At 43.1% G+C, this 52,823-nt stretch carries 35 protein-coding genes and 2 tRNA genes (1 of these 37 only partly in view); 14 read left to right on the top strand and 23 right to left on the bottom strand.

All coding sequences use genetic code 11. The features are described from left to right. Window positions 1–1,044 precede the first annotated feature (1,044 nt). A complete protein-coding gene (locus ACVBIU_RS13685; protein WP_447164627.1) occupies window positions 1,045–3,180 on the bottom strand; it encodes a MarR family transcriptional regulator in 2,136 nt (711 codons plus the stop codon). Between the two features lie 498 nt (window positions 3,181–3,678). Here ACVBIU_RS13685 and ACVBIU_RS13680 point away from each other — a divergent pair, with 498 nt between their 5' ends. Next, entirely contained in the window at window positions 3,679–3,834 is a 156-nt protein-coding gene (locus ACVBIU_RS13680; RefSeq protein WP_447159867.1) for a hypothetical protein, read from the top strand. Between the two features lie 336 nt (window positions 3,835–4,170). On the opposite strand, the gene ACVBIU_RS13675 is transcribed toward ACVBIU_RS13680, so the two are convergent. The 6 genes from ACVBIU_RS13675 to dnaQ all read right to left on the bottom strand — a co-directional run bounded on the left by ACVBIU_RS13675 (window position 4,171) and on the right by dnaQ (window position 11,111). After that, window positions 4,171–5,460, bottom strand: a complete 1,290-nt coding sequence (locus ACVBIU_RS13675; protein WP_447164628.1) for a coproporphyrinogen III oxidase family protein — start codon at window positions 5,458–5,460, stop codon at window positions 4,171–4,173. Between the two features lie 537 nt (window positions 5,461–5,997). Beyond that, a complete protein-coding gene (locus tag ACVBIU_RS13670; protein WP_447164629.1) occupies window positions 5,998–7,830 on the bottom strand; it encodes a cation:proton antiporter in 1,833 nt (610 codons plus the stop codon). Window positions 7,831–8,673: 843 nt separating this feature from the next. Next, window positions 8,674–8,750 (bottom strand) — tRNA-Asp (locus tag ACVBIU_RS13665). 83 nt (window positions 8,751–8,833) lie between these two features. Beyond that, a tRNA-Asp gene (locus ACVBIU_RS13660) sits at window positions 8,834–8,910 on the bottom strand. Between the two features lie 124 nt (window positions 8,911–9,034). Next, window positions 9,035–10,372, bottom strand: coding sequence for a TIGR03503 family protein (locus ACVBIU_RS13655; protein WP_447164085.1), 1,338 nt, complete (start codon window positions 10,370–10,372; stop codon window positions 9,035–9,037). Between the two features lie 10 nt (window positions 10,373–10,382). Next, entirely contained in the window at window positions 10,383–11,111 is a 729-nt protein-coding gene (gene dnaQ / locus ACVBIU_RS13650; protein WP_447159871.1) for a DNA polymerase III subunit epsilon, read from the bottom strand. A 73-nt stretch (window positions 11,112–11,184) separates the two neighbouring features. Between dnaQ and rnhA the strand changes: the two genes are divergently transcribed. After that, on the top strand, window positions 11,185–11,679 hold the full coding sequence (rnhA, locus tag ACVBIU_RS13645) for a ribonuclease HI (RefSeq protein ID WP_447159872.1): 495 nt from the start codon (window positions 11,185–11,187) through the stop codon (window positions 11,677–11,679). 30 nt (window positions 11,680–11,709) lie between these two features. Here the strand turns inward: rnhA and ACVBIU_RS13640 are convergent, their stop codons facing one another. Then, a complete protein-coding gene (locus ACVBIU_RS13640; RefSeq protein ID WP_447159873.1) occupies window positions 11,710–12,606 on the bottom strand; it encodes a LysR substrate-binding domain-containing protein in 897 nt (298 codons plus the stop codon). Between the two features lie 56 nt (window positions 12,607–12,662). Beyond that, window positions 12,663–13,403 (bottom strand): class I SAM-dependent methyltransferase, encoded by a 741-nt coding sequence (locus ACVBIU_RS13635; protein ID WP_447164084.1) that lies wholly within the window; start codon window positions 13,401–13,403, stop codon window positions 12,663–12,665. A gap of 136 nt (window positions 13,404–13,539) precedes the next feature. On the opposite strand from ACVBIU_RS13635, the gene gloB reads away from it, so the two are divergent. Together gloB and ACVBIU_RS13625 are read left to right on the top strand one after the other, a co-directional pair. Beyond that, a complete protein-coding gene (gene gloB / locus ACVBIU_RS13630; protein ID WP_447164083.1) occupies window positions 13,540–14,316 on the top strand; it encodes a hydroxyacylglutathione hydrolase in 777 nt (258 codons plus the stop codon). A 111-nt stretch (window positions 14,317–14,427) separates the two neighbouring features. Further along, a complete protein-coding gene (locus tag ACVBIU_RS13625; protein ID WP_447159876.1) occupies window positions 14,428–15,987 on the top strand; it encodes a LysM peptidoglycan-binding domain-containing protein in 1,560 nt (519 codons plus the stop codon). An 80-nt stretch (window positions 15,988–16,067) separates the two neighbouring features. Here the strand turns inward: ACVBIU_RS13625 and ACVBIU_RS13620 are convergent, their stop codons facing one another. From ACVBIU_RS13620 to ACVBIU_RS13610, 3 genes are all read right to left on the bottom strand, one after another. Beyond that, window positions 16,068–16,682 (bottom strand): BsuPI-related putative proteinase inhibitor, encoded by a 615-nt coding sequence (locus ACVBIU_RS13620; RefSeq protein ID WP_447159877.1) that lies wholly within the window; start codon window positions 16,680–16,682, stop codon window positions 16,068–16,070. Continuing rightward, the gene (locus ACVBIU_RS13615; RefSeq protein WP_447164082.1) at window positions 16,682–18,505 is read right to left on the bottom strand and encodes an AsmA family protein; all 1,824 of its coding nucleotides are present in this window, start codon (window positions 18,503–18,505) and stop codon (window positions 16,682–16,684) included. Before ACVBIU_RS13615 ends, ACVBIU_RS13620 begins: the two co-directional genes overlap by 1 nt. A 97-nt stretch (window positions 18,506–18,602) precedes the next feature. Then, window positions 18,603–19,103 carry a putative 4-hydroxy-4-methyl-2-oxoglutarate aldolase gene (locus tag ACVBIU_RS13610; RefSeq protein WP_447159879.1) on the bottom strand — a complete coding sequence of 167 codons (501 nt, stop codon included), beginning with the start codon at window positions 19,101–19,103 and terminating at the stop codon, window positions 18,603–18,605. Window positions 19,104–19,286: 183 nt separating this feature from the next. Between ACVBIU_RS13610 and ACVBIU_RS13605 the strand changes: the two genes are divergently transcribed. Further along, a complete protein-coding gene (locus ACVBIU_RS13605) occupies window positions 19,287–19,604 on the top strand; it encodes a hypothetical protein (RefSeq protein ID WP_447159880.1) in 318 nt (105 codons plus the stop codon). A gap of 581 nt (window positions 19,605–20,185) precedes the next feature. Here the strand turns inward: ACVBIU_RS13605 and msrQ are convergent. Further along, the gene (msrQ, locus tag ACVBIU_RS13600; protein ID WP_447164081.1) at window positions 20,186–20,839 is read right to left on the bottom strand and encodes a protein-methionine-sulfoxide reductase heme-binding subunit MsrQ; all 654 of its coding nucleotides are present in this window, start codon (window positions 20,837–20,839) and stop codon (window positions 20,186–20,188) included. A 55-nt stretch (window positions 20,840–20,894) separates the two neighbouring features. Next, window positions 20,895–21,917, bottom strand: coding sequence for a protein-methionine-sulfoxide reductase catalytic subunit MsrP (msrP, locus tag ACVBIU_RS13595; RefSeq protein WP_447159882.1), 1,023 nt, complete (start codon window positions 21,915–21,917; stop codon window positions 20,895–20,897). Between the two features lie 215 nt (window positions 21,918–22,132). Between msrP and rmuC the strand changes: the two genes are divergently transcribed. The 9 genes from rmuC (at window position 22,133) to ACVBIU_RS13550 (ending at window position 41,073) form a co-directional block, all read left to right on the top strand. After that, window positions 22,133–23,629 (top strand): DNA recombination protein RmuC, encoded by a 1,497-nt coding sequence (rmuC, locus tag ACVBIU_RS13590; protein ID WP_447159883.1) that lies wholly within the window; start codon window positions 22,133–22,135, stop codon window positions 23,627–23,629. Window positions 23,630–23,747: 118 nt separating this feature from the next. Further along, window positions 23,748–25,679: a transglycosylase SLT domain-containing protein gene (locus tag ACVBIU_RS13585; RefSeq protein ID WP_447159884.1), complete on the top strand. Its 1,932-nt coding sequence runs from the start codon at window positions 23,748–23,750 to the stop codon at window positions 25,677–25,679. A 554-nt stretch (window positions 25,680–26,233) separates the two neighbouring features. After that, entirely contained in the window at window positions 26,234–27,145 is a 912-nt protein-coding gene (locus ACVBIU_RS13580) for an AAA family ATPase (RefSeq protein WP_447159885.1), read from the top strand. 77 nt (window positions 27,146–27,222) lie between these two features. Next, window positions 27,223–28,305 (top strand): DUF58 domain-containing protein, encoded by a 1,083-nt coding sequence (locus ACVBIU_RS13575; RefSeq protein WP_447164080.1) that lies wholly within the window; start codon window positions 27,223–27,225, stop codon window positions 28,303–28,305. Beyond that, a complete protein-coding gene (locus ACVBIU_RS13570; protein ID WP_447164079.1) occupies window positions 28,302–30,407 on the top strand; it encodes a transglutaminase TgpA family protein in 2,106 nt (701 codons plus the stop codon). The genes ACVBIU_RS13575 and ACVBIU_RS13570 overlap by 4 nt, the downstream gene beginning before the upstream one ends. A gap of 58 nt (window positions 30,408–30,465) precedes the next feature. Then, complete coding sequence (recC, locus tag ACVBIU_RS13565; RefSeq protein WP_447164078.1) at window positions 30,466–34,200, top strand: exodeoxyribonuclease V subunit gamma; 3,735 nt, start codon at window positions 30,466–30,468, stop codon at window positions 34,198–34,200. A gap of 1 nt (window position 34,201) precedes the next feature. Then, window positions 34,202–37,900 carry an exodeoxyribonuclease V subunit beta gene (gene recB / locus ACVBIU_RS13560; protein WP_447164077.1) on the top strand — a complete coding sequence of 1,233 codons (3,699 nt, stop codon included), beginning with the start codon at window positions 34,202–34,204 and terminating at the stop codon, window positions 37,898–37,900. After that, window positions 37,897–39,903: an exodeoxyribonuclease V subunit alpha gene (gene recD / locus ACVBIU_RS13555; RefSeq protein WP_447164076.1), complete on the top strand. Its 2,007-nt coding sequence runs from the start codon at window positions 37,897–37,899 to the stop codon at window positions 39,901–39,903. The genes recB and recD overlap by 4 nt, the downstream gene beginning before the upstream one ends. 168 nt (window positions 39,904–40,071) lie before the next feature. Continuing rightward, window positions 40,072–41,073, top strand: coding sequence for a D-alanine--D-alanine ligase (locus tag ACVBIU_RS13550; RefSeq protein WP_447164075.1), 1,002 nt, complete (start codon window positions 40,072–40,074; stop codon window positions 41,071–41,073). A gap of 20 nt (window positions 41,074–41,093) precedes the next feature. Here the strand turns inward: ACVBIU_RS13550 and ACVBIU_RS13545 are convergent, their stop codons facing one another. The 9 genes from ACVBIU_RS13545 to ACVBIU_RS13505 form a co-directional block, all read right to left on the bottom strand. Next, window positions 41,094–41,909, bottom strand: a complete 816-nt coding sequence (locus ACVBIU_RS13545; protein ID WP_447164074.1) for a substrate-binding periplasmic protein — start codon at window positions 41,907–41,909, stop codon at window positions 41,094–41,096. Continuing rightward, a complete protein-coding gene (locus tag ACVBIU_RS13540) occupies window positions 41,896–43,599 on the bottom strand; it encodes an ABC transporter substrate-binding protein (protein WP_447164073.1) in 1,704 nt (567 codons plus the stop codon). The genes ACVBIU_RS13545 and ACVBIU_RS13540 overlap by 14 nt, the downstream gene beginning before the upstream one ends. 159 nt (window positions 43,600–43,758) lie before the next feature. Further along, on the bottom strand, window positions 43,759–44,358 hold the full coding sequence (locus ACVBIU_RS13535) for a cytochrome c3 family protein (RefSeq protein ID WP_447159893.1): 600 nt from the start codon (window positions 44,356–44,358) through the stop codon (window positions 43,759–43,761). Between the two features lie 8 nt (window positions 44,359–44,366). After that, entirely contained in the window at window positions 44,367–44,852 is a 486-nt protein-coding gene (locus tag ACVBIU_RS13530; protein ID WP_447164072.1) for a nitrate reductase cytochrome c-type subunit, read from the bottom strand. Between the two features lie 11 nt (window positions 44,853–44,863). Then, complete coding sequence (gene napA / locus ACVBIU_RS13525) at window positions 44,864–47,353, bottom strand: nitrate reductase catalytic subunit NapA (RefSeq protein WP_447160014.1); 2,490 nt, start codon at window positions 47,351–47,353, stop codon at window positions 44,864–44,866. A 2-nt stretch (window positions 47,354–47,355) separates the two neighbouring features. Further along, the gene (locus ACVBIU_RS13520) at window positions 47,356–47,613 is read right to left on the bottom strand and encodes a chaperone NapD (RefSeq protein WP_447159895.1); all 258 of its coding nucleotides are present in this window, start codon (window positions 47,611–47,613) and stop codon (window positions 47,356–47,358) included. 39 nt (window positions 47,614–47,652) lie between these two features. Then, the gene (locus ACVBIU_RS13515; RefSeq protein WP_012155661.1) at window positions 47,653–47,811 is read right to left on the bottom strand and encodes a periplasmic nitrate reductase, NapE protein; all 159 of its coding nucleotides are present in this window, start codon (window positions 47,809–47,811) and stop codon (window positions 47,653–47,655) included. A gap of 567 nt (window positions 47,812–48,378) precedes the next feature. Continuing rightward, window positions 48,379–52,260, bottom strand: coding sequence for an ATP-dependent RNA helicase HrpA (gene hrpA / locus ACVBIU_RS13510; RefSeq protein ID WP_447164071.1), 3,882 nt, complete (start codon window positions 52,258–52,260; stop codon window positions 48,379–48,381). A 209-nt stretch (window positions 52,261–52,469) separates the two neighbouring features. Then, a protein-coding gene (locus tag ACVBIU_RS13505; RefSeq protein WP_447159897.1) for a CBS domain-containing protein crosses the window boundary here: on the bottom strand, window positions 52,470–52,823 show its 3' portion. The gene runs 63 nt beyond the window's last position; only the last 354 of its 417 coding nucleotides appear in the window; its start codon lies beyond the right edge, outside the window; the stop codon is at window positions 52,470–52,472.

Genomic DNA, 52,823 nt, shown 5'->3' with positions numbered 1-52,823 from the left:
CGAAGGATACTGAGGCCACGAAGGATACTGAGGCCACGAAGGATACTGAGGCCACGAAGGATACTGAGGCCACGAAGGATACTGAGGCCACGAAGAAAGGTAACGGCTTATAGTAGCTCACATGTCACTACCTCTGTGCGACGCTACAAAGCCCTCCCTGGCCGCTCAGCAGTTTCCAATAACCTCCCTGTTAAACGGCCAGTTCGGCATATATTCCTCTCGTTCGAAGAGTATCTCTTTTAGATACCTCCCCCTGAAACCGAAGCCCACAGCCACACCGACATCTGACTATTCATCTCTGCGAATTAGCCCACTCAGATGTTGATGATCACAGTTAATTCTCACTATTACTGAAACGGTTTTGGACAAAAGCTATTCACCACGAAGGACACGGAGCGCTACGCTACACGAAGAAAAGCAACAGCTAGAACAAAAAGGCTCTTCATGAAACATTTTGATCTTTTGCTCTACGATCTTCTCCGTGACCTCCGTGAAAGCGAAGCGCTTCGTGGTAAAATTAGTGCTTTTGGAAAAATCATACTTACCTACATGTTCAACGCAAGTTAGCTCATTTTTGGACAAAAGTCAGTTGGAGCTTGCAGCTCGACTAGCCCTTACAGCGATATCAAACTTCGTTTGATTACAAAGCCCCAAAAGACTCGATATATTTTGGTTAAGAGTGGCATCCAACAAAAGTGGTTCCAATGGCCTGCGGCCAGCGCATGTGCAGACACTTCTGAGACTCGCTGCAAGCACGTCCATGTGAGCTCAACGAAAACATCCATGTTTTCGACGGTCTCAGCTGTATCTACACCGAGTTGGAACAGCATAATCTTTAATGTTTAGAGTTACGGCTAAAGCTCTAGCTCGTTTTTGGACAGAAATGATTTAGAGCTTAAGCTCTGAAAGCAACGACTGCCATTAGGTAAAGTATGGCAATCTGATATGCGGTAACGCCACGCTAAGCGTTGCTAAAATTCAGAATAAACCAAGCGTAACCAATTGTTTTTTTTGATTACGCTTAAGCATCTTACTATGTGTTTACTATTGATTATTGAAATATGCTTCTATTGCTTTAGGTGAAATAGAGTACTTGATCAATGCTCCATTTTTATCTCTATCAACAAGCCCTAACATCTCATCTAATTTTTTAGCTCTTGATGCTATTAGATAAGAAGAAATGTCGAGCTCTTCTGACAGGTCTTTAGCAAGCATTGTAGAGTTATTACTGTTAAGTTCATGCAATAAACCTAATTCAATAGCGGGGAGTAATTTGCTCTTGTCAATTCTCTCTAATTCATCTTTAATTTCTTCTGAAACAGATTTAACATTAACTTGACACTGACACTCAACACATCGCATTTTATTAAATTCTAGAAACTGTAGTTGTTCGTACGGATATGACTTTTTACACTTTGGGTTTACACATAAAATATGTTTTGACTTCCTAAGAAAATCTTCAAAAATACTATCAAAATTAAACGGTCTTGCAATATAGTACGTCCTATATTCTCTACCCGTTGGTTTTCCCCACCTCATATTTTCTAGAAGAGTCAAACCATAATTAAGGCAGTAAACGGACACTTTCTTTCCATCCCTGTCGCTCATTTCTGAATACTTAGATATAAAGAAGTTAAGCTCTAGTGTACGAACAAACTTCTCTAAATTAGGCGAAAAATTAAAATGACTCGTAAATGGATTCTTATTATCTGATTGATATACGGCACTTGTTAACTCATCAGTCGTTATTTGTTTTCGTATACTTTTTAGCTGTGATATAAAAACTTGTAATAACTCTTTTTGCTGTAATTCTGATACTTTTTCGTCAAAAGATAATAAACTATGAGTAGTGAGATCGAAAAAGGAAGCTATTACTTTTTCATAATATTTAACTGCCGCAGAATCGATAGCAGCTTTAGTTATTTTTTTACCTATAGATATATGTGTTTGGTGACAATAATAAAGAATATTACCAATGATACGTGGTACGTTCATCGATGCTTTAAATAGCAATTCCATATAATCATCGACGCTAGAATTACTTGTTACGTCGAAAAAATCTTCAAGTGAATTTGTACTGTAATATTTAATTCTTGTACTCACTAGTCTTTTAGTAAAGTCTAGGGATAGGGATTCCATCGTACTTTTGTCATAATTTGAATATAGATTGTAAAAATCAAGATCAATTATATCTACCTTACCTTTATCAATATCTCCAAAATAAATCCTGTTAGGATAAGCCGCAACTTTAAAACAAATAAACTCTCCCCAGTTGTTTAAAGGGGCAAGGACGACATCTACAAAGTTTTTAATTGTTTTCTCATCAACTTCAGAAAAATCATCTAGAAATATTACTAGCTTTTTAACTTTCAACACCTTTAATATTTCTTGTATTTCATCCATCACATCCTTGATTTGAAATACTTTCAGCAACGCACCTGAAAATTGCTTTTCCCAAGACTCTATTTGCTTCGTTTTATCAGAAGATGACTTCGCGCTCCCTTCTTTTATACCAATTCTAGGTCCTTTAATATCAAGGTTAAAGTTTGCTTCACCAGAGTTTTTATAACTATTAGCATTTTCAATTTCATCTGCACCTGAGATGGAGTTGACATACTCATTTATTACAGGAAGTTCGATAGACTTAAGGTGCTCATTATTTTCTATTTTTTTATAAAGCTCAGAAATCCCATCTTTAACAATATTTACTTTACTTAAACCTAATAATTTCGCAAATTTGGTCAGGTATGGTTTAGCCTTGATTTCCATTTCATCAACAATTGCTTTTAGTACATTTTGTATGAATGAGCGTTCAATTAAGTATTTTTCCAAAGCTTCATTTGGAATCCTACCTTTTAAATAGTCTAAATTTTGATAGTCACTTTTTGTGCTTTCAAAAACAGTTTTAGTATCAATGTAACAAGGTATGTAATCGTCCTTCTTTCGATATTCACTTTCCAAACGCAAGATTATGGTCGATTTACCAGTTCCTTTTCTACCTACCAAAAATGTGGTGTTATCAGATAAAACCATTTTATAAACTTGATTCTCTGGCAACAAGTCAGTGTAAAGCGTGTCAATGAGTGAGCGTTCTTGAGAATCTTTTATCTCAGCACGTTTAAATCGCTTTAATGAATCAGCTACTTTATAGAATTCATCCCTGTTCTTTTCTGTCAACATCGTTTTAAAGACTCCTGATGAAATTTGTTAGACGGCTAAAACAAATAACGTCTTAGTATTTATGCGTTGCGCGCCTATCTGGTTAGACCTGTCAAGGCGCATACTCGTAATCGTCTCATTTATAAACATTTACAACGATTAGTCCAAATACACCTTCTGGAAAAACGAGAATGCACACTTTGCTTGCCTAGTAGCTCTTGCAAACCGAGAATGCGCGTTTTTAGTTGTTTGAATTTACTCTTCTTTTTATTTTCACTCAATAGCAAACTGCGAACTGATTGCGCATATTTTGGAGATTATCCGCACAAAACCAATAATACTGTATAAAAACACAAACACTGGTTAACCAAGAGGTTGTCGCTAAACAAAAACTCTTACCTTTCCGACTGATGAGAAAAAGTATTGCAAAGAGGTTAGTGCTGTATTGGACGAATGGCTGGCGCTAACAAATAAAGGGGCATTTCCGTGTTAGACACCAAACCACTATGGCTTAAATGAGTGCTCCAATTATCCGGTGTAGATACGGCTGCGGGCTTCGGTTTCAGGGATGAAACCGCAGAGCGTATAGGGACATATTTACAGCGTCTCGCAGCAGTGTCTGCACATACCCCGCTGGAGGCGCTTGATAACTCTAAAGCGACAATTTCAAATTAGCAGCCCTGTAGCCACAGCTCAGACAAATAATGTAATCAGTTTTCATTCGAAGGCTAACGAGCTTTGGGGCATTCCCAACTTATAAGCTGAACAATTAAAGCCCAAATGTAAGTACCAATTATTCTGTGTAGATACGGCTGCGAACAGCAGAAAACATCAAAAAAACAATCAGCAAAAAAACATTCAGCAAAAACCTTTCCATATTAACCTTGCCACAGAAACAGGATCAGCCCTTAAATCCTTCTACTGATACTCTTCACTTCCACATAGCATAGCGACAAATAGGGGCTGTATCTTACAATTTAATCTCTCATTGTCTTAAGTAGCGATATACGTTTAATGTGCTGCTAATTCGATAGCTTGCTCACGTAAATAATCCATACCGGCTAGGAAACCACTGAACATCTTTAAAGCAATAAATTGGCCTGCTTCTGTGGTTTTATAACTATCTCCTTGCTTAATAAGGGCCCCAGCGGCTAACAAATAGGTTAACTCAATAGGAAAGGCTTGCCACAGGCTTTTGCCCGTATGCGCTTTAAATAAAGCATTATCTAAATGCCCTTTGCCCATCATTATCATCAAATGATGTTGGTTTATTGATTTATCGCTCAGCACTTTATGGTGACTGGTACCAACATACCCTTGATTAATGAGTTGGATATAGCGATCAATATTAAAGCTCGATACTTGAAACTGCGACCCAAAACGGCCGAATGCTCCCGAGCCGACCCCAAAACAATTCTCCCCATCTAGCACATATTTATTATCGACTTTTTGACCAAAATTACGACTGTATGTCCAAGGAAACTCCATCATATAGCGTTCTGACATTGCTTGTTTTGCGGCCAAAAATTGTGGCCATAAATCTTCAGGCTTACCCGCCAGACATTTAGATTTTTTTCGGCTCTTGCCTATTCCTAAAGTGAGCGGGTAAGTAGTGATTTGGTCAGGTTCAAGCTGGATCATGCGTTTAATATCGGCCACTACACTATCGGGTGTTTGCCCTTTAAAACCATACATTAGATCTACATTGACCGTAGGGAATAGTTCAATCCCTCTTTTAATATCGATGGCCTGCTCATCACCTGAGCCAAACTTTTCAAAACGGCCACTAGCTTTCAATATTTGATCATCAAAGCTTTGTAAGCCAATACTCATCCTATCAACTAAGCCATCGAGCAATTCTGGATTGCCGGTTTTAAAGTAACTAGGATCGGTCTCACAAGAGACTTCACGCACCGTAGTTAAGCTTTTAATCAATTCTATTGTTTTAACAAGTTCATCTTCTAAAATCGTTGTGGTACCGCCACCGATATAAACTCGATTAAAACGTAAACCCGCCCCAATCACTCGCTTTATCTCTTTACGCAGGGCTTCAAAATATAGCTTGGCCTTTTCTCGGTTGTATTTAACTTTATGAAACGAGCAAAAACGGCACAAAGTATGGCAAAACGGGATATGGATATAGAGCGTTTCAATTTTTTGCTCTTCGGTAAAGCTTACAGATGAATGACCTAATGGGAACACTTTGGCGTCAGCCAAACTAAGGGATTGCTTAATCGTATGTTGCATGACGAGATCAAGACTTTGGGTTGCTAATGACTGTCGTAAATAGGCAAATGACATAACTCACCTTTAATGATGAATTTACCTGTGTTTCAGGTAAGGAGATTTCCATACCTTACTCGTTGATAATATTGAAAAGTGTGTTGTAAATCTGATGTTTAAAAATATTTTCATTCTCAGCTAACAATCTTATAAATATGTTACATAGCACAAATAAAATCGCTGACTTTTTATACGTTAGCGGCGATATAGCTCATGTCGATTGAGTTCTTTAGCGATGAGTGACTGAAATAGTAGTAAGTACGCCCCTACCATCTTCACTCTATACATTAATGGCTCAACGATAAGACTAACGCCTTAAGATTGGTGATGCCTGTTTTGCAAGATAAAACCAACAAAGTGGATTGAGTCGAGTTAGTGACTCTGCCGCCAATAGCCAAGGTAACAACGGGCACTGTAATCATCTATAACATCACCTCTGCACCTCAATAATTAAACACACCACTTCTGATTGAAAAGAGTTGATAAAGTCTATCTGTTTCCACCTCGAACAAGCTGAAGTGGAAACAAATATAAGATGATTAAAAAACAGATTCTCTAGCTGGTACCGACTTTATCCGGTTGCTCACTGCTCATCTCAAGCTTAATCGCATCCGCAGGGATTAAGCTAATAAGCTCAACCCCTGTTAGCAGCTCAGTATCTAATGTAGCGCTAATTACCCTTACTTTTCCATCTTGCAAATAAATAAGCGGAATTGCAGCTTGTCCATATTGCGCCATAAACATGGCGTAGTTAAAGCTTTCAGTCAGGCTGGTGCTTTTAATACTAGCCCCTTTCGCCATTAAACTCGCAAGCTTAGAATATGAGACCCCTTCACCAAATAAACATAAGCGTTTTAAGTAGGATTCAGACAACTGATGGCGAGCACTCGATGTTTCACCATGATTTAGCCCGTAGACCTTTTCACTGCCAAATACATCTTGGAAGTAAAAACTCACTAAGGGGTTAAGTTGACGATAAGGTGACATCACCAAGACGCGACCAATACCGTCCATATTCATATGGTTTTCAGCATGTTCAGATGCAGGGTTACCAAAATATACCGGAATATTGTCCATGCGAGCGAGACGAATATTATCCCAGTTATTATCGGCTAGTAGCACTGTCACGCCTTTTGATTGTAACGTTTTAGCAAGCGCTCTCGGCAACTTAGACGCACCAAAAATGAGTAACCCTTGTGATGAGTCCGCGGTAACACCTAGCATCTTTGCCCATTTCCCGGCGGTTAAACTCTGAATAACAACAGTGCCAATAATGATTAAAAAAACAAGCGGTACAATAAGCTCTGCGCCTTGGATCCCAATGGATTCAAGCTTGATGGCAAACAGAGATGATACCGCCGCCGCCACAATGCCGCGCGGTGCTACCCAGCTTAAAAACCACTTGTCACCACTTGAAAGCGATGTACCAACACCACAGCACCAAATACTTAATGGACGAGCAACCAGCATTACCACGGCCAATAACGCAAGCCCTTCCCAACCGAGACTCAACAGCGCGTCGGCGTTAAGTCGCGCTGCAAGCAGAATAAACAGCGCAGAAATGAGTAATACAGTCAGCGTTTCCTTAAACTCTAAAATATCGGCAATGTCGACCCCTTTCATATTCGCTAACCAAATACCCATAACAGTTACAGACAATAGGCCCGATTCTTCTTCCAATATGTTAGAGCCTACAAATACGGCTAGCATTAAGGTTAGCACTGCGGTATTTCGCAGATAATGGGGCAACAAATTATTACGCAGCACAAGGCCCACTAGATAGCCACTCAATACACCAAAGCCTAATCCTACAATTAACATGGCACTTAGTGCATGCAAAACATGAGTTGTGGGATCTGCCGCAACGGCGATATATTCAAACACTAAAACAGCAAGTAAAGCACCAATAGGGTCGATAACAATCCCCTCCCAACGTAATATGCTGGCAAGCTCTGTTTTAGGTCTTACACTTCTGAGCATAGGCACGATAACCGTTGGGCCTGTTACCACCACCAGCGCACCAAACAGCAAAGCCATCGACCAATCAAAATCAAGTAAGTAAAAGGTACCAAGCGTAATACAGGCCCATGTAATGACGGTGCCTAAGGTCACCAATCGGGTGACCATGGCACCATGCTCTTTTATCTCTTTAAAGTTTAGCGTTAACGCCCCTTCAAATAAGATCACCGCGACGCCGAGTGAAATAATTGGAAATAACAGATCACCAAATATCGCGTCAGGATTTAAGAAACCAAGGCCAGGCCCTAGTAAAAGACCACATAAGAGTAGCGGGAGAATAGCGGGCAGTCTTAGCTTCCACCCTATCCACTGACAAAACAACGATAAAACACCTAGCAAAGCAAGCATCCCAGTGATCTGCTCTAGCATAGCCTATTTCCTTATCTGCTCATTTCTAGCGAAATATGTATTTGTTAAAAGAAGCCATTGAGTGTAAAAACTATAGCTAAACCTGAGTAAAATACGATAACACCAAGAAAAGTAAATCAAAATTTCCGTAAAATGATTTAGGTGGATAAGAATACAGCTATGGCTAGGTTAGCAACGACATCGCGTTTAAAAGGGGCTGTACATCTGTCAGTCTTGCGGGGATAAAGCACAATGGCTTTAATAGAATAAATATATTTAATTATAATAACTTACAGTAGATTCAGCCACGGAGTAAAGTAACATTTGCTACTTTGATTGATAAGCTCATTAGTGGTCGTTTGTTTTGCAAGCCATTACTTATCGTCCCTGTTAACGATACTAACAAAGATGAGAGCTTAAATAGCAGTCAATCTGCATATCACACTTTTTACCTATAAAGTCGCAACTGAATGATACATTATCGGAGTTTGCTCGGCACCTTGGGGGCAATACCAAATGGAGTTGCAATCAATGAGTCTTTTTATCACAGCATTTTTGGTGATTTTTTTAGTATGGATAATCCCGATCACCTTAATATTAAGATCACCTAGAACCCAAGGCGCCGAAAAAGCGGCTAGGATATTAGCAATGGTTCATATTTCTTAGTTTGTTTGGGTATTTTACTTACTCATCGCGCCCACAAATAAGCGAGAAGCTTAAGCTTATGTCGGCAATTGGTATAACTCAGGAACAGCTGAATCCAAAACCTGGGCTAAACAATGCTTTATAAAGTAGCAGCGTTGAAACGAAAAAAGCCCCTGCAATCTTCAATAAAAAGAAATGCAGAGGCTTTTATCTTTATGTTGGCGGAGCGGACGGGACTCGAACCCGCGACCCCCGGCGTGACAGGCCGGTATTCTAACCAACTGAACTACCGCTCCTAAACTTTACTAGAATTCAATCATGTTGACTTCTAATGTTACTCGTTATGTCACTAACAAATAACTAAAATTTAGCACTTGATTGGCGGAGCGGACGGGACTCGAACCCGCGACCCCCGGCGTGACAGGCCGGTATTCTAACCAACTGAACTACCGCTCCACATCAAGTGCGTTGAATAATACGTAGAGTGAGGTAGCCCGTCAATAAGTTTTTTATAAGAACTTAATCAACAAGTCGAAAAACGAACAATTAGACTTTATCTTCAACAATTTGTTGATAAAAACTACCTTCTATCGCTCTTAGGCTCAACACTATCTTCTGGCATGGTTAAATCGATTTGATCCAGCTCTAGCAACATCTTCTCTTTACGCACCTCTGTTTCTAAACGCGCCTGCGTTGCTGCTAATGCTTTTTTGAGGTTACTGCGCTTACGAATGAACAATAAAATCAGTATACCTAATACGATCAATGCAATATTGATGGATACGATTAATACGATAGCATCCTCTTTTGCCTGTTGCTCCTGCAACTTAGCGATCGCATCGGCTCTTGCAGCAAGTTCTTCTTTAGTAGGAGGAGGCTCAGGTGGCTGGATCAGATTAAAAAACAGCTCGGGTAAGCTTAGATAGATCTCTCTTCCGTTAACTGTGGTACTCACCGCATTGAGCTTTAAATGATAACTACCAAAATCCATGACCTTAGGCAGCACAAAGTGGCTATTAGCTTCCTTAAAGTCGGTAATCGTTAGCGGGATCATCTTGCCTGCTGGGCCCTTTATTTCCGCCTCAAGATGCGTTTGCTCAAGTTTAAGTACTTGATCGTTTAACTTAATAGCTAAAGTCCAGACTCCCGATTTGGGATCGTCAGGTGTCAATAACTCAACTTCGACTGGGCGCGGGGATAATCTAAACGGCTCGGTATATTGCCTTTCAAGCACAGCATTGTTAGCCCGCACTTGCAGTGTGTAGCCACCCCATGGCTGCTCTAGATCTAAATCACTGGTAAAGGTCCCGTCATCAGGTCGCTCATCCAGTGCTTCTCCGTTATCTCTATACGTGCCAACGATAAGCGTTCCTGCCGCATAATTTTCATCGGCAGAATGGTTGTCACTTACAAATCGAGCAGTCCAGCTCATCATAAAGTCAAGACCCGGCAAGCGCACTTTTTGTTCATCGCCGAGTAATCTTGCCGTTAATTTAACCCGTTCACCTTGAAACAGTGGCTGTGGAATGGGATCGACATCAATTGAAAGCTTTGACACCTTATCAATCACTGAACCTTCTACCACTTGGCCAATCAATTGCCACGGTCCAGGCATAGGCTGGTTAATGGTGATCATGTCACCCGTTAAGCCTTCCATCCAGGCGACTTTATCCTCAGGATGGCGGTTCACATACCATTTGCTGCCATCTGGACGCACAATGATAACGGGGGCACTGCCGTACTCTCTATGAATGAGCAAGGTTACCGACTCAACCATATGATCGATTCTAAAACGATTCTTTAACTCCGAAGCATGCGAAGAAAGCACGACATTAGCCAAAGCTGCAATGCTAACTGAAAAATAACAAATTAAGAAAACCGCTACATATTTAACGCTTCTAATCATAGAGAAGTTCATAAAATGACGTTTATCCGCGCCAGAGGCATTGTCCTGATTTCGCAACTAAGTCTAGTCGCTCTTCGTGTCTTATCAGTTCATCGGCCGATGCGGCGATCACTTTAAGTTTTGCTCTATCTGCACTTAAGCGTTGGATCCCCCCGCCCTCTTGCCCTGCTTTTTCACTTGAAAGGTTAAACTTGGTTTGGCCACCTGTCATTAACAGGTAAACGTCAGCCAAAATCTCAGCATCGAGTAATGCGCCGTGAAGATCACGGGCCGAGTTATCGATACCATAGCGCTTACACAAGGCATCCAAGTTATTCTTTTGCCCTGGATGTAAATGTTTAGCGATTGCGAGCGAATCGAGGATTTGACAAATATCAGCTGTTTTAGGGCCACGCGGCTGTAACATTGAAAACTCGTGATCCATAAAGCTAACGTCGAAGCTCGCGTTATGTGCAACAATTTCAGCGCCGTCGATAAACTCAATAAAGCTTTGTGCTACCTCATGAAACTTAGGTTTATCAGCCACAAACTCATTCGTTATACCGTGAACCGCAATCGCTTCTGGGTCAATCGGCTGTTGCGGATTGATGTACTCGTGATAATGACGCCCAGTTAAGCGGCGATTGATGACTTCAACACAACCGATTTCAATGATCCTATGACCCAAGTAAATTGGACCGCTCGATTGGTTCATACCAGTGGTTTCGGTATCGAGAATAATTTGTCGCTTTGCGCTTGAAACAATATTCATATGAATTTATACATTTCTCAGTTAAATTTTTTGGGTATACTCGCCCAGCAATTATAGCTATGGTAGCAACTTGATGACTGGACTGAAACAGATCTCTATCTATACCGACGGTTCTTGCCTCGGAAATCCTGGCCCTGGCGGTTATGGCATCGTTTTAAAGTATAAAAAGCAAACAAAAGAGCTTGCTGATGGCTTTGCCCTTACCACGAACAATCGCATGGAGCTATTGGCCCCGATTGTCGCGCTAGAAGTGTTAAAAGTGCCGTGTCAGGTTATCTTAACCAGCGATAGTCAGTATATGCGCCAAGGGATCACCCAATGGATCCACGGTTGGAAGCGTAAAGGCTGGATCACCTCCACCAATCAACCAGTAAAAAACGTCGATCTGTGGAAACGTCTTGACGCAGTATCCCAGCGCCACCAAATTGACTGGCGTTGGGTTAAAGGCCACGCAGGTCATGCTGAAAATGAGCGTTGTGACGATCTTGCCCGCCAAGCCGCTGAAGCTAAACCTAAGCAGGAAGACACCGGTTACATTATCCAACAAGAAAGCCTAGACCAAAGCTAGCGTTGCGCTCAATTAAGTCAACTTGAGTCGTTAGCTTTCTGTGTTTAAAAAACCTTGGCAAAAGTCAATAAAGGCTAAGCCTAACGGATTAAAATTACGACTCTTATGGTGGATACGATAGAACTTACGCTCTAGTGCTAAGCCTTCCACTTCGATAAGCGCCAATTCTTTGCGAATGAGCTCTTTTTCAAGAGTCAGTTCCGATAAAACGCCTAATCCCGCGCCTTGCTTAACAGCTTGCTTAATAGCATCGGGGGTAGAAAAGCGGAACTTTTCTTGTGGCTGTATATCAAGGGCATTCGCAGCACTGACAAAGCAGTCTCGGGTACCTGAGCCCTCTTCTCGCATCACCCAAGGCATATTACGCAGTTCACTTGGCGCAACTCGTTTTCCAGCTAGCGGGTGAGCGGGATGGCAAAAAACCAATAACTTGTCTTTATGCCATGCTTCAACAGCAATACGGCTATCAAGACACTGACTTTCGATAAAGCCCATTTCGCTTTTAAATTCAAGCACGGCATTGATCACTGCCTGGCTGTTATCGATATCGACATTAACCAATGTATTGGTATGTTGCTGACAAAAGGCGACGGCGCTTCTGGCCAGTAAATAATTGCCTATAGTTGAGCTGGCACTAATTGTCAGATTACCGCCAAGTTCAGCCCCTGCTGGCGAAAAGGTATGCTCAATTTGATCGATTTTTTGTAACGCTTCAGTGGCCAAAGGCAACAACAAACTGCCTTGCGAATTTAAGCGTAATCGATTGCCTACTCGCTCAAATAAGCGAGTATCTAATTGTTTCTCTAACTCAGATAGCGCCATCGATGCAGCAGGAGATGACAAGTTAACCATCTCAGCTGCTTTAGCAACTTGACCACTGCGAGCTACCGCCTCAAAAATGGCCAACTGTTTTAATGTTATACGCATCAAGACTCTTTATTTATAATTTGAAAATGATAACCATTGCCATAAAGGCGCTAAGTTTACTTACTATGATGAGTATTAGATGCATGACCTGTACGCCCAGCACTCGGCGCTGTCGACCAATTTCGTTGTTTAACTCTTCGCTTTGCCTGTATTGGCGTTAACGGTGTTTCTAACTTTTTCGCCACCAGCACATAAACACTGCCGGTACTCGGTAACCAAGACTTAAGCGCATGAGACCAAATATTATCAACCTTCGTCTCTGTAAGAAGATGATGGTGCAGTAAGCGTTCATCGGCAACCACTTGATACCCTAATAATCCTAGCCAATCTTTTACCCGTGAAGGCATAAAAAAGCGCCCATTCCAAGGGATCTCTTGCTGATGTTTAGGCAACATTTGTCCGATAAACATCGGGCTAAGTGGGTTAAAACCAACAATCACTAAATGCCCACCAGAAATAAGGACTCTATCGACCTCTCTCAGTATGCGGTAAGGGTCTGCCTCAAACTCTATAATAAAGTTCATCACCACGGCATCGATACTAAGATTTTGAATGGGTAGCTGACTATAGTCTCCCTCTATGCTCGCCTGTGGCTGATCATATAAAGAGTATTGCTTACTGATCCCTACCCCTGGTTTGTCTATTTTATGGCTCAAAGGGCCAAGATTTAACATATAGTAACCAAAAATTCTTGGCCACCATGGGGATAAAGCCTGCTCAACACTTTCGCGAATAACAGCCCCACTCGGAAGTTCCGACCAATGATAAGGTTTTAACGGTAATTGAGACTGTGACAAATCGACCTCCAAAATCACTCTTGTCTACTTTAATAACGAAAGCGGTATACAAGCAATAGCTTTGGTCAGTAAACTTGTTTAAGCGCTCAAATTAATTTTGTTGAGCTGTTAATTTCTTCAAATAGAGAGCCTCGATATGTTACAGATAACTCCATTGCCCGCGTTAAACGATAATTATATCTGGCTGCTTCAATCACAGCAAAGTACTGGTGTCTATGTCGTCGACCCCAGTGATGGGCAAGTGGTTATTGATTATTTAACTCTCAGAAAACAGCCCCTGCTAGGGATTTTAATAACCCATCACCACTATGATCATACAGATGGTATCGAACCATTGCTCAACCATTTTGGCCAAAACGTACCTGTATATGGCCCACAGAGTGAAAATATAAAAGGTGTCAATCGTCCTATCACTGCAGGCGTTACTCTTGCGCTAGAAAATTGCGAATTAAATGCAAGGGTTATTCAGGTACCCGGTCACACATTGGGCCATATTAGTTATTTAATCGAAGATGCCCTATTTTGCGGTGACACCCTATTTAGTGGCGGGTGTGGGCGATTATTTGAAGGTACCGCAGAGCAGATGTATCAGTCATTAATGCAATTAAGCCACCTGCCAGACAATACTCGTGTATTTTGTGCTCATGAATACACATTAGCAAACCTTAAATTTGCTGCAAGAGTTGAACCGACAAATCCAGCGCTTATCGAATACACAGCAAAAGCTCGCACCCTGAGAGCGCAAAATAAACCGACCTTGCCTTCATCAATTGGCTTAGAAAAAGCCATTAACCCATTTTTAAGAGCAGGTAGTACAGAAATCCAGCAAATTTTAGCCGTTCAATTCCAACAACCTATCAGCAATCCCTTGCAAAGCTTCGCACTTCTGCGTCAATGGAAAGACAATTTCTAAAAAATAATCTACAATAGCCCGCTATTTCAGTGCCACTAAGCCAGAACTGAGCAAGAACTAAGCAAGGGTTATCTGGCTTTTTTGAGCCTAATTTAAGGACACACATTTTACATGCGCGTACCACTTTTATTCGTCGCGGGGGGGATTGCCCTGTTGACAGGTTGTCAAAATTTCGGCGACCAGCAGACTGTAGAAAGGATTCCCACTACACCTGTCGTAGTAGAAAAAGTCACCGTAGCACCGATTGTACCTGAAGTCGTAGAGACCGTTGAGATCACTGATATCTGGCAACGTATTCGTCTAGACATGCAGATGGAAGTACCCGATGAAAAACTCGTTCGCCAATATCGCGATTGGTACATCAAACATCCACAGCATTTAGAACGTGTATCTGAGCGTGCTACGCCATTTATGTATCTCATTGTTGAGGAAATTGAAAAGCGTAACTTACCGATAGAGCTTGCTTTGCTCCCCATCGTTGAGAGCGCTTTCGATCCATTTGCCTATTCTCATGGCGCCGCATCTGGTCTGTGGCAGTTCACATCCCCTATGGCTCGTCACTTCGGGCTTGAAATGAACTGGTGGTATGACGGTCGACGCGATGTACCGGCTGCAACAACTGCAGCTCTTGACATGCTTGAGTATCTTCACGGTAAGACGGGTCAAAACTGGTTATATGCGATTGCCGCGTACAACACTGGCGAAGGTCGTGTGATCAACGCAGCTAAACGTAATAAGAAGAAAGGTCTACCAACTGATTTTTTCAGCCTGAACTTACCCAGAGAAACTGAGCGCTATGTACCTCAGCTACTCGCTTTAGCTGACGTAATTAAAAATGCCGATAAATATGGTATTAAACTTACGCCTATAAGTAATCAACCACAGATTGAAGTCGTGGATATTGGAAGCCAGATTGACTTAGCGCTTGCAGCAGACATTGCCAATATGACCACTTCTGAACTACATAAGCTCAATCCTGGTTATAACCGCTGGGCGACAGCGCCTGACGGACCACATTTGCTTGTATTACCCGTTGATAAAGCTGACGCATTTAAACTTGCGTTAAACAATACTGATACTAAAGAGCGCTTAAATTGGGAACGTTATAAAGTTAAGTCTGGCGATAGCTTAGGCTTAATAGCAAAACGCTATAACACAACCATCTCAGCGTTAAAGTCGGTGAATGATATTAATGGCAATACTATTGTTGCAGGTAAGTTTTTACTGATCCCTGTAGCGGCTAAGAATTTAGATGAATATCTGTTATCAGCAGATCAACGTCTAAATCGCCAGCAGAATAAAAATCATGGTGCAAGTAAAGTTACCTACAAAGTAAAATCGGGTGATTCACTGTGGAAAATAGCTAAACAACATAGCGTTAAAACGGCTCAGCTTGCTAGCTGGAATAGCATGGCGCCAAAAGATCCGTTACAAATAGGCCAAAAACTGGTTATTTGGTCAGGTAGCAAGTCAAACAAGGGGAGCTTAAGTGAAGTAACGCGTACCGTGAACTACAAGGTGCGTAATGGCGACTCTTTAGCTCGTATCGCGAGTAAGTTCAATGTCAGTGTGAACGAATTAGTTCGCTGGAACTCACTCGAGAAGACTAAATACATTCAGCCAGGGCAAATGCTTAAGCTGTATGTAGATATGACTAAAGTCAGAGCGTAAAACCATAATAGGTTTTACTGGCTGATAAACATAAAAAAGGCGACCAATAGTCGCCTTTTTTAATGCTTGTCGTTTAACAATTACATTGTGTATTGATAAGTCACAGGCAACATTGCAGGAGTCTGCGATTCTGTCGCTTTGCCTGCAAACAGCGCCTTTAGACTATAGCCTTTAGTGATTTTGGCCGCGACGCTCGCTGGGATAGTAAATTTAACATTTTGCGTCTTACCCGCTGGCATTACCGTTTCTCTCAAGGCTTGGGTAAACATCATCTCGTTAGACCAAGCCCAAACTCGGTGTCCAGAAGGATCGAGTAACCATAAATCGGCTGTCATTCCAGAGATAAACATTAATGGCACGCCATAGCGTTGGTTGTTAGTATATTGCAGAGTCACATTTGCTTTATCATTCACCAATAGCTTCGCATCTAACAATCCCTTGCTCATCGACTTTTCCTTTGTAGGCACTCTGTCTTTCGCACTCCCTGCATCAACGACACCGCCAGCAACAATATTGGTGCTAGCACTCGGTGATGCTGCAACAGGCTGTACTGATGTTTTAGCGCTAGGCTGAACTGCTGATTGAGACTCCTGAGTATTTTCTACGGCAGTGTCAACATTTGCGGTCTCAGTTTGCTGCTCTGAGCAGGCCACCAAACTAAAAGCCAGCAGCGGGAACATTAATATTTTTAGCATTACAGGCCTCCAAACTTCTTAAATAAGCTATCTTTCAATTTATTTGTTTCATCTTTCAGTTTTGAGTCCAGTAGCGCTTTAGTATCTAAGGCAAACTTAGGCTCTGACATGGTGCCAGTGATCAAAAATGGGATCTCAACACCATAGAGAGCATCTCGCTTATCACCGCCCTGACCTTCTAACGAGCCAACAACTGATGTTGTTAACTTATAATCTAACGCTTCATTGAGAATATTAGCAGTACCCTTACCCTTAAGTCGGATAAGTGGAGAAGCCATATCAAGATCGGGATTCGTTATCACACCATTAGCGATATTAAATGAGCCAGTCATGCTGGTGAAATCAGTCTTTTGCTCAGTAGAACCTGAACCAGCTGATAGGTCTCCACCTAACTTTGCCTTTGCTTCACGGATCATTTGCGGGATGTTAACCCCATGAATAGCTCCATCAGCAATTTCAAACTGCCCGTTTGCAATCAAGTTCTTTTTCAAGTTATCTGGAATTAAGCTCTTACCTTTACCAGTTACATTGAAGTTAGCTTTACCATCTAACATATCAATGTCGGCCATATCGATTAATAAGGCACGAATGTCGACCCCTGTCAGACGTTCATTAAATTGATATTGAGCGACTTTATTTCGACCATCGATTTTCGCTGATGCGTTAACTTTACCCCCATACAGATCCGCTGATAATTGCTTCATATCTGCTACGCCACCTTTCATCACTAATTGCATCACCCAGTTTTGAGTTTTTAAATTAGCGACCTTAACCGACTTGACTCTCACGTCGACATCAAGATTAACCTTTTTCATCGCGGTTAAATCGGGTTCAACAGCTTTAGCTGAGCTTGGTGATGGCTTACTGTCTTTGGTTTGCTGAGCTTCACCTTTAGGTCGCAGCGCATCAAGATCAACATCACCAACCTCAAGCTTAGCAACGACGCTTGGGACAGTATGACCATAAGCCACATCAAGTGAACCAGATGCATCAATATTGGCCGCGTTCAAGCTAGACAGTACTAAGCTAAGCGTTTGTTTTTCCAAAGCGACAACTAAAGAGGTATTAAGATCGACCTTCAACTTGCCATTAGGAAGTCCTTCGCCAGTCACTTGATTACCGATGACAAAATCGTTAATGGTTATAGTTTTAAGATCGTGTGCGACTTTAATTTGGCCTTCACCTTGGCTAACCAGGTTCATATCGGGCAAAGTTGCAGAAAACTCATACTTTAGCGGGGCAAACTCACCCAGTTGAAAACGGCCTAATGTTAGCTCTTTTAGGGCGAAGACTTGTTCAGTCTGAGCAGCATGGTTAATATTGACTATCTTAGTATTGGTTATCGTAATACCACCAATATCAAGGCGCGCTAGACTCGAGCCACTAGTTGCATTCGCAGTAGATTTATCTGCATTGGCCTTTTTACCGGCCTCACCACTTAAACCGTCAAAGCTAGTGCGACCATTTTTTTGAGTCTCTAACATCAAGGTCAAGCCGTCGAGGTTAAGCTGTGAAATCTCTACTTCTTTTTTAAATAGTGGCATTAATGCCACCTCTGCAACCACTTCATTTACGGCAAGCATTGATGGATTTTGAAACCCATCTGGATTTGATAAGGTAATTTGCCCAAGCTTAATGCCTAAGGTCGGGAAAAACGTCCACGACAAATCACTACCGATAATCAGTTCTCTACCGGTCTCTTCTTTCACCAAGTCGACGATTTGTGGTTTAAAATCGTTCGGGTCAAAAATCAAAGTGACATAGAGCACTAAAGCAAGAACTAATCCTAGGATTGAAATAAAAAACCATTTTAAAAATTTCATAGCAGGTTCCATCTGTTAAAACTAAGAAAACAATATCAGTAACTAACTAATATAAGAGACTAATATAGAAATTCAATTTTAGAGTGAATATCAAGAATTACTCTAAATTTAGCACGGATATATCAAGCGCTTCATTAGATATCGCCACTCCGTTGCCATCAGCATAGATAAATGATTGAGGCGAAATGATGACACCATAAATTTCAACTGCAATATTCACTTCACCTATCCCTTTCTTCACTGTTTTTATCGGGTTGGCACCAATCGCTTGTACACCTAAGTCAATCGTTTTGAGTGTACCAATGTCTCTCACGCAGCCAAAAACAACCACGCCTTGCCAACCATTATCTTCTGCGCTTTGTGCGATCATGTCACCTAACAAGGCGCAATCAGTCACCCCTTGCCCATCAACCACTAACACTTTACCTTTACCGTCTTTGGCGAGAACATCTTTAACTTTTGAGTTATCTCGAAAACATTTTACCGTCACTACTTCGCCCCAAAAACACTCTCGTTTACCGTAAGAGATAAACATGGGGGGTAATAGGGTAAGCTTGTCAGCATAGGTATCAAACAGATCGGGTAACAGATCCAACATTAGGCCTCCGTGCAAAAATGAGTATCAATTTACTCTAGATTGACATGTCAAGAGCCGAAACCCAAGTGCTAACGCACGAATTAACTGATAATTAATCAAATCCAGACTGTTCCCCAGCCAGAATACAAACTATAATCTTGTTCAATGTCTGTACACAGACCCTTTCGTTAGTCGTAGGTAAAAATGAACAACAATATCGAATTAGAAAGTGCCATCGCCGCTCTAGACCAATATGGTTATGATAAAAAACACTCTAGTGATTTAGAGCAGGCTCGTAATAAAACTCAAATGCTAAAGTACATTGACTCGCTAGATTTTAATCTTCGCCGTTTATTAATATTACAAGAAGCGGTCAATGAATTAGTTGATAATGAAAAAAGACTGCTCGCTCAACAAGAAAGTATTCAGACCTATAAAACTAAAATCATCAATCTTTCTCGTCAATTTAACATGTCATACGATGAAGTCATTCAAGTAATGAAACAGCAAGAAAACAATTAATAATAACGAGCTATTCAAAGTTATTTTCTAAAAAAATCAGGTTTATAATTAAGTTTAAACTCAATCAGCAACAAACTTAATCAACTTAACGCGTAAGGCTTTGACTAAAGCTGTCACTAAGACAGTGACTAAACACGTTATTTGCTTTATCAGCTTATTTTAGTCATTAAATTAGCGCTAACGTTAGACTGCGACTTGTAGAAAGCTAAATGGTTTCAGTTATCGACCTCAAGCCTATGGATGGGCTTGCAATACACAGCATGAAACTTATCTCTCCAATGTAACAATTCTCTTAAACAGGCCCCATAAACAATTTACATCAACAGTTCACATAAACAAGCCTGCCTAACAGACACGCTAAGCACACTAAAGACCATTGTTCAGATGGCCGCATCATCGATGACATACTAATAAATACCATGCTTACACATATCACCCTTGCATTAGCGCTTGTCACTTAGGACATGACACCTGACTAGTTACAGACATCGTTCTAACATTAATGCATTAAGTTAACTCCAGTTTATAAAACATCAAATATGGAGATAAAAATAACAGCACACCTTTTTATTTACATCGAATTAATTAAATGGTTGAGTTTCTTTATTACCCGTCAGTATACGAAAGCATTTTATAAACACTTGTTTACACCACTTATTTTGCTTTAACCTTAATCCTAACAAAACCAAAAACAATAAAATGTATAGGCTTGGTTCAATGATTTCAGATTTAACTGACCAGTAAAAATGTATCGGAACCAAAATAGCAATAACATAAATCCAATTATGTAATTTTTGCCAGCTCTTACCCATTTTGCGCATAACAACTTTGAACGAAGTTAATGCCAACGCTGCGAGTAAAATATACGCCATCGCCCCCACGAGTATATAGGGACGTTTAACAACCTCTTCAAAAAACAGTGACCAGGCAAACACTAAATCTAAACTAAAGAATGCCAACACATGCAAACTGGCATAAGCGAAGACATACAGGCCAACTAATCGCCGAGTTTGCAGTAGGATCCCGAGTTTAAACTTCTTGGCAACGGGTGAGATAAGTAAGGTTGCTGCCAGTGCATTGAGAGCCCCTATTCCAGTAAAGTGAATGATGTACTGTACCGGATCGCCACCTGCATTATCACTCATCACTTTTAGCACTAAATAGACGATAGGCAGCAGGCCTATCAAGTGAAATAGCCCTTTTAGCCGAAATACTGAGCGGCGATTAACACGCATAAACATCTCCTACTAATCCGCCAACACTAAACGTGTAAACAGTGATTCAAGCTAGCTAATAAAACTTATTTAAATCCATACCGTTATACAGATCTGACACAATGTCGCCATAACCGTTAAAAGGTAGAGTTGGGATCCGTTTTGCCGAAAAAAGCCCACCTTCTGCGATCCGACGTTCTGATGCTTGCGACCATCTAGGGTGGTCAACCTCTGGGTTAACATTGGCATAAAACCCATACTCACTGGCGGCGAGTTGATTCCAAGATGTGGGCGGCTGTTTGTCTGTTAAGCGAATACGAACAATCGATTTAATACTCTTAAAGCCATATTTCCACGGCACGACAAGGCGGATAGGCGCACCATTTTGTGGCGGCAATGTTTTTCCATAAAGGCCCACTGACAGAAAAGTTAAGTCGTTCATCGCTTCGGCTAACGTTAAGCCTTCTACATAAGGGTAGTTAATCCCTCCTCCTGCATAACGACTCCTTTGACCCGGCATCTGTTCAGGATCATATAAGGTCTCAAAGGCAACATACTTAGCGTTGCTGTTTACGCCCACTTTCTTAAGTAAGTTAGCTAATGAAAAGCCAACCCAAGGGATGACCATGGACCATGCTTCTACGCAGCGGAAATTGTAAGCTCGTTCCTCTAATGGGAAAAGAGTAAGTAGGTCATCGTAATCAAGTGTCACAGGTTTATCGACCTCACCGTCGATGACCAGTTTCCAAGGTTCAACCTTAAGCTCTTGGGCATTGTCTTGTGGATCTGTCTTGCTAGTACCAAATTCATAAAAATTATTGTGAGAAATAATTTTAGACTCAGGGGTTAATGCGCCATAAAGCAGGTGGTCATATTCGGCCTGTTTAGCAAAAGGTAGGGATTTAGTCATAAATGCCGCCTTTTGCTCATCGCTAGAAAACAGGTCAAACACACCAGCATTAGCGTGAGAAGATAACAGCGCACCAGCACCTATAAAGCCCATCTGTTTAAGGATCCTACGACGGTCTTGGTACACCTCTTCTGGGGTAATATCGCACTCTTTAAACTTATCCCAAGCAGCAGTTTTTTTTATATTCATTAGCCGCACCCATCCTATTTTTATATCAATTAGTATTGTTAACTAATCAGACCGACAAAGTCGATGAAAGGTTTCATCCACGTTTTGTTATTACATATCATTAACAGCTGGCTATGTCTGCACCACTTGCCTGACTAATCACTTGCTTAAGCTTGCAGTGTTTAAATCGCCGTGCCACTCTAGCGTCTCATTAACCATGTCAAGAGCCTTCTCACATGCCATTAGAGCTTGCATTTTCAACCGCACAAATTGTTATCATTGCCGCAATCGCTTTTCTATCTATGCTGATTGGTGCGTTATTTAATCAACGAAAAACTCGTATTAAATGGGAATACGTACGAAACCAGCTTTTAGATGAGATGGAACAAACAAAACTTGAGCTCAATACTGAAATTCTTGAATTAAAAGAAACCATTCATCAGAAAGAATTGGTGATAGATCAATATCAAGACAAGCTGGAGTTTCGCCTAGAGCAATTAGGCAAAGCACAAGCACAAGCAGAAAGAACTCAAGAGCTGGAGCAGTCACTGGTCGATAACCAACGAAAGCAGATGGAAACTCAACTTGCCCTTTCCAAATCTAATGCCATGCAGCAAACCCTAGCGGCCAGTTTTGATGCAAAACAACAAGCTCTCAACGACAAAATACAGTTACTAGAAGATTCTGAAGTACGTTTAACAGCCCAATTTGAAAACCTAGCGACTAAGATTTTTGAAGCACGCAGTGAAAAACTACAATCACAAAACAATCAACAATTAGATAGCGTACTAGCGCCGTTTAAACAGCAAATTGAAGGATTTAGGGCGCAGGTTCAGGCATCATATTCTCATGAACAAACTCAGCGCAGTGCCCTTAAACACCAACTTGACTCATTAACTGAACTTAACTTAAAGATGAGCCAAGATGCTGTTAACCTCACCAAAGCACTTAAGGGTGATAACAAACAGCAAGGCAATTGGGGAGAAGTGATCCTTGAGCGCGTTTTACAAGAGAGTGGTCTGCGAGAAGGTCATGAGTACGATACACAAACAGATCTTAAAAGTGACAGCGGTAAGCGTTTTAAGCCCGATGTCATCGTGCACTTACCTGAGAACAAAGATGTTGTTATCGATGCGAAAATGTCTCTTGTTGCTTACGAGCGATACTTTAACAGTGACGATGACGATATTCGCGCACAAGCAATTAAAGAACATATCATCTCTGTTCGTGGTCACATAAAAGGCTTAAGCCAAAAGGATTATCAAAAACTTCACGGTGTTAAAAGCTTAGATTACGTATTGATGTTCATTCCACTTGAGCCTGCCTTTTTACTGGCACTTGAGCATGACCCAAGCTTAGTTAACTATGCACTTGAAAGTAATATCATGCTGGTTAGTCCGACTAACTTGCTGGTCGCATTGCGCACTATTAACAATATTTGGCGTTATGAGTACCAAAACCAAAATGCACAGATGATCGCTAAACAAGCTGGCAGGATTTACGACAAGTTATGCGGTTATTTAGACGATATGGAAAAGTTGGGTCGTTCACTTGAATCTGCAGATAAAAACTTTACTAATGCCATGAACAAGTTATCGACAGGAAAAGGCAACGTCATCCGTCAAGCGCATCAAATGCAACAATTAGGCGTACAAACCAGTAAAAAAGTGGACGCACAACTTCTAGATAAAGCGCTAAGCTTATCAGATGATGATTATCATCAAGACGAATGAACAAGGCTGACATGCAAAGCTTAGTTACAAAGAGTAGTTACTAAAGAGCAGCTACTTAAAATTAGTTAACAGCTGACACAACCAGTCTCAATAGGGATAGTTAAGAGGATTGTTGCAAATGCACAAGCAGTTACGTCGCATTTTAACGGGGATGATAGCAATGCTTGCATGCTCCTCAGTCTATGCTTCTACATTGACCAAAGAGCAGCAGCTTTATGTAGAGGCGAGAAGCGCGCTAAGTAAACAGCAATTGGATAAGTACCAGCCGATGCGCGATAAATTAGATGACTACCCTTTAGCCATCTATTTAGACTTTCACAATAACATCAATAATATCCTCAAGCTTCCCGCAAAGCAGGCAATGACAGCGCTAGCCCCCTTTGAGGCCAGTCCATTGTATAACACGGGACGTTACCGTTACCTCAAGCGCAGTGGTAGTCAAAAACGTTGGCAAGATTTCCTCATCGTCAGTCCAAACAGCCCTAATAACATTACCCTACAATGTTATTACTACCGTGCCCAATTACAACAAGGCGATAAACAGATCGCCTATAACGGGGCTAAAACCCTTTGGTTATACGGCCGCTCTCGTCCGAAAGAGTGCGATCCCTTATTCAAAGAGTGGCAAAAAGCCGGGCTGCGTAGCCAAGAGCTCATCTGGTCACGTATGTTACTCAGTTTCGAGCAAGGCCAGTACGGACTGTTATCGTACCTTTCACGACAACTTACCACGCATAAAAATGACGCGAAGCGTTTGCTTGCTGTCTATAAAGATCCGCGCAGTCTTCGCCATACATCAAAATTCAGTGGCAAAGCCAAGATTAATGCAACCATTGTGGATTTAGGCCTGAGAAAATTAGCCAAGAAAGATCTCAAGCAAGCGGTAAAACTGTTCGCGACATATCAGAAAGCTGACAGGTTCAGTGATTATCAAGGCAGAAAACTGAGCCGTTACTTGGTCAGAAGAGCGTTAATTTATCAAACGATTGAACTTCAAAGCTACGTAGATACCATTTTACCCTTGCTTGATAGCGACGATCTTGTTGAGATGCGTTTGCGTTGGGCACTTAGAGATAATGACCAAAAAAGTTTTGCCCAATTTTTACCCCAACTCAGTGAACAAAAACAAAATACTGCTCGCTGGAAATATTGGCGTGCGACTGTACTTGCAAAAGAAAATAGCAAGCAAAGCCAGAAGCAATCTATGGCGCTGTTTGAAGCGCTACGTTTAGAGCGCAATTTTTATGGTTACCTTGCTGCCGCTAAATTAAAACAGCCTTATCAACTACAAGATCAGAAAACTCTGAGCGATAATGCGCTAAAGCAAAAGATATTTAACGACAGAGGGTTAGCTCGGGTACAAGAGTTACTCGGGATTGATAAACAGTCTGATGCAAGAGCTGAGTGGGTCATGCTACTTAACCGTCATGATAAAGCGATGCAAAAAGAATATGCTGTCTATGCTGTTGAGCAAAAGTGGCATAGCCTAGGAGTTCAAGCCAGCATACAAGCTAAACTCTGGAATGATATGCAGATGCGCTTTCCTTATGCCGCACAAACCTCTTTTACTCATGCCAGTAAAAAGTATGCCGTGGATATTGATGAAATCCGATCCATTTCACGAAGAGAAAGTGCCTATTACCCAAATGCCACATCCGGAGTGGGAGCTCGAGGATATATGCAGTTGATGCCAGCCACTGCTAAGCAAACAGCGCAGAAAACCAAACTCCCCTACAGCGGAACTAAAAGTCTCTATGATGAAAAGCTCAATATCTCGCTAGGCAGTGCCTACTATGGCGGTTTACTCAAACAATTTGATCAAAATCGAGTATTGGCAACGGCTTCTTATAATGCTGGTCCCCACCGTATTAATAACTGGCTTAAAAAGAGTGATGGTAAACTTGATGTCGTAAGTTTTATCGAATCTATCCCCTACAGAGAAACTCGGGAATACGTACAAGCGGTTCTCAGTTATCGGGTGATCTATCAGATTAAACAAGATAAACACGCTGAGTTATTATCTGAGCAGGAGCTCAAATTTAGCTACTAGCATTTAGTCCCATTATTAATGGCTACCTTTGCCACATGAGTTTAATCTTTTGCACAGTTGACAGGATACTAATCCATTACAACTAGCCATTACAACTAGGCTACTGCAACTAAGCATTAATCTAGCCTATTATTGCGCAAGATAACTCAGTAAAACCATCAATCTAAAACCGCTCTAGCAGTCCCCATTAACCAGAGAACTAGAGCGGTCCATCATTTTGCTAGCATTTATATCATTTTCAGCATTTACACCATTTCAGGCCTCTTCAACAGTCTTGCTTCCCCTTTCTGGGCAGCGCGCTCGTTTTATCAGTGTTACATCAGTTACCCCGCCCCTATGCGCTACTGAAAAAGATCAACGCAGAGGAGCTATCCACATCAACGAATTCTGGTGATAACAAAAAAACGAGTTGGAATAATACTGTAAAGTAATTCGATGATGCTGGTTATGTTACAAAACAATCCTTTATTATCACTGGCAAGCCAACACATTTTCCACCATAGTAAAGGCACGCCGAATTGATAACTAAAATATAATTGGCAGCAAGGATCCGTATGCACAATGACCATATAGCCATCATTCTAAAACAACTTGAAACCGTGCTACTCGGTAAACCTCACCAAATAAAGCAGGCTTTGACCTGTATCTTGGCTCGTGGCCACTTACTGATAGAAGATCTACCTGGAATGGGAAAAACCAGTCTATCTCACGGCTTGGCACAAACCTTAGGGCTGAGCTATCAAAGGATCCAATTTACCAGTGATATGCTCCCAGCCGATATTCTCGGCGTCTCAATCTTCGATAAACAGCAAACTGAATTTGTGTTTCATCCTGGGCCTATTTTTAAACAGATGATCCTCGCGGATGAAATTAACCGGGCCAGTCCTAAAACTCAAAGTGCACTGTTAGAGGCCATGGCTGAGCAACAGATCACCGTAGATGGCAGTACTTACCTTTTGCCGCAGCCCTTTTTCGTTATCGCGACCCAAAACCCCAGTGAGCAATCGGGTACATTTCCACTTCCCGAATCCCAGCTAGACAGATTCATGATGAGGATATCCATTGGTTATCCTGCCCCCGACGCTGAGCTAGCGATGTTAAAAGGTCAAGATAGTCGCGCCCAAACTGAAATTTTACCCCAATGCCTCACTGCGTTAACCCTACAAGAATTGCAAGTCTGTACAGATAATGTCAGTGCATCAGATGCCTTACTGCAATACATCCTTGCCTTAGTAAACGCATCCAGAAATGAGCCCCAAGGCTCAGGGCTCTCGCCAAGAGCCAGTAAAGCGATACTACAAGCCGCAAAAGCTTGGGCATTTATTCATGGTAGAACGTACTTAGTTCCTGAAGACGTTCAGTCGATATTTCCTCACGTTGCAGAGCATCGAATTAGCTCACATTCAAAACAGCAAGGTGAAGCGTTATCGGCAAAAATAATCAACAGGATCAATCCAATACTTTAAGAAAAATGTATGCAAGTTCAAAGAGAATCTTATTGAAAGCGCACCAATTTTTAGGCAAGTTTTTATAATAGGAGTTTATGCGAAACCGTCACAAACTAAACACAAAGCTCAAGCAAAAATGGCAGCGATGGGTCTCCCGCAGAATTCCAGCAACAGAGCAAATAACCCTCAGCCATAAGAGCATTTTTATCCTGCCTACAGGGTTTGGACTGGCGTGGATTTTTCTATTCGTGTTACTCTTTTTATTTGGGACAAATTACCAAAATAACCTTGTAATGGGCTTAAGCTTTTTACTGTTAAGTATCTTTAATACCTGCATTATCTATAGTTATAAAAATTTAGCCGGACTCACCCTATCAAGTAGTAAAAGTAGCAACAGTTTTGCTGGTCAAGCCCTCTATTTCCCTATTAATTTAAGCTCACCAAATATTGCCTATGAGATCCAGCTTAACTTTCAAAATCAACCTTTAGAAGTTGTAAAAACAGTCAATCGGCACCAAACGCAAACCTTAGTAACCTTTAAGCACTCTCATCGCGGCTATAATCGCCCCGGCAGAATGAAAGTAGAAACTCGATACCCCCTCGGACTTTGCCGAGCCTGGTCACATGTCGATTTAACCTTAGCTCAGTTGGCATTCACACAGCCGGTAATTGACCCGAACCCCATTCAATTAAGTGTCCATCAAAGTGATGTTCCACAAGATAACGGCAAGTATGTGGCTGGCGTTGATGAATATAAAGGGCTAAAAGAGTACGTGGTTGGTGAGCCATTAAAACAAGTCGCTTGGAAACAGTGGGCTCAAGGACGCGGCATGTTAACCAAAGAGTTTGAAGAGCCACAAGGTGCACCTATGTGGTTATCCTTAGAGCCAACAACTAAAGATATAGAACTCGCATTAAGTTATCTTTCCTGGCATACCGAGCAGCTAAGTTCAAACAATCAGACCTTTGGCCTTGCAATCGACGGGATCTCAATCCCACCGTCTAACGGTGAACAACACCGAATTGAGGTTCAAACTCAATTAGCGTTATTTTCAAGCAATCGAGTCAGTCCTGAGCACCCGACGGATTTGCCCAACTTACACAATACCTCGCAAAGCAAACGACAACAAAGGGCTCATCCTACCCCCCAAGAAACAACACAACAGGTCAAGCTATGACGGCAAAAGAGAGCCAGAGGATCTCCCGTCATACATTAATGTGGTTACTGATCACCAATATCGCGATCTTGACACCGTTATATGAACAGGTCACGCTGTGGTCACTGTCTATTTGTGCCATCTGTATATTTTGGCGCATCGGGATCTATCTCGGTAAAGTCGCTAAACCACCCAAATGGTTAGTGACCAGCCTAGCTTTTGCTTCTGCAACAACACTTGCCATGGTTGCAGCACAGATTGGTGTCCTCACCGCAATGGTCAATCTACTCATCTTAGGTTACGCCCTTAAGTACATTGAGATGCGAAACCGCCGTGATGTGAGGGCCGTTGTACTGGTTGGCTACTTTCTTATCGCATTTACTTTTATTCAGCAGCAAACCTTACTTTCTACCCTGCACTTATTAGTGGTAACCGCCATTAATACCTGCGTGCTAATCAGCCTATATCACGATGAAGGCAACTTTAAATATGCCGCCACTCTAGGCAGTAAAATTATTTTTCAAAGCCTCCCGCTTGCGATTATTTTATTTCTCGTCTTGCCCCGCCTTCCTCCTTTGTGGATGGTACCACCACAAAATGGAGCCCAAACAGGACTCTCAGATAACGTCAGTTTTGGGGATATTAGCCAGCTTACGCGCTCTAGTGAACTGGCTTTTAGGGCCACTTTTGAGACGGGTGCGCCGAGCAATGACAAACTATATTGGCGTGCCATAGTAATGGAAGATTACAATGGACAAAATTGGACGCAAAACCCAAGGTTCACCAATTCCTATGATGGCCTCCCCAAAAATCAGCCCGCTATATTCGCCGAGCAAGCTTCAGCGCAATCGGTAAACCCGCCCGTTTTTCCCCTCACTCAGACTGAGGCCGCTAACCCAACTTCAACCGCCATCACCTATAGCGTCATTGCTGAGCCCAGCGCGCAGCAGTGGTTATTTGGTCTTGATGTCGCCACCAGCAATGATAAAACCATTCGCCAGCGTGCTGACCATACTCTTTATGCCAATAAGCCAATCGATCAAAGACGTATATATCAAGTCACCAGTTTTGATAACCGCATTATGGATCCTCTGCTTAGCGCTGAGAGTCGCGCGATTAACCTCGCGCTACCTAAGGCTGTTAACCCTCAAACCCGTGAATTAGCGGATAAGTTTGCCATAAGCTATCCGGTACAAGAAGATAGGCTCAACGCCATGATGCGCTACTTCACGCAGCAGCCCTACTTTTATACATTGCGTCCCCCGCGGGTTGGCAAGCAGCAAATTGATGACTTTCTTATCTATAACAAGGCGGGGTTTTGTGTGCATTACGCCAGTGCATTTGCATTTATGGCCAGAGCGACTGGGATCCCTGCACGATTAGTCACAGGCTACCAAGGGGCTGAGTTCAACCCAGCAGCAGGTTATTACAGTATTTATCAATACATGGCACATGCTTGGGTTGAGGTTTGGTTGCCCAATCTTGGCTGGGTGCGCTTCGACCCAACCGCAATGATTGCACCTGAGCGAGTCGAACAAGGCTTTGATGCTTTTTTTGATCCCGAAACAACCTATCTACTGGATAACCCCTTTAGCGCACTTGGCTATCGTGACAACGCCGCTCTTAATCAATTACGGATGCATGTTGCCAGTGTCGATTATTTTTGGAGTGTGTGGGTGCTTGGGTTTAATAGCCAAAAGCAGCAACGCGTATTAGAGGAGATTTTGGGTGAAGTCACTCAAACTAAACTGGCTATTTTTATCCTTATTAGCCTTTGTGTCATTGGCTTAGCCATCGCATACAGTGCTGGGTTAATCCAATTTCATCGCTCAAGTGATAAACACCTCAACGCCTATTACTCTGTATGTAAAATGCTCCGCCAGCGAGGGCTATCTAGGGAATATCATGAGGGACCTCAAGATTACAATCTTCGAGTGGCTGCAGCCTTCCCCGCCATCGCCGAAGACTTTGATAAATTAACCCAATATTTTGTGGCGATTAAATATCAAAAAGTCAGTAAAAGAGCCCTGAAACGTTTTTCTCGATTACTTATCAAGCAATCGAGATGGTTAAAAATCAATATCATCAAACTGAGATTGGCACTTAATAAAACAAACACATAGAATGGATTAATCCAGCAGTAACCTGCTCACCAAACTGCATTCTTGTTAAAGGAACGCCATGCTATACCTAGTCCAATCGAACCAAATGGAAGCGCTGTCACAGCTATTAGCTACAGAGCTGCGTACCCCATTACCTCATACCCCTTTGTTAATGCCTGAGCATATTTTGGTACAAAGCCCGGGGATGTCCACATGGTTAAGACTCGAAATAGCAAGGCAAAACAACATTGCAGCTGGGCTTGAGTTTCCACTGCCATCAAGCTTTATCTGGCAGCTATGCCATACCTTGCTTGATGATGTGCCTAAAGAGAATGCTTTCACCAAAGCGGCAATGACCTGGAAACTGATGGAATTGCTGCCCACACTTATCGACCATGAAGATTTTTTACCCTTGGCCAATTATCTTAATAATGGTAACGGTGAAGCGACTGAAAGCACTGTGATAAGTGGCAGTGACGCTGCAAGTGAAATGGCCGACGCGATTATTGAGCAAACAGAACAAAACCCACTTAAGTTATATCAACTCTGTGGTCAAATTGCCGATATCTTCGACCAATATTTAGTTTACCGTCCCGACTGGATCACCGCATGGGAAGCTAATGAACCAAGGTTGCCTCCAAAAGGTGACAAGCTCAGCCCAGCTCAAGCTTGGCAGCCTATTCTATGGCGCGCCCTTATTGACTTTAATGCCAATGGCTTAAATAAGAGTCGCTACCACCGTGCTAACTTGCATCAATCTTTATTCGATGCATTGGATGATCCGAATACCTGTTTAGACGCCTTACCTAGACGACTATTCGTCTTTGGGATCTCGTCCATGGCGCCGCAAACCCTCGATGTATTGCACTATTTAGCCAAGCGCATCGATGTGATCATGCTTAATCTCAGCCCGTGTCAGCATTATTGGGGAGACATTGTCGACCCGCGTTTGCGCGCACGTATGGCACTGCAGTACGCCGATAAACAAAAGCTAGAATTGGAGTGGGAAGATAAGCTTGAGGTTGGTAATCCAATCTTAGCCAATAATGGCAAAATGGGCCGTGAGTTACTTGACTTACTGTTAGAGTTGCCAGAAGAGCATACCGCATTCAATTTTGATTGCTACCAAGAGCCTAACACCGACACCATGCTCAGCGGCGTGCAATATGACGTTCTGGAGCTCAGTACCCGTGGTCAAAGCTTGGGGCCAGATGCCGCGCTTTATTTAAGCTTAGATGGCAGACGCGTTATCGACCCAAGCGATAACTCAATAACCGTTCGCAGTTGCCACAGCCCGCTTAGAGAAGTCGAGACCCTGCACGACCATCTGCTCGAGATGCTGTCTCGCCCTCTTTCTGACGGACAATCTCCACTAGCGGCAAAAGATATCGTGATCATGATGCCCGATGTTGCGGCCTACGCGCCTTACATCGATGCCGTATTTGGTGCTAAACAAGGCAGCCACTTTATCCCTTATGCGATAGCGGATCGCGGCGCCGCCCAAGAATCTCCTCTTATTTCAAGCTTTTTACACCTATTGAAAATTAATCAGAGTCGTTTTGGGCTTACCGATATTCTCAGTATTTTAGAAGTGCCAGCCGTACTGCGCCGCTTCGAACTAGACGATGACGGACTCGCCGTGATTAAGCGCTGGCTAGATCAAGCCGGCGTGCGCTGGGGACGTGATGAAACCAGTCGCACCGAATATCAACTGCCAGCATTTGAACAAAACTCATGGGCTTTTGGCATTAAACGCTTAATCTTAGGTTATAGCTTCAGTGATGACTCGCCACTCTATCAACACAGCTTATCGGTTAATGGTGTTGAGGGACAAACAGCGCAGGCGCTAGGAAAATTACTCGACTTTATCGAAGCGCTCGATGACGTGCATCAAGCACTTGCACAGGTTTGCAGCCTCAGTGAACGGATGGCGCAGCTAGAAGCCATACTCGAAAACTTCTATGAGGTTGATGACGATGAGATGGTGCAGCAGCAAGAGATCAGAGACGCCATCGTTAAACTCAATGAAGAGTTGACCGAAGCTGGACACACAACGCCGTTAACCATAGAAGTGCTACAAAACTGGTTTAATAGCCGTTTATCTGAATCTCGCGTAGGTCAGCGCTATCTTGCCGGAAGTGTTAATTTCTGTACCTTAATGCCAATGCGATCTATTCCATTCAAACTGGTTTGCTTACTCGGAATGAACGACGGCGTCTATCCGAGAGTACAGCATCCTGTTGGTTTCGATCTTGTGGCGCAAATGGGGCCAAGAAAAGGCGACCGCTCTCGTCGATTAGACGATAGATATCTATTTTTAGAAGCCATTTTATCGGCGCGTGAGCAACTTTATATCAGCTATATCGGTAACAGCGAGCGTGATGACTCTGAGCGGATCCCCTCTATGTTGGTCTCTGAGTTAATCGAGTATTGCCAACTGGTCTACTTGCCTAAAAGTTTAAAGAACGAACAAACTTCGGCGGAGCAAGTGTCCCCCGCATTGATCGATAACATCGAAAAACAGATCCGCGCGCACCTTATTAAAAAGCAACCACTGCAGCCGTTTGATAACCGACTTTATACTGCGCAAAATCCAGTGGCTAATGCTGAAACTCAAAGTGTTGAGCAACTAAACGGACACATTCAGCAGAGCTATTCGGTTCAGTGGTGCCCAGCCCCTATCAAGCCCGTTGATAGTCTGTCAGCAGAAACGCTGCGTCACTACAAACGTTTCATTGGACAAACCACACAGCTGCAACAGGTTAATGATGAAACAGATTTAACTAACACTGAACTTGAGCTTTCCGCCCTTATCCGCTTTTTTAGGAATCCGGCGCAGTACTTTTTTAACCGTACTTTAAAAGTCGATCTCGGACTTGATATTCAAGCCGATGATAATGACGAACCTTTTAGCTTAAACGCGCTTGAACGCTACAAACTGCAAGCCATACTGTTAGACGACGCCATAGAAAGTGGTGAACAGCAGCCAGCAGCTGAATTATTAGAACGCTTAAAAGCTCAGGGAAACCTGCCGCTAAAGCCCTTCGACGACTTGATTTTAAATCAATATCTGCATGATATTAACCCTTTGATTGGACGAAGCTTATACCTAAAAGGTGAACACTCCCAATCGGTTAATATCGACCTTTTATTTGAAGATATTGGCTTGCACTTGGTGGGACGCATTGATGATTTGAGTGTAAAAGGACTTGTGAATTACCGACCCGGCACCGCCAATGGCCGCGACTTAATTCGTGTCTACTTAAGACACCTCTGCCTTTGTGCCATGCAAAGTCAGCCAGGGCTTAAAGCTGAGCTAGAACAGGAACTCAAACCAGAACTAAACCAAGAGCTAAGAAGCACGCCAATAACCAGCTACTTACTCGATATTGGCCATTTTCATGCGTTTGCCCCCATTACAGCAGAACAAGCAAAAGCGCAGTTGAGCCAATGGTTACACTGTTTTAAACAAGGTCAAGCACACCCCCTGATGTTTATGCCGCGAACAGCCCTGGCCTACGTAGAGGCTGAAGGCAGCCACAGACAGAAACTACTCGAAGCGCAGTCACAGTGGTTAGATGAGCAAAGTCAGTTAGGTGAAGGGCTAGAGCCCCACTTCCAACGTTTATTTAGCTTCCCTGAAGACTTTACTGAACAGAGCTTCGCAAAAACAGCCAATACACTACTTTCGCCACTATTAAGCTTGTATTACAAAGATAAACTCAGTGAGCTAGCCACTTTTGCAGAATCCGGTAACGATACCGTAAATTTGCAAGCTGCCTCTTCGCTAAATAGCCAAAGCGAGGCAAATTAAGATGAGTAATAATCAAGTAGAAAATATGACTTGTACAATAGAGCAGTCCATTACAGCCACTATCGTGACAGAACCTTTAAATACCCTGACACTGCCTTTTGGCGGCAGCCGCTTAATTGAGGCCAGTGCGGGGACAGGTAAAACCTTTACCATTGCAGGTTTGTACGTGCGCTTACTGCTTGGTCATGGTATTGAGTCACCGCTAACCTGTGAGCAAATCTTGGTGGTCACCTTTACGAATGCCGCCACAGGTGAGCTAAGGGATCGTATTCGTAAAAAGATCCAACTCGCCTATCGTCGCTTTATCGGCCTAGAGGTCGATGATGAGTTAATCAATGCGCTTTACGTTGCAACAGATGAAACTGCGCTCCCGATCGCCCGTAAACGCTTGGACTTGGCGCTTAAATCTCTCGATGAGGCCGCTATCTTTACTATTCACGGTTATTGTCAGCGTATTTTAGCTGATATGGCCTTTGAATCTTCTTTATTATTTGAGTCTGAATTTACCCTAGATGATAGCGAGTTTTTACACCATGCGGTGAGAGATTTTTGGCGTGAAAAGTGCTATCCACTAAATGGCAGTTTAGCCCATGTTATCCAGTCAAAATTTAGTGAGCCGGATGTATTATCACGTCAACTCAGGCCACTACTGGGAGCCAGCAATGCCATTGCCCAGCCTCAACCTGAAGCCTTTGATAAGCTAGAAGCCAACCTCACTCAAAGTCTCAGCCGCTTTAAACTGAGTTGGCCAAAGGATCGCGAACAAACTGAAACCCTGTTACACGCATTGCCACTGAACGGGGCACGTTTCGGTAAAAAAGCAGACGGCTATCCAAAGCTTGCAAAGATGCTCGATGAACTCGATAACTGGGTAGCCTTTGGCCAGGGTCTCCCACCGGCAAAGGCACTTGAAGCGTTATCACTTAACAGCCTGAAATTGAATAAGGGCGGAGAGATCCCCACCGCTCAGCAAGCACCTATGCTGGATCATATAGAGCGGCTCACTCAGTTAATCGCCAGTTTAATTCCAAGCTTTCTTTATTGCGCCAGAGATGGCATTGCCAAGCGTTTTGCCAAGCAAAAACTTGAGCGCAACTTGCTTACACCTGATGATTTGTTGCTAACCCTTGCTGGTGCGCTGAGTGTATCAAAAGACAATATCTTAGCCCGCAGTATTAGCCAGCGCTTTCCGGTGGCATTAATCGATGAGTTTCAAGATACCGATCCGTTACAGTTTGAGATCTTTAACTCCATCTATCAAAGCACGGATCCTGATAGCGCCTCGGCGCAACAGGAGAAACTTAGTTTATTGATGATTGGCGATCCAAAACAAGCGATTTACGCATTTCGCGGCGCCGATATCCACACCTATATTCAGGCGCGAGAACAAACAGCCAAGCATTACAACTTAGACACTAACTATCGCTCGAATAAGCAGATGGTTGATGCCGTTAATGGGATTTTTAGCCACAGAGCAGACCCTTTTATTAGTCAGTCTATTCCGTTCGAACCCGTCAAAGCATCCAGTTTTGCTGATAAAAAAATCCTCAAAGAGCAACTAGCGGATAACAGCGCATTAAGACTTAGACTATTAAGCGAAGAGAGCGAAAAAGGCCTCAATAAAACCACGGCTCGACAGCGATTAGCCGATGACGTCGCCAATGAAATTGCTTTATTGCTCACAGATGCACAGCAAAACATTTGCACCATTGGCGATAAACCGCTCAAAGCCAAAGATATCGCCGTATTGGTCAGAGACCGACATGAAGCGAATGTTATAAAGTCAGCATTAAACTTACGCCAAATTGGTGCGGTATTTTTAAGTCGTGACAGCGTTTTTAATACCTTAGAAGCCCGAGAAATGGCGTTAGTGCTTTATGCTATGGCAGATCCCAAAGATGAGCGCGCATTAAGAAGTGCACTAGCTACATCACTATTAGGTTACAGTGCCGAGGCGATTCATCACTTCAATCAAGACGAAGATAAGCGCCAAACATTGCTCGAGCAATTTGCGCAGCTGCATCAAGTGTGGCTAAAGCGCGGCATTATGCCCGCGTTATTGACCTTGGCTAGCCAAACTCAGATCATCGAGCGTTTGCTAAATGCAGAAGAAGGTGAGCGACGCTTAACAGATTTTAGGCATCTCGGTGAGCTACTACAGCAAAAAGCCACCGAACTCGATGGCAGCAGCGCACTCATTAATTGGTTCGAACAAGCATTGATCGAAAATCAACCAAACGAAGACGCCCAGTTACGTTTAGAGAGTGAACAAAACCTCGTACAGATTGTGACAATCCATAAGAGTAAAGGGCTTGAGTACCCTATCTGTTTTGTACCGTTTGTCAGCTTAAGCCGTGATAATCGAAAAAAACCATCGCCTATGCTGTATCACGATAACAATAAACTTATCTGGGATATTGAGCAGAGCGAGGCTGGCTGGGAACATCAAAAACGTGAAACCTTGGCCGAAGATCTGCGCTTGCTCTATGTCGCGCTAACTCGCCCGGTGCTTAAGTGCTATCTGTATATTGCCAATCACAGCCGCTTTACTAAAAAGTCAGGTATGAGCAGTCAATTGCATGAAACCGCTATCGGCTACCTACTTGGGATTGAAGATAAAGCCTGTGATTATGACAGGCTACTTGCTCAAGCTAAACGATTGCAAGCCTCAAAACCCGATGCCATCAGCTTACAGGAACTCGCCGCTGCAGGCAGCGAAGATGAGCTCACTGCAGAGCCCATTATTCTGGCTAAAGAGGAGTCTGTAGAGGCTAACTTTGCCCCTAAAGTGCTCAAGCGCCCACATCTTACCCCTTGGCGAGTAGGCAGTTACTCTGGCCTTGTAAAACACTTAGCTCATGAGAAAGTGTTACCAGGTGCAGATGATGAAGTCTTTCCTGAGGTGGATGTCATTATCGATGAAGTCGATAACACCCCTTCTCGTTTTACCTTTGAGCGCGGGGCAAATGCAGGTAGCTTTATGCACTTAGTGTTAGAGCTAATTGATTTTACGCAGGCCGAAACCGACTTAGATGAGCAATTACCTATTGCCATGAGTAAGTATGGCATAGACGAAACTTGGAGTGAGGTGCTTAAACAATGGTATCTCGACTTATTGAGCGCTCCCCTCGCCGCCGATGACTCTTTGAAGCTAGCGCAGTTATCATCGCAGCAAAAACTGGTTGAAATGGAGTTTTATCTGCCAATATCTGCGCTTAATGCCGATAAGCTCAATAGCCTGTTGACTGAATTTGGTTATAGCGCAGGCCTGAGTTTTGATGATTTACAAGGCATGTTAAAAGGCTTTATAGATTTAACCTTTGAGCATAACAATCAGTACTTTATTGCCGATTACAAATCGAACCACCTAGGCGATGACTTAAGCCAATACCATTTCGCCAATATGCAGCAAGCCATTCGCTCTCACCGCTATGATCTGCAATATATTATCTACACGCTTGCCCTACACCGCTATCTTTCTCTGCGTATGGCAAACTACGATTACGATCTGCATATGGGTGGCAGTTTCTATCTGTTTTTAAGAGGTATGTCTGTTAATAGCCCGCAATCGGGGGTGTATTACGACAAGCCGCCAAAATTACTTATCGAAAAACTTGATGCATTATTTGCAAACACGGTAACAGAACACAATAAGACTGACTCAATGGCACAAGATAATACCTCTGCGGAGCTCAAATGATAGTTACGACTCAGCCAATTAATGAACTTTTGAAACTGTGGCAAAATGAACGACTGCTCACTTCTCTGGATCGCCATTTTGCGCTTGAGATGACCAAGCTGCATCATGAGTCATCACCACTGTTTACACTTATCTGTGCGCTTGTTAGCCAACACCTATCGAGCCAACATACTTGCTTGCCGCTTAAACAGATCGATTTAACCAATCCATTTAAAGAACAAACGAGCCAGTGCCAAATTAACATAGAGCAAAGCCTGCTTGAGCAAACGTTATTAGCATTCGATGCTATCGGCACCCCAGAAGATGACAATCTTAAGCCGCTTATTATTGATAAAGGTAACCTTTATCTACAGCGGTATTATTACTACGAAAAAGAGGTCGCAGGCGCGCTCAAACGTTTAGCCCATTCACCGCAATCTAGTCAGAACAGCAACAGTAATATTGAGCAAGCCAGCGAGTTACTGTCTAAGCTGTTCCCCCAGACCGAGTTACAATATGACTGGCAGAAAATTGCGACTGCGACAGCAATGACCAAGAAATTAGCGGTCATAACCGGCGGCCCCGGTACAGGTAAAACAACCACGGTCACTAAGCTGCTGTATTTGTTGTGCTCAAGGCAAGAGCTAACCATTCGACTCGTCGCGCCAACCGGTAAAGCGGCTGCGCGGTTAAGTGAGTCTATTAAGGCCTCAAAACAGCGACTTGCTAATGATTTAAGCCAAGCTAATGTTGCTGATCTAGATAAAAATATTGCCAATATTCCTGAAGAAGCGGCCACCTTACACCGCTTATTAGGCGTTATTCCTAATTCACACCAGTTTAGGCACCATAAAGATAATAAGTTAAGGCTCGATCTCTTGGTTATCGATGAAGCTTCTATGGTCGACTTACCTATGATGCACAAAGTGTTATCTGCACTACCAGAGCACGCCAGACTCATTTTACTTGGCGATCAAGATCAGCTGGCCTCGGTAGAAGCCGGTGCGGTACTCGCTGATATTTGCCAAGGTTTGAAGCAAGTGTCTAAAACGACTAAGCAGAGCCGCTGGCATATGCGCTATTCACCATCCCAGGCAACGCTACTGAGTCAATTAACTCACACGGGGTTATCTGAGTTTATCAACCCTAACCCCCAGATTGGCGACAGCCTTTGTATGTTAATGCACAGTCATCGTTTCAAAGGCGACGCCGGCATTGGCCAACTCGCAGCAGCGGTGAATCACTCTAATATTGCTCGTATTGCGCAGGTATGGCAAACAGGCTATCAGGAGTTACTGTGGATAGAGCATGGATTAGTCAACCCACAAAATGCCAGTTCCCAGAGCAACATTGGACTTGAGAGCCTATTGGCTCAGGCCGTTGAACAATATGGTGTTTATTTAGCTGCTATACGCCAAACAATTAGCGGTCAAACACAAGCGAATCAAACTGATAGTGATGCTGAAGCGACTATTGACCGCTTTAATCAATACCGTATTTTATGTGCTATGCGAGCGGGTGAATATGGCGTCGAGGGGATCAATCAAGGTGTGACCACGGCACTCGCCGCGCAAGGTCTAATCAATCCAGAACAGGAGTTTTACGCCGGACGGCCAATTATTATTCAAAGTAACGATTACAATCTTGGGCTATTTAACGGTGATATTGGGCTTATTTTACCCGATAGTAACAGTGCAACGGGCCGCTTAATGGCACATTTCATTCAAGCGGACGGTAGCTTACTGAAAGTATTACCCGCAAGACTGCCAAGCCACGAAACCTGCTATGCCATGACGGTACATAAAAGCCAGGGCAGTGAGTTTAGCCATGTCTCATTGGTATTGCCGATAAGACCCAGTATTGCCCAGCAACAGTTACTATCTAAAGAGTTAATTTATACGGCCATTACTCGCGCTAAGCACCACTTTACCTGCCTAGGCACCCAAAAGGTTTTTGAACACGCAAGCACCTGCCTAACCCAGCGAGCATCGGGCTTAGCTCAGCGATTATGGCGCGATGAATAAGCCAAATAGACGACATGCTGAGTATTAATAAAATTAGCATGTAAATTATGATAAATACTCGAATACAAAAGCAGCATTTAAGCGAAATCGGCTCGGCAAAACTTGCATTAAAAAGTGATTAGGCCATAGTGAGCGAGTAATTAAATAGAGGTCACAGGTGGAGACAAAATGATCCAAAAGAATTTATTACTATTGTGTGGCGGCGGTGGCGATGAGCACAGTATCTCACTCTTATCAGCCAATTTTTTCGAAGCTCAATTAGCGACTCAACCACACTTCAATGTGCTGCGAGTCGAGCTCAATGCCAAAGGCCAATACCACACTCAATCGGGTGAGCTTTGCGAGTTGACTAACAGTAAACAAATTCGCTTCAACGATGAGAGCAAAACACCTTGGGATGTTGATTACGTAATTCCTTGCATTCACGGCTATCCAGGCGAAACGGGAGATATTCAATCTTATTTTGAGTTAATCAACCTTCCTTACTTTGGCTGTGACTCAGAGGCGAGCAGTAACTGCTTCAATAAAGTCACCGCCAAAATGTGGTTCACTGCGCTGGGGATCCCTAATACGCCGTATATTTTCCTAAACGAGTTTAATCAACAAGCCATTGAAGAGACTGAACTTGCACTAGAAAAGTGGGGTTCTATTTTCATCAAAGCTGCATCACAAGGTTCATCGGTTGGTTGCTATCGCGTTGATAATAAAGAGCAACTATCAAGCTCTTTAGAAGAGGCATTTAAGTATTCACCTTATGTTGTGGTTGAAAAAACCATTAACGCTCGTGAGCTAGAAGTCGCCACCTATGAAGTGAACGGTGAAATCATCGCCACTAAACCGGGTGAGATCATTTGTGCCAGTAACACTTTCTATAGCTTCGATGAAAAGTATGCTGAAAATAGCCAAGCACAAACAGTGATTGAAGCCGATGTTGATGAGGTTATTGCTAAGCAAATTCAAGACTATGCAATAAAAGTCTTTAAAGGCATGAAGTTAAGACACCTGTCGAGAATTGACTTCTTCTTAACTGATGACAATGAGATCTTGTTAAACGAGATCAATACCTTTCCAGGGCAAACACAGATCTCTATGTTCCCTAAGATGCTGCAAAACCACGGTCATAACTTTGCAGAATATCTATCAGGTAACATCATGGCGCAGCTAAAATAGTCACGCTGGCAGTAAGACCGCTATAAACTAATTCTGACACCATAGCGTAAGTATAAAGCATCAATAAAACCATCTTGATACATTGCCAATAAGGCTGCGTCGAGGTGGTTTTTTACCCTAGGAGTTAAACCTATATTACACGCCATTGCTTGTATTGAAGTATAAAATACCAACTCCGGCTCACCCAGTTCGACATTCATCACTCGCATATCTTCTCGAGCACTCATTAACTCCGACGCCATTAAGTCAATACGGTTATATTGCAGTTTTTTAATATTTTGCCTTCGTAACGATGCCAATTCGACGTTATAACCTAAATCCAATAAATATTCAGCAATACCACTGCCTAAGTAAGAACCTATGGTCAACGATTTTGCATCACTTAAATTAGCCAACGAAAGTTTTTGACTGTCTGAACTAAAAAGCCCGTATCGAGAGATCAGCATAGGGCTTATCCATTGATATTTTGCTTCTCGTTCTTGGCTCCGCTCAACCGGAGTAACGCAGTAATTATCATGTTGTAGCGTCGTCAATAATGCCCGCTTTAACGGGACAAACGTCAATTGGTAATCTAACTGCGCACGCTCAAATAGCTCTGCGAGTAACTCGACCAATAAGCCTTTTTGCGCCCCGAGTTCTATATAAGCAAATGGCTGTGCTTGATAGGTTAATACCTGCAAACTAAACTGTTTCGCCCCCTGTTCTGCATCAAATGGCAAGGTCATTTGCTGCGTAGTGCTAACCGTGAAACTATCGCTTGGTGTCACCACACTATGGGCCTGCACAGAGAAAGTCATCAGCAATAAGACTGGCCAGCAAATATTATTGCCAAACACGTATAGCCTCCTCATAAGGTAATGTCCGTCCCTTTGGTTTGTCATTGTTTATCATTTTAGGTGCGCCTGGACTTTCAAGCCAAGCTTCAATACTTGTGATGGGATTTAATTTAGGTTCACACCGTTGCATATCACTATGCTCAAGACTGGCTAAATGCTCGTCAACGACCTGCGCCATTTGATCTAACGCTTGCTGAGCGGTCTTATCGCCCTCGACAACCATTGCGATATGGCGCCACCAATATTTAGCGATACCAGGATAATCGGGAACATTATTACCTGTAGGAGTCCAGACTTGGCGCCCACGACTGCGATAAAACTCAATTAAGCCACCTAAATAGGGAGCGAGTTCAGTAACTTGCTTCGACTCAAGATCCGATAACCTTACTGGAGTGTAACCCTTAAGAAACTTCTTTAAACTCACGGTTTTTGAAACAACAAATTGGGCGTAGAGCCAAGCAGCTTGCCGCCTTTCTAATGGTGTCGATTTTAAAAAAGTCCAAGCACCTGCATCTTGATAACCCGACTTCATCCCCTCTTGCCAGTATTTTCCTACTGGCGAGGGGGCTACGCGCCACTTTGGCGTACCATCTTCATTTATGAGCGTTGAGCCCGGTATGACAAAATTTTCAATGCCAGCGCTATACCAAAATATTTGCTGGGCAATCACCCCTTTCGCAGCCCAGCCAAGAGATTGTGAAAAGTACAACTCCTTCGCCTCTGGTGGCGCGTATTTAAGCCAATCGACATATTTTTCAACCGCATAAACAGCTGCTGGGCTATTGAGCGCGCCACCTCTTGAGGTACTCGCGCCAATGGGTTGACAGTCTTCAACACGGATCCCCCACTCATCGACTGGTTTACCATTAGGGAGTCCCTTATCACCTACCCCCGCCATGGAAAGCCAAGCATCAGATATTCGCCAGCCTAAGGAAGGATGTTTTTTAGCATAATCCATATGGCCATAAATTCGCTTGCCGTCGATAACTTTAACTTTTTCACTAAAAAACTCGGCAATGTCTTCGTAGGCTTGCCAATTTTGAGGCACAGCTAGCTCATAGCCGTACAAGCTGCTAAATAAGTTTTTAAGTTCTGGTCTAGCAAACCAATCTTTTCGGTACCAATACAGGTTCACAAATTGCTGATCGGGTAACTGATATAACTTACCACCCGGACTGGCTGTAAAGCTCAAACCAATGAAGTCTGATAAATCAATTGTGGGAGAGGTGACTTTTTTACCCGAACCAATAATAAAGTCACTTAAAGGCACAACATAGTTTTGCCTGAAATGGGTACCAATGAGGTCACTGTCACTGATATAGCCATCATACAAATTTTGATTAGTGGTATTTTGTATCGACATTTTTTGCAAAACATCAGCCTCCCCAGTCACTTCATGAATAACATGGATCCCAGTTATCTCATAAAATGCTTTTGCTAAGACTTCTGATTCATAAATATGCGTAGCTATCCGCTCAGAGGTCACTCTGATAGTGAGGTGTCGATAAGGTTCAGCAGCATCAATAAACCACTGCATCTCTTGCATCTGCTCAGCTTTCGTCAGAGTCGATGGCTGAAACGATTTAGCAACCCAACCTTCAGCGGCATCTTGATTGTCACTGGCAAAAGCGGGGCCTAAAAATAAAGACAGACTGAATAAAGAATTGCGTAATAAGCACTGTTGAATCACCTATCTGCTCCCTGATAGTGATTTGAAATGAATTGTTTTGTCTATTGTTAAAAAACAAAGTCATCCGATGATAACTTAATAAAGTAAAGGAAAATAAGTAAAAAGCCAGCGCAATTTGCGCTGGCTTTTTACTTTCAGACCATCCCCTTCATACAAAGCTTACCAGCCTTGTATCCCCTGCATATCAGGAAGGTGATGGGCGATGCCTTTATGGCAATCGATACAGGTCTTCTCACCACTGGCTAAAGAGGTGGAGTGCATCTTAGCCGCTCGCGGTGATTGACGAGTGAAGTCCATGTAGTCAAAGTTGTGGCAATTTCGACACTCTAGCGAGTCATTTGCTTTTAAACGCGCCCACTCATGCTCTGCAAGTTCACGGCGTTTCTCTTCAAACTTTTCGCGGGTACTGATCGTACCAAACACCTTGCCCCAAACTTCTTTAGACGCCTGCATCTTACGGGCTATCTTATCGGTCCAGTTGTGAGGCACGTGACAATCAGGACAGGTTGCACGTACTCCGCTTCGGTTAGTAAAGTGAATTGTAGATTGCATCTCTTGGTAAACGTTGTTTTCCATCTCATGGCAACCAATACAAAACGCTTCTTGGTTGGTCACTTCTAGGGCTGTGTTAAATCCCCCCCAGAAAATCACCCCAGCAACAAACCCACCGAGTGTTAAAAAGCCTAAACTATAATGAACACTAGGCTTTCTAAGCACTGTCCAAACCTGATTAAGGGAGGAACGTAATTTTGCTAGCATAACGGCTCCTAGTGCGCTTTTTTATTAGAATCGGCTTTCATCAACTGGTCCATATCCACAAACTCATTCGGCACTAAAATCTTAGCGTCCAGTTGTGGTACGTGGCACTGAGTACAAAAGTATCGTCTTGGTGATAATGTCGCGAGAAAATTATTCTCTCTATCCATATAGTGGGTCACGCTGACCATAGGCGCTTGTGAGTCACCCGTTCGGCTGCGAGCATGACAAGACATACACTTATTCACCTTTAAGTTGACCTGATAACCATCAATCTTATGGGGGATGACAGGCGGCTGCATTGGATAGTTACGCACTTCCTTAACATCTGAGTTAATCACTTTTTGCATTGCCGGTGGTGTAGGCTCAGCATTGAGCGGTGCATCACGTAATGTTGCTATTTTATCGGCTGGAATTGCCTGCTCAGCTACGCTAAATCCACTCGCTAAAGAGAAACTCATCAAAGCAGCGACAGAGACTTGTGTTAATGTTTTCATGATCTTTCTCCTTATGCCTTGACGATTTTCACTGCGCACTTCTTAAAGTCTGTTTGCTTTGACAAAGGATCCGTAGCATCTAAGGTCACTTTGTTAATCAACTGACTTGCATCAAACCAAGGCACAAAAACTAATCCAACTGGTGGCTTATTACGGCCACGTGTTTCAACCCGGGTCTTAATCTCACCACGGCGAGAGATGACTCTAACTTCATCGCCACGGCGTAACCCTCGCTTCTTAGCATCTTGTGGGTGCATAAAACAAACCGCATCAGGGAAAGCACGATACAGTTCTGGGACTCGCTGAGTCATTGAACCTGAGTGCCAATGCTCAAGCACTCGACCGGTTGATAGCCAGATATCAAACTCTTCATCTGGCGACTCTGCTGCGGGTTCGTATGGCAATGCGAAGATAACCGCTTTTCCGTCTGGCTTACCGTAGAACTCAAAACCAGAACCTGGCTTCACATACGGATCGCTTCCTTCTCTAAAGCGCCATTTAGTTTCTTTGCCATTCACTACCGGCCAGCGCAGACCATGCACTTCATGGTAGGTATCAAATGGGGCTAGGTCATGAGCATGACCTCGTCCAAAGGTGGCATATTCTTCAAATAGGCCTTTTTGCACATAGAAGCCAAAGTCTTCAGCTTCATCATTCATGTATTTGCTATCACGATCAGACAATGGGAACTTCTCAACATTGCCATTTTGATAAAGCACTTCAAATAGCGTTTTGCCTTTAAACTCAGGATTAGCGGCAAGCACATCTGCGGGCCACACTTCATCAGTGGTAAAACGCTTCGAGAACTCCATTAATTGCCAAAGATCTGAACGAGACTCACCAGGCGCTTTAACCATCTGATGCCAGAACTGAGTACGGCGTTCAGCGTTACCGTAAGCGCCCTCTTTTTCTACCCACATCGCTGTTGGTAAAATTAAGTCGGCAGCCTGCGTGGTCACAGTTGGATAAGCATCAGACACCACAATGAAGTTTTCAGGGTTACGATAACCCGGTAAACCTTCTTCGTTAATATTAGGGCCTGCCTGCATATTGTTATTTACCTGCACCCAATAAGCATTGATATCGCCATCTTTTAAGCGACGATTTTGCTCGACAGCATGATAGCCCGGCTTTGGCGGAATAATGCCACTTGGGATCCGCCAAATCTTCTCAGCAATCGCTCTGTGCTTTGGGTTTTTAACAACCATGTCAGCAGGTAGCCGGTGTGAGAACGTACCAACCTCACGCGCTGTACCACATGCTGATGGTTGACCGGTTAGCGAGAATGGGCTGTTACCCGGCGTTGAGATTTTGCCCGTTAATAGGTGAATATTGTAGATAAGGTTATTACACCACACTCCCCGCGTATGCTGGTTAAAGCCCATGGTCCAAAATGAGGTGACTTTTGTATTAGGGTCGGCGTACAGCTCAGCCAGTTCAATCAATTTATGCTCTGGTACACCAGAAAGTTCACTGACAGATTTCACATCATAATCTGCTACAAACTCTTTAAATGCCTCAAAGTCGATTGGCGTTGAGTCGCCCGCGGTTTTAACGTTTTTAGCCGCTTGTTGCAGTGGATGAGATGGGCGCAATCCATAACCAATATCGGTCTCGCCTTTGCGGAAGTTAACGTGCTTATTAACAAAGTCCCAGTTAACTTTATCGTTTTGAATAATATAGTTGGCAATAAAATTCAGCATGGCTAAATCAGTTTGCGGCGTAAATACAATTCCCAAATCGGCTAAATCAAATGAGCGATGCTCGAAGGTCGATAGCACAGAGACTTTCACATGTGGCGCGCTTAAGCGACGATCGGTCACTCGGCTCCATAAGATAGGATGCATTTCAGCCATATTAGAGCCCCAAAGCACAAATGCATCGGCAGCTTCCATGTCATCATAACAACCCATTGGCTCATCGATACCGAAGGTACGCATGAAACCGCCTACCGCAGATGCCATACAGTGACGTGCGTTAGGGTCGATGTTGTTTGAGCCAAAGCCCGCTTTCATTAATTTTGAAGCGGCATAACCTTCCCACACAGTCCATTGACCTGAGCCAAACATACCGATAGCTGTTGGCCCTTTATCTTTAATGGTTTTTTTCCACTTTTGTGCCATGGTATCAAACGCAGTATCCCAAGAAACTGGCGTAAACTCGCCGTTTTTATCGTACTTACCATCTGTCATACGCAGCATCGGCGTTTGAAGTCTATCTTTACCGTACATGATCTTAGATAGGAAGTAGCCCTTAATACAGTTCAGGCCTTTATTCACTTCACTTTCTGCATCACCGTGTGTTGCAACCACTTTGCCGTCACGTGTCGCGACAATCACCGAGCAGCCCGTACCACAAAAACGACACGGTGCCTTGTTCCATTCGAGTTTTGTTTCTTCAGAACTTGTGATCAGGTTACTCGCCGTTGCGGGTAAAGCTAAACCTGCTACGCTCGCAGCTGTTAATGCGGCGTTAGCTTTCATAAATTCACGTCTGTTCATTTTCATTGTTTCCCCTCTTCAAGCACTTCACTTTGGTGATAAACCATTGCAGCCGATAGCACACCTGGGATAGCATTAATCGTTTCGATATCTGTCATTAATGACTTCTGGCTTGCACCTTCTAGCACTACGACCAATTTAACTTCGTTATTGACCGATAGATCTGCATTTGCCATTTTTATAATGGCTTGCCTAACCTCGGACATCTGCTCTGGTTGCACTTGGAGTACCAAGCTTGTTACGTGAAGTTCAATGCTCATCAATATCACTCATTTATTTATATATTTAATTTTATGGGTTTAACCAGCACCCGGTGGACCGGTTAGAATTTGGCTAAACCAAATCGCAAAGCCTAAGCCTGATACAAGCAAAACAGATAAAAGTGGGGCGAGAAACACAGTTAGAAAAATGAATATTCTAAACTCTAGTTTTTTCTCATCATTTGGTGTGGAACTCATAAATCCTCCAGCAAGTGGGGCTATTTAACATTTTTATTGGGCACTGATTTAGGTTAAAGCTAGAAAATTAACGACCTATCACAGCCATTCACTATGTACTTTCATCTTGCTTAAAATGATATCAATAAGTTAACAATGTTATGTATACCCACAATTCGGTAAAACCATACCCGAGTTGATCTAGATCATCATTTTTAAACCAGAATTATCAAGAACACCCTTCCTAAGCACATAAACCGATTAATTAACCAACAAAACCACTCATTAAGCTATTCATAAGATTCTAAATAACGATGCAAACCAGGTTAAATATCGAACAAACCACTTAGTTTTTTAACAAAGTATTCACTAAGAGGTATTAAGCATATTTTAATAATGGGCAAATAACGTACAGGTGACTATTAGGGGATGTGGTTAAAGGCGAATGGACAACCGTATTGCAGCAGAGTTGAAGCAAGAAAATAAAGCTGGGGCAAAAACGATGGGGAAGCGGACTTTTATCTATAAAAAAACGCACGACTATGAGCCGTGCGTTTTTCAGTGCTAATCAGGTGCTACTGAGTTAACTTATACCTGCGCTATCTGGTTCAAAATACGCTTCTCCGAAATAGGATAAGCCGTACCTAAAACCTGTGCAAAACAAGATACTCGATACTCTTCAATCATCCATCTCGCTTCTATCAGCTCATCTGGTACCGGCATAGATTTAGGCAACTTTGCCATTTGCGCCTTAAGTACCTCTTGCACCTTATTGATGCTGTGCATGTGGATCCTGTCGCGATTTGGGTCAACCGGCAACTTCTCTAAGCGATTTTCAATCCCTTTCAAGTAACGATTAAGATCACCAAGACGCTGCCAGCCAGACTGCTCAACAAACCCTTTAAACACCAGTTGGTCTAATTGGCTTTGAATATCACTCATCGCAAAAGCGATATCCAAGCTGATTTTACCTTTAAGGCGCTTTTTGATGCGGTTGAAAATCGTTAAGATCTCTTCAACTTTTAACGCTATCTTTTCTGCTGTCGGGTTCAGTTCTTGCCTAACCCAATCCTTAGCCTCGGTAAAGGCGGATTGTGAGCGCACATCAATGCCCTTCTCATCCAGTAACTGCTGCACAGCTGCCGACAAGATATCATCAATTAAGATATTCACTTGGCCAAAGGGATTGAAATACATCGCCAGTTTGGCTTTATTTGGCAGTGATTTCTGCAGATGTTTTACCGGTGATGGAATATTGAGTAACAGTAAACGTTGCAAACCAATTCGATGCTGTTTTTGTGCTTCAAATTCGTCATCAAATAATTTGATCGATACCGATGTTTTATCGTCCACCAGTGCCGGAAACGCTTTAACTTCAAAGTTACCTTTCTTTTGTTCAAACTGTTTAGGTAGATCGCCAAAGCTCCATAGCTCAAGTCCTTTTTTCTCAATACCTGAGTCAGCAACTTGACGAATAGCCTCTACAACTTGGCCCTGCATGCTCGCTTTTAACGTCTCTAAATCTCGCCCTTCAGCGAGCAACTTCCCCTTGTCACCTTCAACCTTAAAGTTAACTAAAAGGTGTTTAGCAAACTGAGTCGAGTCAAAATCATCGGGCGAAATACGGGTACCACTCATTCGCAGCAGTTGCTTACACATAGCCTCGATTAATGGCAACTCAAACGGCGTCATCGCTTGTAAACACGCCTTTGCATAGTCAGGTGCTGGCACAAAGTTACGTCGAAGCGCCTTAGGCAAAGACTTAATTAGCGCGATGCATTTCTCTTCACGCAGCCCTGGTACAATCCAGTCAAAATCCGTCTCATCGACTTGGTTGATCAACGCGACAGGAATATGCACAGAGACACCATCATCGGCTGTCGATGGTTCAAAGTGGTAACTCACCTTGAGGATTAAATTACCTTTATGCCATTTCTCAGGAAAATCCAATAGCGAGATATGATCACTACTACGCTGCATCAAGGTTTCACGTTCGAAATCCAATAGATCGGGCGTAGTCTTTTTAGCGTCTTTCCACCACTTTAAAAACTTAGGCGCATTGTAAATGCCATCAGGGATTTTCGGCTCATAAAACGCATACAAAGCTTGTTCGTCTACCAAAATGTCACGCCGACGTGATTTGTGCTCTAGCGATTCAATATCTAACAACAACTTTTGATTTTTTATGAAAAAAGCTTCGTTAGTTCTGAGTTCACCATCAGCAAGTGCCGAGCGCACAAAAATCTCGCGCGCTTCAACCGGCTCCACAGGGCCATATTGCACCTTACGACGGTTCACTATTTGCAGGCCATAGAGCACTTGGTTTTCTAGCGCGACTACGGAGCCAAGCTTGGATTCAAAATGCGGCTCGACATAGTTCTTCTTCACCAAGTGCGTAGCCAAAGGCTCAACCCACTCAGGTTGAATTTTAGCGCAGCAACGGGCAAATAAACGTGAGGTTTCAGTCAGCTCTGCTGCCATTATCCATTTAGGGCCTTTTTTCGCTAACGGCGATCCTGGAAACACAAAAAACTTACGATTGCGCGCACCTAAATACTCTTTATCTTTATCTTTAAAGCCGATGTGACTCAGTAACCCTGTCAGTAATGAGCGATGCAACGCTTCGTAATTGAGCTCTTCAGTCGGCGCATTTAGCTTCCATTTCAGCTCATGGGTCGCTTGCCTGAGCTGGGTGTAAAGGTCTTGCCACTCACGAACGCGTAAATAGGCGAGGAACTCACTCTTACACTGCTTTCTAAACTGGCTACTCGACAACTCTTTCTGGCTTTGCTTTAGGTAATCCCACAGGTTTAGCCATGAAACAAAGTCTGAGTCTTTATCACTAAAGCGATTATGGGCCTGATCTGCCGCTTGCTTCTTGTCCATTGGCCGTTCGCGTGGATCTTGAATAGATAGGCCCGCAGTGATCACCAGTGATTCATGCAAGCAACCATTTTGCTGCGCTTCAATCACCATACGTGCAAGACGCGGATCCACAGGGATATGAGCAAGCTGACGCCCAAGTGGTGTTAAACTTAGCTGATCTTTCTTCTTAACTACCGCCTGTAACTCTTCAAGCAACATAAAGCCGTCACGAATGTAGCGCGCATCAGGTGGCTGAATAAACGGGAACCCCTCGATATCGCCAAGGCCAATCGACAGCATCTTTAAAATAACAGAGGCTAAGTTGGTCCGTAGGATCTCAGGATCGGTAAAGCCTGGGCGTGAGATGAAATCATCTTCACTATATAATCGAATACAAATACCTGGCGCGACACGACCACAACGCCCCTGTCGTTGGTTGGCACTTGCTTGCGAGATAGGTTCAATCGGTAGTCGCTGTACTTTGGTGCGGTAACTATATCGGCTAATACGCGCTGTACCCGGGTCAATGACATAACGAATACCCGGAACCGTTAACGAGGTTTCGGCGACGTTCGTTGCAAGTACAATGCGACGGCCCACATGGCTCTTAAAGACTTTTGATTGCTCGCCATAAGACAAACGCGCATACAGTGGCAAAATTTCTGTATCGCGATACTGACGCCGGTTTAGCTGCTCGGCAACATCACGAATTTCTCGCTCACCGTTCATAAAGATCAAGATATCGCCTAGACCCTCATTTATCAGTTCATCGGTGGCGGCAAAAATACCTTCAATAAGATCAAGATCCTCATCTTGGTCTTGCACCAACGGGCGATATCGCGTTTCAACAGGATAAGTACGTCCTGAGACTTCAATCACGGGGGCATTGTTAAAGTGCTTTGAAAAACGCTCAACATCGATGGTTGCAGAGGTAATAATCACTTTAAGATCGGGACGTTTACTTAAGACGTTTTTCAAATAGCCCAAGATAAAGTCGATGTTAAGGCTTCGCTCGTGAGCCTCATCGATAATGATGGCGTCATATTGGTTGAGGTATTTATCATTGGTTAATTCAGCCAACAAAATACCGTCAGTCATTAACTTAATATATGAGTCATTATTAATCGCATCGGCAAAACGTACTTTAAAGCCCACCGCCTCACCAAGAGGTGTATTCATCTCTTCAGCTATTCGCGTAGCAACACTTCGCGCAGCCAATCGACGCGGCTGGGTGTGACCAATAAGGCCACGAGACCCTAAACCCAGTTCTAAACAAATTTTAGGCAGCTGAGTGGTTTTACCTGAGCCCGTTTCGCCCGCGACAATCACCACTTGATTGCCTGAAATCGCATTGCTGATCTCATCACGTTTTTGCGATACAGGTAAACTATCTGGGTAGCTGATTTTTGGGCGATTAGCCAAACGCAGTTCGACTTTTTGACGCGACTCTAGTGCTAACAGCTCGAGCTGTTCAAGAGTGGCTGTTTTTGCCTCTGAGTCAGGCTCTTTTCTAAGCCTAAAAAGACGACGCCTAATTTTGGCGGCGTCAGCTTCATAACAGTGTTTTAAGAATGCGTTAGATAAAGGATGCTGTTGCGAACTCAAGTGCAAATTCCATAGCCAGGACGAAGGAGAGTGATCCTAGCAAGGAACGCAGGATGTTGGTATAGCTGGCTTAAAAATACTTTGTCTTAGTAAGGCTAACTCGGCAGATTTTGAGCTAATGAGGTATGATCTGTCGCTAAAACGAAAAGAGAGTCCGCAATGCCGCCAACTCTCAATATCACAGACCCATAAACTCGGTGCTAAAGTTTTTAAGCTGGCGTTAGATAACACTGCTGCATGTAGGTATTAATCGCCTGCAATACATTGGTCCGATTAATGGTGCCAACCACTTTGCCATCTTCAATTACCGGGTATACTTTTGGCTTAGGGCCTAACATCTGCTCCGCTAACTGCAATACACTGGTGCTTGGAGTCACAGATAATACATCGGTACGCATACAATCTTTGACGATTGCAGTTAAATCGCAGTGATAACTACTTTTGAGCATCACAGCAAGGCAATCCTGCTGCGATAAAAAACCCACTAACCGACCATCATCTTCGACCACTGCGGCGCCCAGTTTCTTGTTATCCAAAAGACGTTCTACTGCTGTTGCTAGTGA

It is taken from the genome of Shewanella sp. 30m-14, assembly GCF_052977125.1.
The sequence above is the reverse complement of the archived record's forward strand: the minus strand, read 5'-3'. Positions and strand labels throughout refer to the sequence as shown.

Bases quoted from the DNA above. Each gene is read 5' to 3' on its own strand.
- ACVBIU_RS13685 (WP_447164627.1), bottom strand. From the start codon at position 3,180: ATGTTGACAGAAAAGAACAGGGATGAATTCTATAAAGTAGCTGATTCA.
- ACVBIU_RS13675 (WP_447164628.1), bottom strand. From the start codon at position 5,460: ATGTCATTTGCCTATTTACGACAGTCATTAGCAACCCAAAGTCTTGAT.
- ACVBIU_RS13670 (WP_447164629.1), bottom strand. From the start codon at position 7,830: ATGCTAGAGCAGATCACTGGGATGCTTGCTTTGCTAGGTGTTTTATCG.
- ACVBIU_RS13655 (WP_447164085.1), bottom strand. From the start codon at position 10,372: ATGAACTTCTCTATGATTAGAAGCGTTAAATATGTAGCGGTTTTCTTA.
- dnaQ (WP_447159871.1), bottom strand. From the start codon at position 11,111: ATGAATATTGTTTCAAGCGCAAAGCGACAAATTATTCTCGATACCGAA.
- rnhA (WP_447159872.1), top strand. From the start codon at position 11,185: ATGACTGGACTGAAACAGATCTCTATCTATACCGACGGTTCTTGCCTC.
- ACVBIU_RS13640 (WP_447159873.1), bottom strand. From the start codon at position 12,606: ATGCGTATAACATTAAAACAGTTGGCCATTTTTGAGGCGGTAGCTCGC.
- gloB (WP_447164083.1), top strand. From the start codon at position 13,540: ATGTTACAGATAACTCCATTGCCCGCGTTAAACGATAATTATATCTGG.
- ACVBIU_RS13625 (WP_447159876.1), top strand. From the start codon at position 14,428: ATGCGCGTACCACTTTTATTCGTCGCGGGGGGGATTGCCCTGTTGACA.
- ACVBIU_RS13620 (WP_447159877.1), bottom strand. From the start codon at position 16,682: ATGCTAAAAATATTAATGTTCCCGCTGCTGGCTTTTAGTTTGGTGGCC.
- ACVBIU_RS13615 (WP_447164082.1), bottom strand. From the start codon at position 18,505: ATGAAATTTTTAAAATGGTTTTTTATTTCAATCCTAGGATTAGTTCTT.
- ACVBIU_RS13610 (WP_447159879.1), bottom strand. From the start codon at position 19,103: ATGTTGGATCTGTTACCCGATCTGTTTGATACCTATGCTGACAAGCTT.
- ACVBIU_RS13605 (WP_447159880.1), top strand. From the start codon at position 19,287: ATGAACAACAATATCGAATTAGAAAGTGCCATCGCCGCTCTAGACCAA.
- msrQ (WP_447164081.1), bottom strand. From the start codon at position 20,839: ATGCGTGTTAATCGCCGCTCAGTATTTCGGCTAAAAGGGCTATTTCAC.
- msrP (WP_447159882.1), bottom strand. From the start codon at position 21,917: ATGAATATAAAAAAAACTGCTGCTTGGGATAAGTTTAAAGAGTGCGAT.
- rmuC (WP_447159883.1), top strand. From the start codon at position 22,133: ATGCCATTAGAGCTTGCATTTTCAACCGCACAAATTGTTATCATTGCC.
- ACVBIU_RS13585 (WP_447159884.1), top strand. From the start codon at position 23,748: ATGCACAAGCAGTTACGTCGCATTTTAACGGGGATGATAGCAATGCTT.
- ACVBIU_RS13580 (WP_447159885.1), top strand. From the start codon at position 26,234: ATGCACAATGACCATATAGCCATCATTCTAAAACAACTTGAAACCGTG.
- ACVBIU_RS13575 (WP_447164080.1), top strand. From the start codon at position 27,223: ATGCGAAACCGTCACAAACTAAACACAAAGCTCAAGCAAAAATGGCAG.
- ACVBIU_RS13570 (WP_447164079.1), top strand. From the start codon at position 28,302: ATGACGGCAAAAGAGAGCCAGAGGATCTCCCGTCATACATTAATGTGG.
- recC (WP_447164078.1), top strand. From the start codon at position 30,466: ATGCTATACCTAGTCCAATCGAACCAAATGGAAGCGCTGTCACAGCTA.
- recB (WP_447164077.1), top strand. From the start codon at position 34,202: ATGAGTAATAATCAAGTAGAAAATATGACTTGTACAATAGAGCAGTCC.
- recD (WP_447164076.1), top strand. From the start codon at position 37,897: ATGATAGTTACGACTCAGCCAATTAATGAACTTTTGAAACTGTGGCAA.
- ACVBIU_RS13550 (WP_447164075.1), top strand. From the start codon at position 40,072: ATGATCCAAAAGAATTTATTACTATTGTGTGGCGGCGGTGGCGATGAG.
- ACVBIU_RS13535 (WP_447159893.1), bottom strand. From the start codon at position 44,358: ATGCTAGCAAAATTACGTTCCTCCCTTAATCAGGTTTGGACAGTGCTT.
- ACVBIU_RS13530 (WP_447164072.1), bottom strand. From the start codon at position 44,852: ATGAAAACATTAACACAAGTCTCTGTCGCTGCTTTGATGAGTTTCTCT.
- napA (WP_447160014.1), bottom strand. From the start codon at position 47,353: ATGAACAGACGTGAATTTATGAAAGCTAACGCCGCATTAACAGCTGCG.
- ACVBIU_RS13520 (WP_447159895.1), bottom strand. From the start codon at position 47,613: ATGAGCATTGAACTTCACGTAACAAGCTTGGTACTCCAAGTGCAACCA.
- ACVBIU_RS13515 (WP_012155661.1), bottom strand. From the start codon at position 47,811: ATGAGTTCCACACCAAATGATGAGAAAAAACTAGAGTTTAGAATATTC.